Source organism: Maricaulis sp., assembly GCF_030149515.1.
Classification (GTDB): domain Bacteria; phylum Pseudomonadota; class Alphaproteobacteria; order Caulobacterales; family Maricaulaceae; genus Maricaulis.
In genome coordinates, this window is record NZ_JASBRI010000024.1 from 1 (window position 1) to 56177 (window position 56177).

The 56177-nt window shown below is 67.1% G+C and carries 54 protein-coding genes and 1 riboswitch; of the genes, 22 read left to right on the top strand and 32 right to left on the bottom strand.

Annotation, left to right across the window (positions count from 1 at the left end; translation table 11 throughout):
• Together thiC and Q1U94_RS10780 are read right to left on the bottom strand one after the other, a co-directional pair.
• A partial coding sequence (gene thiC / locus Q1U94_RS10775; RefSeq protein ID WP_300544365.1) for a phosphomethylpyrimidine synthase ThiC occupies positions 1-1222 on the bottom strand: 1222 nt, incomplete at its 3' end.
• A 71-nt stretch (positions 1223-1293) separates the two neighbouring features.
• Positions 1294-1397: riboswitch (TPP riboswitch) on the bottom strand.
• A gap of 208 nt (positions 1398-1605) precedes the next feature.
• Complete coding sequence (locus Q1U94_RS10780) at positions 1606-2913, bottom strand: dipeptidase (protein WP_300544367.1); 1308 nt, start codon at positions 2911-2913, stop codon at positions 1606-1608.
• Between the two features lie 232 nt (positions 2914-3145).
• Between Q1U94_RS10780 and Q1U94_RS10785 the strand changes: the two genes are divergently transcribed.
• Entirely contained in the window at positions 3146-4240 is a 1095-nt protein-coding gene (locus Q1U94_RS10785) for an acyltransferase (protein ID WP_300544370.1), read from the top strand.
• 166 nt (positions 4241-4406) lie between these two features.
• Here the strand turns inward: Q1U94_RS10785 and Q1U94_RS10790 are convergent, their stop codons facing one another.
• The 3 genes from Q1U94_RS10790 to Q1U94_RS10800 form a co-directional block, all read right to left on the bottom strand.
• Positions 4407-5696: an adenylosuccinate synthase gene (locus tag Q1U94_RS10790; RefSeq protein ID WP_300544372.1), complete on the bottom strand. Its 1290-nt coding sequence runs from the start codon at positions 5694-5696 to the stop codon at positions 4407-4409.
• A 160-nt stretch (positions 5697-5856) separates the two neighbouring features.
• The gene (locus Q1U94_RS10795; RefSeq protein ID WP_300544374.1) at positions 5857-7377 is read right to left on the bottom strand and encodes a serine hydrolase domain-containing protein; all 1521 of its coding nucleotides are present in this window, start codon (positions 7375-7377) and stop codon (positions 5857-5859) included.
• 81 nt (positions 7378-7458) lie between these two features.
• Complete coding sequence (locus tag Q1U94_RS10800; RefSeq protein ID WP_300544377.1) at positions 7459-8214, bottom strand: AraC family transcriptional regulator; 756 nt, start codon at positions 8212-8214, stop codon at positions 7459-7461.
• Between the two features lie 207 nt (positions 8215-8421).
• On the opposite strand from Q1U94_RS10800, the gene Q1U94_RS10805 reads away from it, so the two are divergent.
• Positions 8422-8982 carry a hypothetical protein gene (locus Q1U94_RS10805; RefSeq protein WP_300544380.1) on the top strand — a complete coding sequence of 187 codons (561 nt, stop codon included), beginning with the start codon at positions 8422-8424 and terminating at the stop codon, positions 8980-8982.
• A 4-nt stretch (positions 8983-8986) separates the two neighbouring features.
• Here Q1U94_RS10805 and Q1U94_RS10810 read toward each other — a convergent pair whose 3' ends face one another.
• Together Q1U94_RS10810 and Q1U94_RS10815 are read right to left on the bottom strand one after the other, a co-directional pair.
• Positions 8987-9562 carry an acyloxyacyl hydrolase gene (locus Q1U94_RS10810; RefSeq protein WP_300544382.1) on the bottom strand — a complete coding sequence of 192 codons (576 nt, stop codon included), beginning with the start codon at positions 9560-9562 and terminating at the stop codon, positions 8987-8989.
• 61 nt (positions 9563-9623) lie between these two features.
• Positions 9624-10811, bottom strand: a complete 1188-nt coding sequence (locus Q1U94_RS10815) for a phosphoserine transaminase (protein WP_300544384.1) — start codon at positions 10809-10811, stop codon at positions 9624-9626.
• 91 nt (positions 10812-10902) lie between these two features.
• Here Q1U94_RS10815 and Q1U94_RS10820 point away from each other — a divergent pair, with 91 nt between their 5' ends.
• Both Q1U94_RS10820 and Q1U94_RS10825 read left to right on the top strand, forming a co-directional pair.
• Entirely contained in the window at positions 10903-12036 is a 1134-nt protein-coding gene (locus tag Q1U94_RS10820; protein ID WP_300544386.1) for an aminotransferase class V-fold PLP-dependent enzyme, read from the top strand.
• A gap of 79 nt (positions 12037-12115) precedes the next feature.
• Positions 12116-13015: an EamA family transporter gene (locus tag Q1U94_RS10825; protein ID WP_300544388.1), complete on the top strand. Its 900-nt coding sequence runs from the start codon at positions 12116-12118 to the stop codon at positions 13013-13015.
• Here Q1U94_RS10825 and thiD read toward each other — a convergent pair.
• The 4 genes from thiD to Q1U94_RS10845 all read right to left on the bottom strand — a co-directional run bounded on the left by thiD (position 13012) and on the right by Q1U94_RS10845 (position 16655).
• On the bottom strand, positions 13012-13821 hold the full coding sequence (gene thiD, locus Q1U94_RS10830; protein ID WP_300544391.1) for a bifunctional hydroxymethylpyrimidine kinase/phosphomethylpyrimidine kinase: 810 nt from the start codon (positions 13819-13821) through the stop codon (positions 13012-13014). The two genes, Q1U94_RS10825 and thiD, sit on opposite strands and share 4 nt — an antisense overlap.
• A 24-nt stretch (positions 13822-13845) precedes the next feature.
• Entirely contained in the window at positions 13846-14784 is a 939-nt protein-coding gene (locus Q1U94_RS10835; protein ID WP_300544394.1) for a tetratricopeptide repeat protein, read from the bottom strand.
• A gap of 44 nt (positions 14785-14828) precedes the next feature.
• Positions 14829-15680, bottom strand: a complete 852-nt coding sequence (locus tag Q1U94_RS10840; RefSeq protein WP_300544396.1) for a hypothetical protein — start codon at positions 15678-15680, stop codon at positions 14829-14831.
• 84 nt (positions 15681-15764) lie between these two features.
• Positions 15765-16655 carry a LysR family transcriptional regulator gene (locus Q1U94_RS10845; protein WP_300544399.1) on the bottom strand — a complete coding sequence of 297 codons (891 nt, stop codon included), beginning with the start codon at positions 16653-16655 and terminating at the stop codon, positions 15765-15767.
• A gap of 95 nt (positions 16656-16750) precedes the next feature.
• On the opposite strand from Q1U94_RS10845, the gene Q1U94_RS10850 reads away from it, so the two are divergent.
• On the top strand, positions 16751-17518 hold the full coding sequence (locus Q1U94_RS10850; RefSeq protein ID WP_300544401.1) for a class III extradiol ring-cleavage dioxygenase: 768 nt from the start codon (positions 16751-16753) through the stop codon (positions 17516-17518).
• Position 17519: 1 nt separating this feature from the next.
• Here the strand turns inward: Q1U94_RS10850 and Q1U94_RS10855 are convergent, their stop codons facing one another.
• The 11 genes from Q1U94_RS10855 to Q1U94_RS10905 all read right to left on the bottom strand — a co-directional run bounded on the left by Q1U94_RS10855 (position 17520) and on the right by Q1U94_RS10905 (position 30256).
• Complete coding sequence (locus Q1U94_RS10855) at positions 17520-18566, bottom strand: ankyrin repeat domain-containing protein (RefSeq protein WP_300544403.1); 1047 nt, start codon at positions 18564-18566, stop codon at positions 17520-17522.
• An 87-nt stretch (positions 18567-18653) separates the two neighbouring features.
• Positions 18654-19766 carry a glutathione S-transferase family protein gene (locus tag Q1U94_RS10860; RefSeq protein ID WP_300544405.1) on the bottom strand — a complete coding sequence of 371 codons (1113 nt, stop codon included), beginning with the start codon at positions 19764-19766 and terminating at the stop codon, positions 18654-18656.
• A 65-nt stretch (positions 19767-19831) separates the two neighbouring features.
• Positions 19832-20665 (bottom strand): methyltransferase domain-containing protein, encoded by an 834-nt coding sequence (locus Q1U94_RS10865; RefSeq protein WP_300544407.1) that lies wholly within the window; start codon positions 20663-20665, stop codon positions 19832-19834.
• Between the two features lie 88 nt (positions 20666-20753).
• Complete coding sequence (locus Q1U94_RS10870; protein ID WP_300544409.1) at positions 20754-20960, bottom strand: hypothetical protein; 207 nt, start codon at positions 20958-20960, stop codon at positions 20754-20756.
• An 897-nt stretch (positions 20961-21857) separates the two neighbouring features.
• Entirely contained in the window at positions 21858-24068 is a 2211-nt protein-coding gene (locus Q1U94_RS10875; protein ID WP_300544413.1) for a 3-hydroxyacyl-CoA dehydrogenase NAD-binding domain-containing protein, read from the bottom strand.
• A 12-nt stretch (positions 24069-24080) separates the two neighbouring features.
• On the bottom strand, positions 24081-24326 hold the full coding sequence (locus Q1U94_RS10880; RefSeq protein ID WP_300544415.1) for a hypothetical protein: 246 nt from the start codon (positions 24324-24326) through the stop codon (positions 24081-24083).
• Between the two features lie 77 nt (positions 24327-24403).
• Positions 24404-25609 (bottom strand): acetyl-CoA C-acetyltransferase, encoded by a 1206-nt coding sequence (locus Q1U94_RS10885; protein ID WP_300544417.1) that lies wholly within the window; start codon positions 25607-25609, stop codon positions 24404-24406.
• A 229-nt stretch (positions 25610-25838) separates the two neighbouring features.
• On the bottom strand, positions 25839-26444 hold the full coding sequence (locus tag Q1U94_RS10890) for an FMN-binding negative transcriptional regulator (protein WP_300544419.1): 606 nt from the start codon (positions 26442-26444) through the stop codon (positions 25839-25841).
• A 212-nt stretch (positions 26445-26656) separates the two neighbouring features.
• Positions 26657-27823, bottom strand: a complete 1167-nt coding sequence (locus Q1U94_RS10895; RefSeq protein WP_300544421.1) for an acyl-CoA dehydrogenase family protein — start codon at positions 27821-27823, stop codon at positions 26657-26659.
• A 109-nt stretch (positions 27824-27932) separates the two neighbouring features.
• Positions 27933-29720: an acyl-CoA dehydrogenase C-terminal domain-containing protein gene (locus Q1U94_RS10900; RefSeq protein WP_300544423.1), complete on the bottom strand. Its 1788-nt coding sequence runs from the start codon at positions 29718-29720 to the stop codon at positions 27933-27935.
• Positions 29721-29773: 53 nt separating this feature from the next.
• The gene (locus Q1U94_RS10905; protein ID WP_300544425.1) at positions 29774-30256 is read right to left on the bottom strand and encodes a MerR family DNA-binding transcriptional regulator; all 483 of its coding nucleotides are present in this window, start codon (positions 30254-30256) and stop codon (positions 29774-29776) included.
• Positions 30257-30377: 121 nt separating this feature from the next.
• On the opposite strand from Q1U94_RS10905, the gene Q1U94_RS10910 reads away from it, so the two are divergent.
• From Q1U94_RS10910 to Q1U94_RS10925, 4 genes are all read left to right on the top strand, one after another.
• Entirely contained in the window at positions 30378-31979 is a 1602-nt protein-coding gene (locus tag Q1U94_RS10910; RefSeq protein WP_300544428.1) for a hypothetical protein, read from the top strand.
• Positions 31980-32167: 188 nt separating this feature from the next.
• Positions 32168-35320: a peptidoglycan-binding protein gene (locus tag Q1U94_RS10915; protein ID WP_300544430.1), complete on the top strand. Its 3153-nt coding sequence runs from the start codon at positions 32168-32170 to the stop codon at positions 35318-35320.
• 7 nt (positions 35321-35327) lie between these two features.
• Positions 35328-36266 carry a sulfite exporter TauE/SafE family protein gene (locus Q1U94_RS10920; RefSeq protein WP_300544432.1) on the top strand — a complete coding sequence of 313 codons (939 nt, stop codon included), beginning with the start codon at positions 35328-35330 and terminating at the stop codon, positions 36264-36266.
• Complete coding sequence (locus tag Q1U94_RS10925; RefSeq protein ID WP_300544434.1) at positions 36267-37028, top strand: TIGR02186 family protein; 762 nt, start codon at positions 36267-36269, stop codon at positions 37026-37028.
• A gap of 746 nt (positions 37029-37774) precedes the next feature.
• On the opposite strand, the gene Q1U94_RS10930 is transcribed toward Q1U94_RS10925, so the two are convergent.
• The 3 genes from Q1U94_RS10930 to Q1U94_RS10940 all read right to left on the bottom strand — a co-directional run bounded on the left by Q1U94_RS10930 (position 37775) and on the right by Q1U94_RS10940 (position 42106).
• Positions 37775-38395, bottom strand: a complete 621-nt coding sequence (locus Q1U94_RS10930) for an NYN domain-containing protein (RefSeq protein ID WP_300544436.1) — start codon at positions 38393-38395, stop codon at positions 37775-37777.
• Positions 38396-38559: 164 nt separating this feature from the next.
• Positions 38560-39264, bottom strand: coding sequence for a ligase-associated DNA damage response endonuclease PdeM (gene pdeM, locus Q1U94_RS10935; RefSeq protein WP_300544438.1), 705 nt, complete (start codon positions 39262-39264; stop codon positions 38560-38562).
• A 358-nt stretch (positions 39265-39622) separates the two neighbouring features.
• The gene (locus Q1U94_RS10940) at positions 39623-42106 is read right to left on the bottom strand and encodes a ligase-associated DNA damage response DEXH box helicase (RefSeq protein WP_300544440.1); all 2484 of its coding nucleotides are present in this window, start codon (positions 42104-42106) and stop codon (positions 39623-39625) included.
• A gap of 146 nt (positions 42107-42252) precedes the next feature.
• Between Q1U94_RS10940 and Q1U94_RS10945 the strand changes: the two genes are divergently transcribed.
• From Q1U94_RS10945 to Q1U94_RS10995, 11 genes are all read left to right on the top strand, one after another.
• A complete protein-coding gene (locus tag Q1U94_RS10945) occupies positions 42253-43206 on the top strand; it encodes a hypothetical protein (RefSeq protein ID WP_300544443.1) in 954 nt (317 codons plus the stop codon).
• A gap of 70 nt (positions 43207-43276) precedes the next feature.
• On the top strand, positions 43277-43999 hold the full coding sequence (locus Q1U94_RS10950) for a hypothetical protein (RefSeq protein WP_300544445.1): 723 nt from the start codon (positions 43277-43279) through the stop codon (positions 43997-43999).
• Between the two features lie 75 nt (positions 44000-44074).
• Positions 44075-44905: a mechanosensitive ion channel domain-containing protein gene (locus Q1U94_RS10955; protein ID WP_300544448.1), complete on the top strand. Its 831-nt coding sequence runs from the start codon at positions 44075-44077 to the stop codon at positions 44903-44905.
• A 42-nt stretch (positions 44906-44947) separates the two neighbouring features.
• Entirely contained in the window at positions 44948-45253 is a 306-nt protein-coding gene (locus tag Q1U94_RS10960) for a DUF6460 domain-containing protein (RefSeq protein ID WP_300544451.1), read from the top strand.
• Between the two features lie 99 nt (positions 45254-45352).
• A complete protein-coding gene (locus tag Q1U94_RS10965; RefSeq protein WP_300544453.1) occupies positions 45353-46171 on the top strand; it encodes a hypothetical protein in 819 nt (272 codons plus the stop codon).
• A 64-nt stretch (positions 46172-46235) separates the two neighbouring features.
• On the top strand, positions 46236-46724 hold the full coding sequence (locus Q1U94_RS10970; protein WP_300544455.1) for a PaaI family thioesterase: 489 nt from the start codon (positions 46236-46238) through the stop codon (positions 46722-46724).
• On the top strand, positions 46721-47146 hold the full coding sequence (locus tag Q1U94_RS10975) for a PaaI family thioesterase (RefSeq protein ID WP_300544457.1): 426 nt from the start codon (positions 46721-46723) through the stop codon (positions 47144-47146). Before Q1U94_RS10970 ends, Q1U94_RS10975 begins: the two co-directional genes overlap by 4 nt.
• Positions 47147-47297: 151 nt before the next feature.
• On the top strand, positions 47298-47624 hold the full coding sequence (locus Q1U94_RS10980; RefSeq protein WP_300544460.1) for a UrcA family protein: 327 nt from the start codon (positions 47298-47300) through the stop codon (positions 47622-47624).
• Between the two features lie 129 nt (positions 47625-47753).
• Positions 47754-48116 carry a thiol-disulfide oxidoreductase DCC family protein gene (locus tag Q1U94_RS10985; RefSeq protein ID WP_300544462.1) on the top strand — a complete coding sequence of 121 codons (363 nt, stop codon included), beginning with the start codon at positions 47754-47756 and terminating at the stop codon, positions 48114-48116.
• Between the two features lie 185 nt (positions 48117-48301).
• Positions 48302-48622 (top strand): UrcA family protein, encoded by a 321-nt coding sequence (locus Q1U94_RS10990; protein WP_300544465.1) that lies wholly within the window; start codon positions 48302-48304, stop codon positions 48620-48622.
• A 76-nt stretch (positions 48623-48698) separates the two neighbouring features.
• Positions 48699-50066 (top strand): MATE family efflux transporter, encoded by a 1368-nt coding sequence (locus Q1U94_RS10995; protein WP_300544467.1) that lies wholly within the window; start codon positions 48699-48701, stop codon positions 50064-50066.
• Here Q1U94_RS10995 and Q1U94_RS11000 read toward each other — a convergent pair.
• Complete coding sequence (locus Q1U94_RS11000) at positions 50018-51049, bottom strand: quinone-dependent dihydroorotate dehydrogenase (protein ID WP_300544469.1); 1032 nt, start codon at positions 51047-51049, stop codon at positions 50018-50020. The two genes, Q1U94_RS10995 and Q1U94_RS11000, sit on opposite strands and share 49 nt — an antisense overlap.
• Positions 51050-51406, bottom strand: a complete 357-nt coding sequence (locus tag Q1U94_RS11005; RefSeq protein ID WP_300544472.1) for a DUF952 domain-containing protein — start codon at positions 51404-51406, stop codon at positions 51050-51052.
• Positions 51407-51536: 130 nt separating this feature from the next.
• Here Q1U94_RS11005 and Q1U94_RS11010 point away from each other — a divergent pair, with 130 nt between their 5' ends.
• Positions 51537-52160: a helix-turn-helix transcriptional regulator gene (locus Q1U94_RS11010; protein ID WP_300544474.1), complete on the top strand. Its 624-nt coding sequence runs from the start codon at positions 51537-51539 to the stop codon at positions 52158-52160.
• A gap of 3 nt (positions 52161-52163) precedes the next feature.
• Here the strand turns inward: Q1U94_RS11010 and Q1U94_RS11015 are convergent, their stop codons facing one another.
• Entirely contained in the window at positions 52164-52925 is a 762-nt protein-coding gene (locus tag Q1U94_RS11015; protein WP_300544476.1) for a hypothetical protein, read from the bottom strand.
• 109 nt (positions 52926-53034) lie between these two features.
• Here Q1U94_RS11015 and Q1U94_RS11020 point away from each other — a divergent pair, with 109 nt between their 5' ends.
• Positions 53035-54414, top strand: a complete 1380-nt coding sequence (locus Q1U94_RS11020; RefSeq protein WP_300544479.1) for a cytochrome P450 — start codon at positions 53035-53037, stop codon at positions 54412-54414.
• Between the two features lie 91 nt (positions 54415-54505).
• On the opposite strand, the gene Q1U94_RS11025 is transcribed toward Q1U94_RS11020, so the two are convergent.
• The 4 genes from Q1U94_RS11025 to Q1U94_RS11040 all read right to left on the bottom strand — a co-directional run bounded on the left by Q1U94_RS11025 (position 54506) and on the right by Q1U94_RS11040 (position 56174).
• Positions 54506-54724 (bottom strand): helix-turn-helix transcriptional regulator, encoded by a 219-nt coding sequence (locus Q1U94_RS11025; protein WP_300544481.1) that lies wholly within the window; start codon positions 54722-54724, stop codon positions 54506-54508.
• A 3-nt stretch (positions 54725-54727) separates the two neighbouring features.
• Entirely contained in the window at positions 54728-55159 is a 432-nt protein-coding gene (locus tag Q1U94_RS11030; protein WP_300544483.1) for a hypothetical protein, read from the bottom strand.
• 3 nt (positions 55160-55162) lie between these two features.
• Complete coding sequence (locus tag Q1U94_RS11035; RefSeq protein WP_300544485.1) at positions 55163-55597, bottom strand: hypothetical protein; 435 nt, start codon at positions 55595-55597, stop codon at positions 55163-55165.
• Positions 55598-55721: 124 nt separating this feature from the next.
• A complete protein-coding gene (locus Q1U94_RS11040; RefSeq protein ID WP_300544487.1) occupies positions 55722-56174 on the bottom strand; it encodes a methyltransferase in 453 nt (150 codons plus the stop codon).
• Between the last annotated feature and the right edge of the window lie 3 nt (positions 56175-56177).

Sequence of the window (56177 nt, forward strand, 5' to 3'; positions counted from 1 at the left end):
TATTGGCGTTGATCTTGGTCAGCTCGCCCAGGGTTTCCAGCTCGGCGAACTGGGCGCGGTCATTGGCGTCAGCAATCGAGCCCGGACGCAGGCCATCGCCCAGCGAGAAGGAGACGTCATAGGCGCGCATGATGTCGCAGATCTCCTCGAAATGGGTGTAGAGGAAGCTCTCCTCGTGATGGGCCAGGCACCATTTCGCCATGATGGACCCGCCGCGCGAGACGATGCCGGTGACCCGGTCGGCGGTGAGCGGCACATAGGCCAGGCGCACGCCGGCATGGATGGTGAAATAGTCGACGCCCTGCTCGGCCTGCTCGATCAGCGTGTCGCGGAACACCTCCCAGGTGAGGTCCTCGGCGATGCCGTTCACCTTCTCCAGCGCCTGGTAGATCGGCACGGTGCCGATCGGGACGGGCGAGTTGCGCAGGATCCATTCGCGGGTGTTGTGGATGTTCTTGCCGGTGGACAGGTCCATCACCGTGTCGGCGCCCCAGCGGATCGCCCAGACCATTTTCTCCACCTCTTCCTCGACCGAGGAGGCCACGGCGGAATTGCCGATATTGGCGTTGATCTTGGTGAGGAAGTTGCGGCCGATGATCATCGGCTCGAGTTCGGGGTGGTTGATATTGGCCGGGATGATGGCGCGGCCGCGGGCGATCTCGTCACGCACGAAGTCCGGCGTGACGTGTTCGGGGATGGCGGCGCCGAAGCTCTCGCCCTCGGCGATGCGTTCGGCGGCCCCCTCCACGGCGGCCTTGCGGCCCAGATTCTCGCGTTCGGCGACATAGACCATTTCCGGCGTGATGATGCCGGCACGGGCGAATTCGTACTGGGTGAGCGGCTGGCCCGCCTTGCCCCTGAGCGGCCGGTGCTGGGCCGGGAATTCGCGGGCGAGGTATTTGCCGGTCGCCCCGCCATTGTCCAGCGGCGAGAGGGGACGGCCCTCATAGGCCTCCACCTGGCGGTCGGTGTACCAGTCCAGACGGTGGCGCGGCAGGCCGTGCTCGACGTCCAGTTTATGATCGGGATCGGAATAGGGTCCGGAGGTGTCGTAGACACGCACCGGCGGCTCGTTGGCCGTGGGATGCAGGTCGATCTCGCGGTGCGGCACTTTCAGCGCAGGCGCGGCTTGCGGCGAGGTATAGATCCGGCGCGAGCCCGGCAGCGGCCCGGTGGTGACTTTCGGGGTTTCGAATTCGGACTGGCTGGTGGGCTTGTTCATGGCGGCGCGCCTTTCCTTCGTGTGGCGGGCGCCGGCGTTGCGTTCAGGCCTCGAGGTCCCCGCTTCTGGCGGGGAAAAGAGCGCTCCATCCCGACGCCGGCATGACCCGGATCCGGTCCTAAGGGTGACGTCTCAGCCCCGCCGCAACACCGGCGGGACACCCCTTGGAACTGTTGGCGCGAGGATGGACGCCATGGTGTGATTTGGCAAGCGGGGCCGGACGCTAGAGCGTCAGTGCCGCCAGCGCGATCACGCCGGTCAGGACCAGCAGCGGCAGGGCGAGTTTGAAGGCGGTTTTCATGGCCCCGCCTCTCTAGCCGGGTAGCCGCGCCGCCACCCTCCCCCGTTCGGGGGAGCCGGGCCCGCCGCCCGGCCCGGCCCGCCTATTCGCGCGCCGCGGCGGCCGCCTCGCGCATGACCCGCAGCACATTGCCCGACCACAGCATTTCGATCTCCTCGGGCGTATAGCCGCGGCGCAGGAGTTCCCCGGTCACGGCCGGGGTCTCGCTGGCATCCTCCCAGCCGCCGACCCCGCCGCCGCCGTCGAAATCCGAGGCGATGCCGACATGTTCGATGCCCGCCACTTCGACGGCGTGATCGATATGGTCGACAAAGTCCGACAGGGTGACATCGCCATACCGTTCGCGCAGCGCCGCGACGCCCTCGCGATAGGCGGCCAGCGTCTCCTCGCTCGCCGCGTTGCGGCCCTCGCCGGTATCCAGGCCCAGCTCGGCGGCCAGTGCCCGGCGGGCCATGGTCAGCGCTTCGGGAACCTCGCCGACATAGCGGCGAAAGGCGACCATCTGGGCAACGCCGCCATTGTCGCGGATGGCGCGCAATTGTTCGTCGTCCAGATTGCGGGCGTGGTCGAAAACGGCGCGGGCCCCGGAATGCGAGGCCATGACCGGTGCGCGGGACAGCTCGATGGCTTCAAGCATGGTGCGCTTTCCGACATGGGAGACATCGACGACAATGCCATGATCGTTGAGCGCGGCGACCAGGTCGCGGCCGAGACCGGACAGGCCCGGATCCTCTTCCGGCTCGCCGGCCTCGATATCGGGATTGGACGATCCGCCGAACTGGTTGTTTCCGAAATGGGTGATCGAGGCATAACGCACCCCGCGTTCCGCCCACATGGCCACATCCTCGATGCCGGGCCCCAGCGGATAGGCATTCTCCATGCCGATCAGCGCCACCAGGCGTCCCGAGGCGGCGATCTCCTCGACCTCGCCGGCGGTGGTGGCGAGCGCGATGCGGTCTGGATAGGCCTCCAGCATGCGGGCGATGCCGCGATACTTCTCCTCGGCGGCCTCGCGGGCGGCGGCATAGCCCTCCTCGCTCAGCTCGCCCTGGCGCACATAGACGATGAAAAAGGCCGCATCGAGCCCGCCCTCGACCATTTTCGGCAGATCGACCTGGGCATGGGTGTGCTGGCCCGGATCCAGCGCTGGCGTGCCGTAGCCGGCGCCGATATCGACATGGGTATCCAGGGTCAGCGTATCGGCATGGATCTGCTCGGCGGAGCGGACCGGATTGTCGGGCTCGCGCGGGGCTTCCGGCGCGGCCGTTCCGGACGCCGCGGCCGGTGCCTCCGGGGCGGTATCGGCCGGAGTCCCGTCCTCCGGGCCCGAACAGGCCGCCAGGGCGAATGCGAGGACCAGTGTGGATACTCCGAAACGACGCGCCGACATGATGATCTCCCCTCCAGCGACAGGCGCGGCAGTCTAGAGGCACGCCTCCTGAACGCAAGGACGGCCGGAAAACCGTGCCGGAACGGGGCAGCGGGTCCCGGAATGCCACGGGCTGGGGCGGGGCGGCGGCGATCCGCACGGGCCGAACTTAATGTTTCATTTACATAATTCTCCGCCAGCCGCGCCGCGCACGATCCTTGCTCCGTCGCCCCCTGGAGAGGGAGACACCGTCATGACCCGCACCGGTTTCTGGTTTCGCGACGGGATGGGCCGTCTGGAAGACAAGTCCAACAATTTCACCGCCATGCGCATCGTCTTCGCGCTGATGGTGCTCTACGGCCACGCCATCGTCATCCCGATGGGCAAACCCTATGTCGGCGCCTGGGGGCTCACAGTGGACTTCGTGGTCCAGTGCGCCCTGGACGGCTTCTTCATCCTGTCCGGCTACATGATCACCGCCAGCGCGATGAAGACGACGGACATCTCGCGCTACACGGCCTCGCGCTTTTTCCGCATCTTCCCGGGCCTGATCGCCGCCGTTCTGATCGTGTTTGCGGTCTACCCCTTCTTCACCTCGCTGTCCCAGGCGGAATACTGGACGAGCGCGGAGACCTGGACCTTCCCGCTGGTGATGATCGGCCAGATCGACCCGCTGGCCGGCCTGCCGGGCACGTTCGAAAACTCCCCGGTCGGCCACAGCGCCAACGGCCCGCTCTGGACGATCCGCTACGAGCTGATGGCCTATCTGGGCGTCGGCATCCTGACCGTTCTGGGTCTCTACCGGGACAAATGGCTTGTGGTCCTCTGGGCCGGGCTGACCTGCCTGGCGGGCGCGCTGGTTCTCACCTTCGGCTACAGCGGTCCCGGCGAGGCCACGATCACCACCCTGGCGCGTTTCGGCCCGGCCTTCATGATCGGCGCCTTCTTCTTCGCCGCGCGCGATCATGTGCGCATCACCCCGGCCTTCATCGCCCTGGCGGGCGTGGCGGCGCTGGCCGCCCACAATCTGGTCATCGGCTGGATGGTGCTCGACATCTTCCTGGCCTCGGCCTGTCTCTGGCTCGGCCATGCGCATATCCGCGGCCGGATCGGCCACGCCGTGCGCAATGTGGAAGACATCTCCTACGGCCTCTACATCCTGCACTGGCCCATCGGCCTCGTGGCCTTCGCGCTGCTGCCCGGCCTCAACACGACCGAGCTCGCCCTGATCATGGCGCCCGCCGCCATCCTCGCCGGCTGGGTGCTGCGCGAAACGGTGGAGAAGCCGGCGCTGGCCTGGAAGGCGCGGCTGCAGCCGCGGCGGACGGCGCGCGCGGCGGCGGTTTAGGCTGCGCTCTTACTCACTCCCACCTTTCCATTTTTCCCGGCCGGAGCCCGGCCTTGGGCCGGGCGCAGAGCCGGGACCAACCGGACCTAGTTCCAGCACGGTGTCTCCCGTTGGTCCCGGATAGCGCTGCCGCGCTTCCGGGAAAAGTGGAGATTGAGCGTGGAGGCTATCCCCTGAACGGATCCTGCATCAGGATCACGTCCTCGCGCTCGGGCGAGGTGGAGACCAGGGCGATCGGGCATTCGATCAGTTCTTCCAGGCGGCGAACGTATTTCACCGCCTCGGCGGGCAGGTCGGCCCAGGAGCGCGCGCCGGCGGTCGAACCCTGCCAGCCTTCCAGCTCTTCATAGACCGGCGTCACCCGCGCCTGGGCCTCCTTGCCGGCGGGCAGGTGGTCGAGGCGCTGTCCGTCCAGCTCGTAGGCGACACAGACCTTGATCGTCTTGAACCCGTCCAGCACGTCCAGCTTGGTCAGGGCCACGCCATTCACGCCGCCGACCTGCAGGGTCTGGCGGGTGATGACGGCGTCGAACCAGCCGCAGCGGCGCTTGCGCCCGGTGACGACGCCGAACTCATGGCCGCGCTCGCCCAGCATCTGTCCGTCGGCATCGAAGAGTTCGGTCGGGAAAGGGCCCGAACCGACACGGGTCATGTAGGCCTGGGCGATGCCCAGGACATAACCCACATCGCCCGGCCCCACGCCGGTACCGGCCGAGGCCTGGCCGGAGACGGTGTTGGAGGAGGTGACGAAGGGATAGGTGCCGTGATCCACGTCCAGGAGCGCGCCCTGGGCGCCCTCGAACAGGATTTTCCGGTCGTTGTCATTCGCCTCTTTCAGCACGCGCCAGACCGGAGCCGCATAGGGCAGGATTTTCGGCGCGATCCCGAGGAGTTCGTCAACCAGCTTGTCGGCAGGATATTCCTCATGCCCCATGCCGCGGCGCAGGGCGTTGTGATGATGCAGGATTTCCGCAACGCGCGAACGCAGGGCCTTTTCGTCGGCCAGGTCGACGACGCGCACGGCACGGCGGCCCACCTTGTCCTCATAGGCCGGGCCGATACCGCGCCGGGTGGTGCCGATGGCTTCGCCGTCGTCGCGGTTTTCGCGCAGGGCGTCGAGTTCGCGGTGGATCGGCAGGATAAGCGCGGCGGTCTCGGAAATCTTCACCACGTCGGGGGTGATGGCCACGCCCTGTTCGGCTATACGGTCGACCTCGGCGACGAAGGCCCAGGGGTCGACAACGACGCCATTGCCGATCACCGACAGCTTGCCGCGCACCACGCCGGAGGGCAGCAGGGAGAGCTTGTAGGTCTTGTCGCCGACAACCAGGGTGTGGCCCGCATTGTGGCCGCCCTGGAAGCGCGCCACCACATCGGCCCTGTGCGACAGCCAGTCGACCAGCTTGCCCTTGCCTTCATCGCCCCACTGGGCACCCACGACGGTGACGTTGGCCATTGAAAGACTCCCGTTGAAACGCCGGCCGTCCGACCGCATTCGCCGCCCCGATGCGGGGCCGCGGAAGTCAGTCGTCAGATGAAAGGAACGGCCGGACCGAACGGGCCGCAGGCTTAAACCGGATCGCGGCTGCTCACAAGAGAGGGATCAGCGGGCGGATCTAGTCGACCCGCCGGTAGATCGCCCCCTCCCAGTCAAGCTGCACGATGGTGCCGCTGCCGTCCCGCCCGAACCGGACGGCCTCGATCCCGTAGAGCGGTCCTGTTTCCAGGCCGAACAGGTCCGGCCGCGCCGCTTCCAGCGTGACCCGCCGATCTCCCTGAAAACCCAGCAATTGCGCGTCGCGCAGGGCTATGTCGATCGTGTGATACCCGTCGCCGCGGCTGTAGCGGCCGACATACTCTCCGAGCTCGTCCGCGGAGGGCTGCCAGGCCCAGCCTTCCCAGCGCGCCTCGGCGCGGGTCTCGCCGTCCCCGCTGCGCCGGTAGTCCAGCAAACGGGCGATGCGTTCGGGATAGTGTTCGATGCGGCGCTCGGTCCAGCGTTCGGCATCCTCGTGTTCGGTGAGGTATTGCAGATACATCACCACGGTCCGGCCCGACAGCCAGCCGGTCTGATTGTCCGAGTTGGAGAAGGCGGCGATCCCCACACCCAGATCCGGCGAATAGGCCATCACCGTGCGCGCACCGGTATAGCCGCCGCCATGGATCATCAGCGTGTGGCCGTCGAAATCGCACACATTCCAGCCCAGCGAATAGCCCGTGCAGGGCAGTTCATACGCGTTGCGGCCGTCCTCCATGTGCGTTTCGACATAGGCGGTCTGCGCGGCGGACACGATATCCGCGCCCAGGCCGCTGCCGGCCGGTCCCTCGCCGCGCAGCTGCAGCTGCAGCCATGTGGCCATATCGCCGGTCGAGGTCACGATACCGCCGGCCGATTGCATCATGCCGTCGGTCTTGGGCGGAATGATGTACCAGCCGTCCTCCTCGCCCAGCCAGGTGTGGTACCAGGCGAGTTCGTCGGCTGCGAAGTCGGACGTGCGGGCCGATGTGCGGGCAAGCCCCAGCGGATCGAAAACCACCTCGTCCAGCCAGTTCTGCCAGGTCCGCCCGGTCACTGTTTCCAGAATGGCGCCGTAGATATTGTAGCCCAGATTGTCATAGTCGTAGCCGGGCTCGCGTGCCTCGCCATAGCGCGCAATCAGGGCCGGATAGTCGGCCGGATCGACGCGTGTGACATAGGCTTCCAGTGTCACCAGCTCGTCGACCGAGACCGGAACCTGATGGGTCAGAAGATCGCGCAACGTCCATTGCGCAGGATCGACGCCTTCGGGAAATTCGATATCCGGCCAGTGATCGGCAATGGTCGATTCCAGCAAGAGCACGCCCCGGGCATCCAGATAGGCCGCCAGAAGGCCCATATAGGCCTTCGTCTGGGAGGCGATGTAGATCGGCGTGTCCGCCGTCAGCGGCGCCCCGGTCCCGGCGTGGCGCACGCCTTCGATCCGGTTCATCACCACGTCGTCCGCGGTGACCACGACCACGGCATAGCCCGGCTCGATACCGCCGAAGCGGTCGAGAAAGGCGTCCAGCCGCTCGGCCGCCCCCTGCGGCGTCTCGGCCGGCACGGCGGTGGAACAGGCGAGCGCGCATGCAGCAGCGATCGGGAAATGGGGAATCATCGGGCAACTCCTGGCGATTGCGATACCGCCCATAGCGCTAGCTCATGCCCGGTCAGCGGTCTTGAATGCTTGTAACACGGCTCAGGCAGCGGCGAGGAGATCGCGAAAGCGCGACGGCGTATACCCGGTCTCCCGCTTTATCTGGCGGGAGAGATGGGCCTGATCGGCAAAGCCCGCCTCGGCGGCGGCCGCCGACAGGCTGGCCCCGCGGGCGATCGCACCCATCGCCCGGGCGACGCGGCAGCGCACGCGATAGAGGCTGGGCGGAATGGAAAAATGGCCGGTAAAACATCGTGAAAGATGGACCCGGTGAATGTCTGCTTCGCGGGCCATCTCGGCGATGCCGGCGTCGTCATCCGGGTCGCCGAGCCGGTCGCGGACCCTGTCCAGCCAGCCGGGAACCGGGCCGTGATTCCGATGCCGGCGTTGCGACAGGGCAAGCAGGTCCCAGACCGCGGCTTCGGCGTCGCGCCCGCCGTCGCGGATCAGCGCGATCAGCGGGACGGGCGACACGCCGGCGCTGCCGGGCGACCAGTCCCAGTCGCCGCCGAAAGCGGACGCCTCCGCCCTTCCGGGATCGAGATTGACGGCCAGTATCAGCGCACCGTCGCGGCCATAGCCATTGCCGTGATCGAGCCCCGCCGGCTTGACGCCGACGCTCGGCTGATCGGCCACGCGCTCGCGGCCGCCATGGCGTTCTGCGATGGCGCCGGCCAGCAGAAACGACACCTGGTGATAGTCATGGCTGTGCGGCGCCATTTGCGTCGCCGGACCGTAATAGGTCAGCTGCACCGCCAGGCCGTTACCTTCGAAAACCCGTCTTTGCCGCTTCGTCATGCCAGCCTCCCGTCCTGTCCTGCACACCGGATGCCTGTGTGGCAATGATCGGATGATGACACTTCGGTCATGCAGCGCCTCCGGCAGCTGACGCCGCCGAGATGTACGACAGGGCGCACTGCCGGCGCGACGAACGCCCTTCGGCGCGCTTGTGGCCCCTTCCGCCGCGTGCCAGCTTGGCAGGACAGTCATTCGGGAGGGGGAGACATGAAACCCGTTGCGATCGCCCTGGCCGCAGGGATTGCCGGCCTCACCGCATCCCTGGCACCGGCCCAGCCGGCACCGCCGCCGGGGTGCGTGGAGGACATCCATGACGATTTCGACTTCTGGGTCGGGCGCTGGAACGTCTATGCGCCGGATGGCGGACCCTATCAGGGCCATAATGTGATCGAGAAAGTCGAGGGCGGCTGCCTGATCACGGAAAACTGGACGGGCGCCAGCGGCTCGACCGGCCAGAGCATGAATTTCCACGACCCGCTGGCCGGCGCCTGGCGTCAGGTCTGGGTCAGCCGCGGGGCTTTTATCGACTATACCGGGGGGCTCGATGCCGATGGCGTCATGGTGCTTGAGGGCGAGATTCACTACCCCGGCAATGGCAATCGCGCGCCCTTCCGCGGCACCTGGACGCTCCGGGAAGACGGCACGGTGCGCCAGCATTTCGAGCAACAGGACGCCGAGGGCGCCTGGTCCGACTGGTTCGTGGGCATCTATGTCCGCGAGGACGAGGATCCGCGAGCGGCAGAGGCGCAAGCGGCGCGGGCCGGATAAGGTCCTAGCGTCCCCAGCGGTAGCCGATGCGCACGCCGGCATTGTCCAGCGCCTGGTTGCGGCCGGACGCGAGAATCTGGCCATGCGAGATGTGCTCGTAATAGACGCCGACCGACCAGTGATCGCTGACATCCATGTCCAGACCGAACGCGTTGTGGAACAGGATCTCGTTACCCATCAGCGACCGTGTGGTGGCCAAGCGGATGCGGGTGGGATCGTCCGGCGCAGAATTCGGGTCGATATCCTCCACGCCGTCATTATAGGTCAGGCCGGTGCGGAATTCGAAATTGAGGCCATCGGCGAACTCCCAGTTCCAGGCCAGGCCCGTACCGCCGAAATTGGTCAGCCCGTTGGTGTTGAACGAGCCGTAGAAATAGGGCCGGGGCGACCAGATGACGTCGAGAAACTCCGGCGATGGCAGAAGCAGGTCGGCGGTGATGTTGGGGCCGTCCTCGACATGGTCCGACAGGTCGTGCGCGGTCGCACCGAGACGGAATTCCAGACCGCGATCATCATCCGCCAGCGCCGGCGCGGCGGCCAGTACAGCCGCTGCAACGGCCAGTCCCAAACGCATCATCATGTCCCCCTCTCCCGGCAACGGGCCGGGCTGTTTCGGTTGTGCCAGAGCGATAGCCCGCCGATCAGGCCGCGTCCAGCGCTTCGCGATAGGCCCAGTCCAGCCAGGGCCCGAGTGCGGCCAAATCGTCACGCTCGATCGTGGGCCCGCACCACACGCGGATACCGGGCACGGACGCGCGGTGCATGTTCACGTCCAGCGCGGCATTCTCGCGCTCGAGCAGCGTGGTGATGCGTTTGGTCAGGGCCCATTGCGCCTCCACATCCATCGCCTGGACCTTCGGATCGGTGAATTTCAGCGTGACGGAGATCGGCGAGCGGGCCCGCTCGTCGGCACACAGATAGGTCAGCCAGCCGCTCTTCCGCACCCAGGCATCCAGCGCCTCGAAATTGGCCTCGCGGCGCCGGACGAGTTCCGGCAGGCCGCCAATGCGCGACGCCCATTTCAGGGCAGCGACATAATCCTCGACCGCCATCAGGGACGGCGTGTTGATGGTGGAGCCCTCATAGAGGCCCAGATTGGCCTTGCCGTCCTTGTGCAGTTGCAGAAGGCCGGGGATCGGCCAGCCGGGCCTGTAGCTGTCGAGACGTTCGATGGCGCGCGGGCTCATGATGAGGATGCCGTGCTGGGCCTCGCCGCCCAGGCATTTCTGCCAGGAGAAGGTGAGTACGTCGATCTTCGACCAGTCGATATCGACGGCGAAGGCCGCCGAGGTCGCATCGCACAGGGTCAGACCCTCGCGGCCGGCGTCGATCCAGTCATAGTCGGGAATGATGACACCGGCGGCCGTACCGTTCAGCGTGAAGACGGCGTCGCGCTTGCCGTCGTATTCTGACAGATCCGGCAATTCGCCCGCGGGGGTCTGGAAGACCCGCAAATCCTGCAGTTTCAGTTCGTCGCGCGCATCCAGCGTCCAGCGATTGCCGAACACGTCCCAGGAAAACACGTCGGTGCCGCGCTGCCCCAGCAGCGACCACATCGCGGCTTCCATGGCACCGGTGTCGGAACCCGGCATCAGGGCGACCCGATAGTCCGCGGGAAGCTCGAGCAGGGCATGTGTCCGCTCCAGCGATTCCTTGACGCGCTGCACCGCAGAGCCGGCGCGGTGCGTGCGCGACAGGGGTGCATCCGCCAGCGCATCCCAGGTCCAGCCGGGATGCTTCTTCACCGGCCCGCAGGAAAAGCGCGGATCGGCCGGGCGCAGGACAGGTTTGGGGTTGTTCGTCGTTGGAGCGGTCGTCGTTTCGGCCACGTGTCTCTCCCGAAAGGCGGCGTCAAAAGCAGGCTGGTCGTGACGGCTGGCACGTTGACGCCCTCCGTCTGCCGGGGCAAGAGGCTTGGCCATGATCCCGTCCCAACGCGACCTGTTCGATATCCCGCGCGAGCGCGTCTATCTCAACACCGCCTATATGGGTCCCATGCCCAAGGCTGCCATCGCGGCCGGTGCGGAAAGCTATGCCCTCAAGGGCCAGCCCTGGCGCTATGACATACAGGGTGACTTTTTCGACGCCCCCGAAGCCGTGCGGGCCCGGGCGGCCCGTCTGTTCGGCTCCAGCCCGGCCGATATCGCACTCGTGCCGGCGGCCTCCTACGGCCTGGCCACCGCGGCACGTAACCTGGCCCCGCAGAGGCGCACGGAAATCCTGGTTCTGGAGGCGCAGTTTCCCTCCAACCTCTATGTCTGGCGCGAGCTGGCCGGGCAATATGGCGCTCGTATACGCACGGTGAGCCGATCGGCGAACCAGAGCTGGAGCGAGGCGGTGCTGGGCGCGATCGGACCGGCCACGTCGATCGTCGCCTGCCCGCAGGTCCACTGGGCCGATGGCGGCGCCCTCGACCTGCCGGCAATCAGCGAGGCGGCGCGGCGCCAGGGCGCAGCCCTGGTGCTGGATCTTACCCAGTCACTGGGCGCCCTGCCCTTCGACATGGCGGCCATCCAGCCCGATTTCGCTGTCGCGGCGGGATATAAATGGCTGCTTGGCCCCTACACGCTCGGCTTTCTCTATGCCGCCCCGCACCATCAAACGGGCGAGGCGCTGGAGGAAAACTGGATCGTGCGCGAAAAGGCCGAGGATTTCGCCCGCCTGGTCGATTATGCAGACGGCTATGCCCCCGGCGCCAAACGCTTCGACATGGGCGAGCGTTCCGCCTTCCAGCTCGTGCCGGCCGCAAGTGAAAGCCTGGCGCAGATCCTGGACTGGGGCGTGGAGGAGATCGCCGCCACGCTGGCGCAACGCACGCAGGCCATCACCCGGGCCGTTGCCCCCCTGGGCCTTGCCGACGACACGCCGGACCGCGCCGGCCATTATCTCATGCTGGCCCTGCCCGGCGGCGCACCGAAGGATCTCGTGACCCGCCTGGCAGCCCGCGGCATCAATGTATCCCAGCGCGGAGACCGGCTGCGCGTGACGCCGCACCTGTTCAACGACGATGCCGACATCGCCGCCTTCGCGGACGGGTTGAGGGCGGTGTTGTGAGGCCCTGCTCCGTCACGCCCCCCATCGCGGACGCTGGCGAGCGCGGCCGGCAACGACGGTGCGCCGCAGGGAGGGCGGAGTGAGACACATCCCCACCCTCCGCGACTGGGCGGCGCTTGTCCTGCTCACTGTATTGTGGGGATCGGCCTTCGCCTTCATCAAGCACGGCGTCGGCACGCTGCCGCCCGCCGCGCTGATCCTTGTGCGTATCGCCGGCGCGGCGATCTGCCTGATCGCCTGGGCCCATATGCGCGGTCACCGCCTGCCGCCGCTCACGGACAGCCGCTGGCTGTGGTTCGCCGGCCTCGGCTTCTTCGGCAATACCCTGCCCTTCTTCCTGGTCAGCTGGGGCCAGCAACATATCGACAGCGCGCTGGCCGGCATCCTGGTTGCCACCATGCCGCTGGCGACCGTGCTGCTGGCGCATGTCGTCGTGCCCGGCGAGCATCTGACCTGGCGGCGCTCGGCCGGCGTGATTGTCGGCTTTTCCGGCGTTGTCCTGCTGCTCGGGCCGGCCGCGCTGAGCGATCTGGGCGGGGCCGATGTCTGGGCCCAGCTGGGCGTGGTGGCTGCCGCCGTCTGCTATGGCATCAATGCGGTGATGGCGCGCATGCTGCCGCCGACATCACCGTCGGTCTCCGGGGCGGGCATGCTGATCTGCGGGGCCGTCTTCGCGCTGCCGCTGGGTGTGATCGATCTCGCCCGCGCCGCGGAGAATGTCGCCCCGACGGCCTGGATGGCGGTGATCTGGCTGGCCGTGGGGCCAACGGCTGCGGCCTCGGTCGTGCTGATGCAGGTCGCGCGCACGGCCGGACCGAACTTCCTCGCCATCGCCAATTATCTCACCCCGATCGCCGCGATGATCACCGGCGTCGTCATCGGGGAAACCCTGGGCTGGAACGTATTCACCGCGCTGGCAGTGATCCTGGCCGGCGTCTGGCTGGCCCGCGGCAAGGCCCCCGCCCCGCCGCCGCGCTAGGGCCGCAGCACCCACATGTGATCGACCGGACCTTTGCCCTGGCCATATCCCGGAGCGCGGGCAATGGCTTCGTGCAGATAGTCGCCGGCCTTGCGCACGGCTTCGGGCAGGGCCTCGCCCCGGGCCAGCCGCGCCGCGATGGCCGAGGCCAGGGTGCAGCCGGTACCATGTGTGTGTTTGGTGCCGATACGCGGGCGTTCCATGATTTCCATGCCGCGGGTCGAGACCAGCACGTCGGCGACGGCATTGCCCTTAAGATGCCCGCCCTTCACCAGCGCCGCCCGGGCGCCCATCGCCATGAGTTTCTCCGCCGCCGCGATCTGGCCCTGGATATCCTCCACAGGCATGCCGGTCAGGCGCGCGGCCTCGGGAATATTGGGCGTCACAAGCGCGGCCAGTGGCACAAGGCGTTCCCGGATCGCAGCCTCGGTCCCGTCATCGACCAGCCGGTCGCCCGACGTGGCCACCATGACCGGATCGAGGACCAGCGGCAGCGGCGTGTCCAGGCTTTCCAGCACACCCGCGACCAGGCCGACAACCCCGGCCGTGCCCAGCATGCCCGTCTTCACCGTATCGGCGCCGATATCGTCCAGGACGGCGCGCATCTGGCCTTCCACGATCGCATCGGGCACGGGGTGAATGGCGCTGACACCCAGCGTGTTCTGCACGGTGATCGCGGTGATCGCGGTAGCGGCATAGCCGCCCATGGCGGACACCGCCTTGATGTCGGCCTGGATGCCGGCACCGCCGCCACTGTCCGACCCCGCAACAATGAGGACACGGCCGGCCGGTTCTTGTGGTTCCATGGACCCAATACTCGCCAATTGCGCCTAGTTCCCGTCCTGCAGCGCGCGCAAGCGGGCCCGCGCGCGGGTCGCCTCGGCATCGCTGATCGCATGCGAGGCCGCCTGATCGTAGAGTTCGCGCGCCGCCGCGTCATCGCCCTGCTCGGCCCGCAATTCGGCCAGCGCGATCAGGGCGCGGAAATTCTCCGGCGCAAAGGCCAGCATCTGTTCATAGATCGCCGCTGCCCGGTCGAGATCGCCCGCCACGGCCAGGCAGGCCGCGTGATCGTGCAGCAATTCGTCGTCCCAGGGACTGGCCTCCACCGCAGCGGCCTCGCCGGCGCAGCCCGCGGGCGGCGGGCCGGCCGCGTCCGGCGAGCCGGACGCCATGCCGGTCCGGTCCGGTGCGGCCGCTGCTGCCGCAGTCTGAACCGGGGCCGGGGCCGCCGATACCCCATCGGAGGAGGGCGGATCGCTGTCCGCCGCCAACGGACGACGGCCCGGCCCGGTGCGCCCGGCCGGACCGCCAGCTTCGCGGCTCTCGTCTGTGGCCGGCCGAACAGGCAGGGGCGCGGGCGGCGGGCTTGCCGGCGCATCCGCTTCGGCCCGCATTGCCGCATGCGGCAGGCCCAGCGTGACCAGGACGCCACCCGGCACCAGCTCGGCACGCGCGCCCTCCCAGCCCGTGCGGCCGTCCAGCTCGATGCGCACGCCCTCGCCGGCCGGCACGATACGAACGGTCTCGACCAAGCCGCGATCATAGGGCGTAACGGTCCGCTGGCTGGCGCTGACGCCCGCAATGTCCAGGCGCAGGCCATCTGCCGTCGCAACAGCTGTCACAGCCCGCGGCTGACCGTCGAAGATGAGCCAGATTCGGCCGGTCTCGCCGTCCGAAGCCGCAGCCACATCGCGCAACTCCGCCATGGCTGGCGCGGCGGCCAAACTGGCCAGGGTCAGCGAAAAGGCAAGCAATAGCGCACGCATGGACAAGGCCTCTGAGCCGTTCGCGTCAAGGCGGGGCGGACTTTTCACCCCACCCCGGGTTCGCGCGCCGAGACCGTGGCCGCATTGCAGGCATCGTAGCCAAAGGCCCCGATCAGCGTACCGTCGGCATGGCGAACCGACTCATAGACATAACAGCCCTCGCCGAAGTCCGGGAAGGTGCCGCGCACGAAAATCGGATCCCCCTCGCCATAGATGGCGTCGGCCGCATCGAGCGGGCGCAGGGAATTGACTGCCTCGCCCGCCTCGCGCGTCGCGCATTCCCAGGTCTGCATGTCCTCGTCGACGATGCGTACACCGGTATGCCCGCCCCTCATCGTGTAGGCGGCGGAGACATGGGCGGACTGGTTGCGGAATTCGGCCAGGCAGGTGTCGATAGCCGGCAGATAGTCCATAAGGTAGTTCGACCAGCGGTCGTCCTGCGCCACTTCGCGGCCGCAGCCGGTCAGGGTCCTGCTGCCGACGACCACCGCGGCGAAATAGGTATGGCCATTACCCGGGGCGGCCTCGCACGGACCGGCCTGGAGTTCGACCGCAACCCGCATGCCTTCCTCCGTCTCGCCGTAGAACCGGCGCACGCCGCCGTCCAGGTAGGGCATGGCAATGGCGAGCGTGACGATATCAGCCTCGCCCCCGTCCATGCGCAGGCGCATCGACACGCGCGCCTCGTTGCCCTCCTGCTCGTAAGCCATACGCCCGGACCAGCCGTCATGACTGGACAATTCATAGCCATAGCCCGTCACGACCCGGGCCCCGCCGGAGCGGGCATGATCGAATGCCGCCATGGCCATTCCGCCACCCCCGGCCGTCATGCTGTCGGTGGTCGCGCAGGCCGCAAGGCTCGCGCTGCCCAATGCGAGTAGAAGGGTCCGGATCATGTACTGCCCCCAGAGGTGTCGTCCCGTTGCCATCAAACAGTCTAACACATGAATGAAGGATGAGTGCCGGCACGGCGGCGGACGCTAGACGGCGCCGTCGAACCGCTCTGCGAGATAGTCGACAAAGGCCCGCACGCGATGGGTCATGTAGCGGTTGGAGGGGAAGACAGCCCAGAGGAAGCGGTGCTCGGGCGCCCAGTCCGGCATCACTTCCGTCACGCAGCCGTCGTCCAGCGCGACCTGTGCAGCCCAGCGCGGCGAACAGGCAATGCCCAGCCCAGACGCCGCGGCCGACACCGCGGCAACGGCGCCGTTCAGGGTCAGGCGGCCGCTGACCCGGACCTCGGCCTCCTCACCGTCGCGTTCGAATTTCAGGATCTGCGGGGCCGGCTTGTTGCGATCGACGATGACGTCGTGCCGGGCCAGATCGTCCGGATGCCTCGGCGCGCCATGGCGGGCGATATAGTCGGGCGAGGCCACGGTCACGAGACAAGCCGGCGCCAACCGCCGGGCGATCAGCGCGCTGTCGGGCAGATTGCCGATCCGCACGCCGACATCGATGCCTTCATTGACGAGATCGACCATGCGGTCGGCCAGCGACAGGCGCACCTCGATCTTCGGCCATTGATTCATGAAGTCGGCAACGACCGGCATCAGCCGCCGCGCTCCGAAATCGACCGGCGCCGTCACGCGCAACAGTCCGGCCGGATCGGAGCGTGTATCGGCCACCCCCTCTTCCAGTGCATCGTACTCGTCGAGCCAGGGCCGGACCCGTTCAAGAAGGGCCGTACCGGCATCGGTCAACCGGACAGAGCGCGTAGTTCGATCGAACAGGCGCGCCTGCAGGCGCTGCTCCAGGGCCGTGATCTGTTTCGACGCCGCCCCGGGCGTCATGGCCTCGCGTTCGGCCGCCTTGGTGAAACTGCCCAGCTCGGCCACCGAACAGAACAGGCGCAGGGCATCGATCCGGTCCATTTATTCCTCACGAGAAATAGAAACCCGCCTTTTGGCATACTTATTCAATTTGGGCGAAACTCCAAGATGGGGTCTTGTCAGTCAGGGAGATTGCCATGCCCCTTGCCCCGCTTTTCCTGTCCCACGGGGCGCCGGATCTGCTCACCATATCCTCGCCTGCGCACAACGCGCTGAAGCAGCTGGAATTGCCCGAGGAGACTCGCGCCGTGCTGGTCGTGTCGGCCCATTGGGAGGCCGGCCCCGTGCGCGTGCAGACCGCAGCGCAACCCGATACGATCCACGATTTCCGCGGCTTTGGCCCTGATCTCGAAGCCGCGACCTACACGGCACCCGGCGCTCCGGCGTTGGCCGAACGGGTGGGCGGCTTGCTGAAGGCTGCAGGGATCGAGGCCGTTTCCGATAGCCGGCGCGGGCGCGATCACGGCGCCTGGATTCCCATGGCCCTGATCCGGCCCGAGGGCGATCTGCCGGTCATCCAGGTCAGCTTGCCCGACAGCGACGCCGGAGCCATCGCCCTTGGCCGCGCCCTGGCCCCGCTGACGCGCGAAGGCGTGCAGATCATCGGCTCCGGGTCTCTGACCCATGCCCTGGGCACCGCCTTGGCGGCCCCGGAAGACGCACCGGCGCATCCCGGGGCAAAGGCATTCAGGGACTGGGTCACACCGCTTATCGCGACCGCCAATCCGGCCGAACTGGCCGGCTGGGAGACGGCACCGCTGGCCGCCTTCAACCACCCCACGCCTGAGCATTTCCGCCCGTTGCTGATCGCCATGGCGGCCGCCGGCGGCAGGTCAGCGGAACTGCTGCACCAGTCCTGGAGCCGGAGCGCCCTGGCGATGGATATCTGGCGGTTCGCGGCCTAGTTCACTGGTCCGCCAACCTGGGCTGTTCCAGACGTTCGGTCACGTCGGTCCAGCCCATCATTTCGGCTATTGCCGCCAAATCGGGCGTATTGTCCGGAACGATGCCGGGGTCGGCGCCCGCGTCCAGCAATGCCAGCACGGCGCCGTGCCGGCGTTCGAAGGCAGCCCAGAAAAGCGGGGTCGCGCCTGTCACGCCGGCCGTATCCGCGTCGGCGCCCGCCTCGACCATCCAGCGCACAAGATCGGCATGCCCGCCGATCGCCGCCATATGCAGCGGTGTGAGGGCCATTCCGTTGGTACCCGCACGGCGATTGATGTCGGCCCCCTGCGCCACGAGCGCTTCTACCGCGTCGCGATGTCCCTCGCGCGCGGCTTCGAACAGGGCCGTGAAGCCGATCGCGTCGACGGCATCGACGTCAGCACCGGCGGCGATCAACCGGTCGATCGCACCGGCCCGGCCGGCCCGCGCCGGCGCCTGCAGCACAGGCCGGCCAGCCCAGTCGCGAAGCTGCGCAATCCGGACATGCGGCAGGATCCGGTCCATTTCCGCGATATCGCCGGTAATCGCCGCCGCTTCCAGCATCGCTTCGGCCCGGCTGCGCCAGACCGGCCCGCCGGCCGCATCGAGCAGGATCGCCAGCGCCGCCTGATGGCCCCGGCGCATGACGATTTCGACCGGCGTTCCGTGCCCGGTGTCCCCCGTTGACGCGCCGGCCTCCAAAAGCGCCGCGATCACGGCGGCATGACCGTAGTACGCGGCCCAGTTCACGGCGGGATCGCCCATGGCGTCGTGCGTGTCCGGATCGGCGCCGGCCGCAACAAGGATTTCGACCAGGGCCGGATCCGGATTGGATGCGGCATACATCAGCGCGGTTGCTTCCAGCCCGTCGGTCTCGCGGGCATTGGGATCGGCGCCGGCATCGAGAACCCGTACCAGCCCGGCGGCATCGCCGCCGCTCAACGCCGAGCGCATCTCGTCCGGTATCTGGGCCCAGCCGGGCACGCTCAGACAAAGTGCGCCGGCCAGCGCGAAGAGATGGTGTCGCATATCAGCCTCCCCTGTTCGGGAGAGCCTAGCTTCACGTCAAAGCGGCGCGGACCGACAATTTCGTGAACACAGCGCGAGGTGTTGTGATCACGCCCTGGCGAGCTTGAAATGACGCCGCTCCAGCCGCACCGGCAGCCCGAAATCAGCCAATTGCTGCGCTCCTATGCTGCGCAGCAATCGATCTGCGGCCGACCGGTCCGCGCCGGTCAGCCCGGCGAGATGATCGGCCACGCGCTGCAGCATCCAGAGCGAGTAGGGGATGACCGCGCGATCGGTTTCCACAACGGCATCGCCGTGCCCGATACGGACCCTGTGGAAGCCCAGTAGACGCGGGATTTCACTCTCCTGCGGATGCGCCTCGACCCACTCGCCCAGTATCTGCGCGGTATCCAGGAGGACCGGCAATTGCTGCGCAGCAAACATCTGCAGCAACGGCATCAGCGTGGCCGGGATTTCGTCACGGGCCAGGAAGTCTCCGGTCAGTCCGTGCTGGGGTGCGTGACAGCGTTCTGCCCACCCGGCCACGCGCGGTGCCAGGCGCCGCATCAGCTCGCCGGACTTCGGATCGCGCAGCAAGTGGGCGTAGAGCGGGCCGAGCAGACCATAATCCCCGATCGACGGACGTGTGCCGAACAGGAAGTCGTGCTCGCCCAGATGCGCATCGAAGGCTGCCAGAAACGCTTCATGGGCCGCTTCGATGGCCGGAGCGCTGTCCGGATTGACGCCCAGCCCCGTCACACTGCCGGAGAAGAAATCGACCGCCTTCTGCGCCGCCGCGAATTGTTCCCCGGGTGGCAGGTGCGGGTGCGAGGTGGCACCGAATTCGCGCTGCGCGAAGTCGCGATTATAGGCCCAGCGATAATGCATCGCCGGGATCACCAGCCATTCATCGCCGAAGAGTTCCAGGATCAGCGCCGCCAGGCGCTGGCAGGGACCGTCGGGATAAACTGACGGGCCAGGTTCGTGCTGTTCGACATAGTCGATGATGTCGGTCGTGTCCTGCAGGGTCACGCCGGTCTGCGACCCGTCGTCATGGATCACCACAGGAATGACCGGCCAGCCCACGCGCGGCAGGATGTGCGACTTGTAGACATCCCGCGTCGACAGGCGCTCGGTGAAGGGCACGTTCTTCCAGCGCAGATAGCCGCGCGCCTTGCCGGTGTAGAGCGAAACGGGCGTACCGATCAGGGTATAACTCATGGATCACGACCTTTGGGAATAACGGTCGGACCATACCGCGTTTTCTGAGACGATAAAGCCTTCGATCAGGCGCCGGGCTTGCGCGCCACGACTTCCAGGACCATCGGCGTCATCAGCAGCGAGGCCGGATCCTGTTCGCGCGCATGCAGGAAGACGCGGAAGGAGTCCGCGTCGCCGGGGTCGAGAAAGCCCAGCTCGACCAGCCGGTCGGGCGATTGCTTCAGCCATTCCATCGGCCAGGTCCAGATCCAGTCGCCCGGACGCGCGGCGTGGATGACGGGCGTCATCGGGCCCGGCTCCCAGCCCAGATTGGACATCAGGGCCGGCAGGCGCCGGCCGATTTCCGGATCGCCGCCGAAATGGACCCAGCTGCGGCGCACGGCCTCGATAAAGCGGTCGAAGACAGGCTCGCCGGGTTCGATGCGGAAACTGCGATAATCGACATATTCCTGGGCGACGAACCGCCCGCCGGCCTTCAGCGCCTTGTCGATCCCGGCCATGACGCCCGGCACATTCGGCACGAAGGACAGGCACCAGCGCGACCAGATCGCGTCGCATGCGGCGTGCGGCCAGTCCAGATCGGCAAGGTCGCTTTCGATCGTCTCTATATTGTCCAGGCCGCGCACCCGGGCGCCCTCGCGCAGCGCCTCGAGAAAACGGGCCGACTGGTCGACGGCGATCACACGGCCCTGCGGGCCGACAAGCCGGGCCAGGTCGAAGGCGGCATAACCCGGCCCCGCGCCCACATCCATCACCGTCATGCCCGGCCGGATACCGGCGCGGCGCCAGCCCGCCAGGGCCGTTTCGCGCCAGATGGCGTGCTGCTGGCCCAGGCGGCGCACTTCCACGTCGTCAGTGCCGATAATGTAGTCATTGTCTTCCAGACGGGCGTCGGACATGGGCCTCTCCTCGTTCAGGCGGAACGAGACTAGCGCCGGGCGGCACGGGATCGCCACCCGTTGTTTGCGGTTTGGGAGGGAAACGCCTTCAGCGGCGGGCGGGCAGAAAGTCCGTCTTGGACAGGGGCGGCACCTCGCGTTGCACGGCGAGATGCTGGCGGGCATCGGCCACCACATCGTAGGCATGCCATGCCGACCAGCTGAGTACAACTGTCATGACGACAGCCGCCGCCCAGCAGGCCAATGCCGCAGAACGGATATAGCCCGGCCAGCGAAGATCGGTTCGGTCCAGCATGTCCATTTGCCTTGCGGCATCCCTGTGCGCCCGTCGGCAAGCATCTTGGCCATCCGGGTGGTTAACGCAGCTCATATTTGATTAATCTCTTGTTCAATATTCCCGCAAAGCGTGTTTCCCTTTGCGATTCAATACGCTTCACACGTGTATTTTGTCATGAAACGACGACAAAATCCCGTGTGAGGCGAATATAGTGACAATGAGAATCACCCAGGGGAGAATTTGGCGGGCCAGCCGTGCGAGGCGCCAGGCGGCGGGCCGGGCCATGTCGGGAGCGGAGCGGGGCATCGTTCTCACCGGTGTCGTGGACCGGCGCGATCATGCCCGGTCCAGCGCTCCGGTCACATCAGATCGTTTGACGATCGCGTGAGTGGCGGCCGCAGGACATCCCCAAAAGCACCAACCGCCCGTCCCTGCCCCGAAGGGTCAGGCGGCGGGCGGCCGTGTTGCTTCCGGACCCGGTTCCAAGGAACCTTCCCCTTCCGCGCACTCCGGTCTTTGGGAACCGGAGCCAGTACCACCGAGGCGGCACTGCCATCGTTGCTTCCTCGTCCCCTCCCTTGCGGTCGGTTCAGTCTCTCCGGGTGACCAGCTCTTCCTGCAACGGGCCCTTTCGAGCCTGCCCTTTCCGAGCCGTCCTTCCTTTCGATCCCCGGGCCGTCCGGCCCGCTTCGGTCGCTGTCGATGATTGAAGTAAACCAGTGGCGGGCCGGCCGCGCAATGCACGGAACAACGCGTTTCGTGGACAAGTTATCGCTTCTGGTGGAAAAACTCCCGGGATCTGTGGACATCCTGGTGAAAACTTCCAACACCCCGAAATCATGCCCGGATTAGCCGCAAAGAAAAGCCGGCGCAATCACTATTGCGCCGGCCTCCCGCATCAATGGCAGTGGCGGACTATTCCGCCGCGACCGGCTCCCTCGCGCCGAAACGCTGGTAGAAGGTCTCACCCTTCTCGGCCATCTCCTCCAGGAGTGCCGGTACCTTGAACTGGTCGCCGTATTTCGCTTCCAGCTCGCCCGCCCGTTCCACAAAAGCCTTCGCACCGACCGTATCGATGAAGGAGAGCGTGCCGCCGGTATAGGGTGCAAAGCCCCAGCCGAGAATCGAGCCGACATCGGCTTCGCGCGGATCGGCAACGATGCCCTCTTCCATGCAGCGCGCCGCTTCCAGCGCCTGGGCATAGAGAATGCGGTCCCTGATCTCGTCGGCCGTCGGCTGGTCTGCGGCATACCGGCCGCCCGGCGCGAACTGTTCCAGCTCCGGCCAGAGCCGCTTCGGCTGCCCCTTCTCGGCCGGATAGTCGTAGAAGCCCCTGGCGTTCTTGCGGCCGAGACGGTCATACTCCTCGACCATCTTGAACAGGATCGGCTCGGTACCCGACGGCTCGTACTGGTCGCCCAGATCGGCCTGGGTCTGCTTGATCAGCTTCACGCCGAGATCCAGCGCCACCTCGTCCTGCAGGGAGAGCGGGCCGACCGGCATGCCGGCCATTTTCGCGGCGTTCTCGATCAGCGCCGGCTTGACGCCTTCGCCCAGCATTTTCAGTCCTTCGCCCACATAGCGCATGACGCAGCGATTGGCGTAGAAGCCGCGCGTGTCGGAGACGACGATCGGCGTCTTCTTGATCCTGGTGACGAAGTCGATGGCGCGCGAGAGCGCGTAATCGCCCGTCTTCTCGCCCACGATGATCTCGACCAGGTTCATCTTCTCGACCGGCGAGAAGAAGTGGATGCCGATGAAATTCTCCGGACGGTCCGACGCCTTGGCCAGCGAGGTGATCGGAATGGAGGAAGTGTTCGAACCGAAGACCGCATCCTTGCCGATCTCGGCCTCGGCCATCTTGGTGATCTTGGCCTTGAGTTCGGAATTCTCGAACACGGCTTCGACCACCAGATCGACATCCTTGATCAGGGTATAATCGGTGGTCGGGGTGATCAGCGAGGCCAGCCTTTCCGCCTTCTCCGCGGTCAGCTTGCCCTTGGACACACCCTTCTGGAAGAAGTCGACTGCGTGCTGCTTGCCCTTGTCGGCGCCTTCCTGACTGGCATCGATCAGCACAATCTCGATGCCCGCCTGGGCCGAGACGGTGGCGATGCCCGCCCCCATGAAGCCGGCGCCGATGATGGCGATCTTCTTCACGTCCCGCTTCTCCTGACCTTCCGGACGGCGGCCGCCCTTGTCCAGCTCCTGCTTGGACAGGAAGATCGAACGGATCATGTTGCGGCTTTCCGGGCGCAGCAAAAGCTTGGTGAAATACCGGCTCTCGATGCGGATCGCCTGGTCCATGGAGACCTGGGATCCTTCATAGACGCAGGACAGGATATAGCGCTGGGCCGGGTAGTTGCCGTAGGTGTTCTTGCGCAGCATCGGGCTGGCGGCACCGAAGACCTGGGCACCGGCGGGATGGTAGGGGCCGCCGCCGGGGAATTTGAACTTGTCGCCGTCCCAGGGCTGGGTCGCCTTTTTCGGATCGTCCTTGACCAGCTGCCTGGCCGTGGCGACCAGTTCCGCCAGCGGCGCCGTGGCGTCGACGATGCCCTGCTGCTGAGCCGTGGCAGCGTCGAGCTGCTGGCCCTGCAGCAGCACCGGCGCAGCATTCATCACGCCGACCAGGCGCGGCAGGCGCTGGGTGCCGCCGCCGCCCGGCAGCACGCCGACCATGGCTTCCGGCAGGCCCAGCTTGGCCTTGGGATTGTCGGTCGGCATCACCCGGTAGTGGCAAGCCAGCGCAATCTCGAACCCGCCGCCCAGCGCCAGCCCGTTGATCGCCGCAGCAATCGGCTTGCCGCAGGTTTCCAGGGCCCGGAAGGTCTTGTTGAGACGGAAGCACTGGTCGAACAGTTTCGCCTTCATCTCGTCTTCCGGCAGTTTGGCCAGCTCGGCCGAGGACCCGCCCAGTTCGGACAGATCGGCACCGGCGCAGAAGGCGTCCTTGCCGGAGGTGATGACGACACCCTTGATGGCGTCGTCCTCGACGATTTGTTTCGTCAGCGCGTCGAAGTCGTCCATGACTTCCGCAGAGATGACATTCATCGACTTGCCCGGACTGTCGAAGGTGACCAGGGCAATGCCGTCATTGTCGGTTTCGAGTGTGAAGTTTTTCATCGTTCAATTCTCTCAGTGTCTGAGAATGATCTGCTCACTCACTACTTGGCGAGCGGACAGATCGTAGTTCAGTTCAAGAATGGGGCTGCCAATTTCGCCGCATCCCAACGCAACCATTTCGGCGTTCGGATCCACAAAGGCATGGCTGATCTCATCGCCTTCGCACCAGCTCAAACCGTCACGCTGCCGGTGCGCATTGTAAGCCGCATTGAGTGCGTCGCGTGTCAGACCATTCGGCAAGCCGGCCCGCCAGACCACGCGATCACTCGCTTGGGATGCGCAAGAAGCCATGCCAATGCAGGCGAGACTTATGGTGACCCCACGCCACATGATGCCTAGACCCGCTCGATGATCGTCGCGGTGCCCATGCCGCCGCCGACGCAGAGCGTCGTCAGCGCGGTGGACTTGCCGGAGCGTTCCAGCTCGTCGAGCACGGTGCCCAGGATCATCGCGCCGGTGGCGCCCAGCGGGTGGCCCATGGCGATGGCGCCACCGTTCACATTCATGATGTCGTGGTCGATGTCGTAGGCCTGCATCAGGCGCAGCACGACGGCGGCAAAGGCCTCGTTGAGCTCCCACAGGTCGATATCGTCCTTGGTCATGCCGGCCTTCTTGAGCACTTTGGCCGTCACCGGCACGGGGCCGGTGAGCATGATGGTCGGCTCCGAACCGATCGAGGCCATGGCGCGGATGCGGGCGCGCGGCTTGAGGCCCGCCTTCTCGCCGGCTTCCTTCGAGCCCACGAGCACCATGGCGGACCCGTCGACAATGCCCGAGGAATTGCCGCCGGTGTGCACCCAGTTGAGGTATTCCACTTCCGGGTAGCGCTGCGTGGCGACGGCCTCGAAACCGACGAAGTCGGAGAGGTCCTTGAAGGCCGATTTCAGCGAGCCCAGCCCCTGCATGTCCGTGTCCGGGCGCATGTGCTCGTCATGGTCGAGAATGTTCAGGCCCAGCTGGTCCTTCACCGGCACGACGGACCGGGAGAAGCGGCCTTCCTTCCAGGCCCGCGCGGCGCGCTTCTGGCTCTCCACGGCATAGGCGTCGACATCGTCGCGCGAGAAGCCGTACTTGGTGGCGATCAGGTCGGCGGAGACGCCCTGGGGCACGATGTAGTGGTCGAAGGAAATCTCCGGATCGGCGCCCATCGCGCCGCCATCGGAGCCCATCGGCACGCGCGACATCGCTTCCACCCCGCCGCCGATGGCGAAATCGGCCTCGCCGGACATCACCTTGGCCGCGGCCACATTCACCGCTTCCAGGCCCGAGGCACAGAACCGGTTGAGCTGGTAACCGCCGGTAGTCTCGGCATAGTCGGCATTGATCACGGCGGAGCGCGCGATATTGGCCCCCTGCTCGCCCACGGGGGAGACGACCCCCATGATGACATCATCCACGAGGGCAGTGTCTAGTTCGTTGCGGTCGCGGATCGCCTCGAGCTGCTGGGTGGCCAGCTGCAACGCGGTGATCTCGTTCAGCGCTCCGTTCTTTTTCTTGCCCCGCGGGGTTCGCGTGGCGTCGAAGATATAGGCTTCGGTCATAGTGGCTTCCTTTCCCTTGGCGGGTTGGTTTCCTTTATCGACTCAACTGGTTTTTCTTCCCCGCCTGCGGGGAAGTGGGCCGCGGCAGCGCCGCGGGTCGAAGGGGCGGCGCGAAGCGCCGTAAGACAGCGGCGCACGGCTCCACCATTCCGCCGCGTGACGCGGCGGCCCCTCCCCCGCTTCGCGGGTCCCCCTCCCCACATCGTGGGGAGGAAAGTGCGTTTGTGCCTCACCCATCCTCGTCCTCCTGGTCCTCGACCATGTGGAAGGCGACGGCGTGTTCGCCGCGTTCATTGAGCGCGTGGGCGAGACGCAGGCGTTCCTCGACCGGCTTGTTCTGGGAGAGCTTGGCCTTGCCCTCCAGCCGGTTGATTTCGAACTCGAAGACCTGGATGGACGCCTCCAGCCGGGACCGCATCCCGGGCTCGATATGGGTGATGCGCCATTCGGCCTCGAAATCGGCAACCTGGGAAGAGAGTGCCCGCTCGGCCTCTTCGGCGTCCAGGGGAGCCAGGGTGCCGAAAGCGTGCACGGCGACATAATTCCAGGTCGGCACATTGACCGATGGATTGGCGTACCAGGTCGGCGAAACATAGGCGTGCGGGCCGGAGAAAACGGCGATCGCCTCCCTGCCCGCCTTGATCGCCTCGGAGACCGGATTGGCCATGGCCACATGCCCGATCAGCACCTGGCGCTCGTCGGCCAGTTTCAGCGGGATATGCGTCGCCGCCAGGTCCGGCATGCCCGGCACCAGAAGGAGCGCGAAGTCGTAGGTGCGCATCAGCGAGCGCATCTCGGCTTCGTCGTTCATGCGGAAGGCGGGCGGGATGTACATCTAGGAGACCTCCGGCGCCGTCTTTCTTCCCCACCTCAGTGGGGAAGTGGGCCGATGCGAAGCATCGGGTCGAAGGGGCGGCGCGAAGCGCCGGGAAACGGTCTAGCCTGGCGCGAACATTCCGCCGCGCAGATGCGCGGCGGCCCCTCCACCGCTTCGCGGTCCCCCTCCCCGCTGACGTGGAGAGAAAAAGGCGACTGCGCATTCCATCCCTAGAGCGTCCTCGCGATGAGCAGTTTCATGATCTCGTTGGTGCCGCCATAAATCCGCTGGACGCGGCTGTCGCGCCACATGCGGGCGATGGGGTATTCGTTCATGTAGCCATAGCCGCCGTGCAGCTGGACGCATTCGTCGATCACCTCGTTCTGGGCGTCGGAGACCCAGTATTTCGCCATGGAGGCGGTCGCCGGATCGAGCTCGTTCCTCATCAGCCGTTCCGAGCAGTGATGGACGAAAACCTCGGCCATGGTCGCCTTGGTCTTGCATTCGGCCAGTTTGAACTGGGTATTCTGGAATTTCAGGACCGGCCGGCCGAAGGCTTCACGCTCCTTGACGTAATTGATCGTCTCATGAAGCGCACGCTTCATGGCGCCGACGCCCTGCACCGCGATCTGCAGGCGCTCCTGGGGCAATTGCTGCATCAGCTGGATGAAGCCCTGGCCCTCTTCCTGGCCGAGCAGCGCATCGGCGGGCACCCATACATCCTCGAAGAAGAGCTCGGCCGTGTCCTGCGCCTTCATGCCGACCTTGTCCAGGAGCCGGCCGCGCTTGAACCCCTCCGCCTTGTCGGTCTCCACCATGAAGAGGGAAACGCCGTCGAACCCTTTCTCCGGATCGGTCTTGGCCACGACAATGACGAAATTCGCCGAGCCGCCATTGGTGATGAAGGTCTTCGAGCCGTTGATGCGATAGCCGTTTCCGTCCTTGACGGCCGTGGTCTTGACGTTCTGCAGGTCGGAGCCCGTTCCCGGCTCGCTCATGGCGATGGCGCCGATCAACTCGCCGGAGATCATGCGCGGAAGGATCGATGCCTTCTGCTCCTCCGACCCGTAATGGGTCACATAGGGTGCGACGATGGAATTGTGCAGGCCGACGCCCCAGCCGCTCGCACCCACTTCCGCGCCGGCGGTGTGGAAGACGTATTCATGACCCCAATCGCCGCCGGCCCCGCCATATTCTTCCGGTACGGAAGGACACAGGATTCCGGCCTCGCCGGCCTTGGTCCAGATCTCGCGATCGACCATGCCTGCCGCTTCCCAGCGCTCGGCATGGGGCACGCATTCCCTGGCCATGAAGCCGCGCACGGCATCCTCGAAAATGCGCACATCCTCGCGGTCGAGAAAGGCGGGCCTTGGCACGTTGAGCGGATCCTGGAACATCAACCGTCCTCCCCAAGAGGTCTTGTTTGTCGTTGTGGTGCCGAGCCGAGCCCGGAAGGGCGGGCCGCTCTCCTGGTGGAACGGTCCCGCCGGAACTCTGGGCCGGAAGCTAGAAAGCCTCCGCTTCCAGCGCCATCATCGTGTCGGCGCCGGCCTCGACCTTGGCCAGGTGCATGGCCGCTTCCGGGATCCAGCGATCAAGGAAGTACCGGCCGGTCTTCAGCTTGGCGGCATAGATCGGATCGGTCTCGCCTTCCGCGATCCTGGCCGAGGCCGCCTTGGCCATCATCGCCCACATATAGGCCATACAGGTCAGGCCGAAGAGGTTGAGATAGTCGTGGCTGCCTGCGCCGGCATGGTCAAAATTGTTCAGCGCATTGTTCATCAGCCAGTCGGTCGCCTGTTTCAGCTTGCCCTTGGTATCGGCCAGGGCCGTGACAAAAGGCTGGGTCTCGTCATCGCCACCTTCGGCCACGAAGGCATCGATCTCGGCGAAGAAGGAGGTGATGGGGCGCATGCCGTTCATCGCCAGCTTGCGGCCCACGAGATCGAGGGCCTGGATGCCGTTCGTGCCTTCATAGATCATGGTGATGCGGGCATCGCGCAGAAGCTGGGAAGCGGCCCATTCCTCGGTAAAGCCCGACCCGCCATGCACCTGCAGCCCGTTGGAGACCATGTCATAGCCCTTGCCGGTGAGGTAGGACTTCACGATCGGGGTCAGCAGCGCCATGTAGTCGCCGGCCTTTTCGCGGGTGGCAGAATCGTCGGACTTTTCCTCCAGATCGCCCTGCAGCGCCGTCCACAGCGCGAAGCAGCGGGCGCCTTCCACGAAGCATTTCTGGTCCATCAGCATGCGGCGCACATCCGGGTGCACGATGATCGGATCGGCCGGTCCGTCCTGGTTCTTCGGACCGGTCAGCGAGCGGCCCTGCAGACGGTCCTTCGCGAAGGCCAGGGACTGCTGATAGGCGGCCTCGGCGACGGCATAGCCCTGCAGGCCGACGCCCAGGCGGGCCTCGTTCATCATGATAAACATGACTTTGAGACCCTTGTTCTCTTCGCCCACGAGCCAGCCCGTCGCCTCGTCATAGTCCATGACGCAGGTCGCATTGCCGTGAATGCCCATCTTCTCTTCCAGGCCGCCGCATTTCAGCGAGTTGCGTTCGCCCGGATCGCCGTTCTCGTCGGGAATGAATTTCGGCACGACGAAGAGTGAGATGCCCTTCACGCCCTCCGGCGCACCCTCGATGCGGGCCAGGACGAGATGGACGATATTCTCGGCCATGTCGTGTTCGCCCGAGGAGATCCAGATCTTCTGGCCGGTGATCTTGTAGCTTCCGTCGCCCTGGGGCACGGCCTTGGTGCGCAGAAGACCCAGATCGGTCCCGCAATGCGGCTCGGTCAGGTTCATCGTCCCGCCCCACTGGCAGGAAATCATCTTGGGCAGGTAGAGCCGTTTCTGTTCGTCGGTACCGGCCGTGTGCAGCGCCGCCGCGGCCCCCCGGGTGAGGCCGGGATACATGCCGAAGGCCATGTTGGCCGAGGACACCATTTCGTTGAACGCCAGGTTCAGGACGTGCGGCAGACCCTGTCCGCCATATTCCGGATCGGAGGACAGGGCCGTCCAGCCGCCTTCCGCCATCTGCTTGAAAGCGTCCCTGAACCCGGTCGGCGTGGTCACATTGCCGTCCGCGTCGCGCTTGCAGCCTTCCTCGTCGCCGACCTTGTTCAGCGGGGCGAGCACGCCTTCGGTGAACTTGGCGCCCTCCTCCAGGATGGCATCGACCGTGTCGGTATCGGCCTCGGCAAAGCCCGGCAGGTTGGAATACTGGGTGATGTTGAGCACGTCGTGCAGGACGAAACGCTGGTCACGGACCGGGGCGCGATACGGGGTCATTTATGAGGTCTCCGAACGGGCGATATGTGGATCTTTGGCGGTGTGGATTTGGACTATCCGGCGCTGGCGCCGGACCAGGGATCGAGCCGCGCCTGGGCCAGCGCCTCGAAGGCGCGGGCGCGGCGGCGGACATCGTCGGGCGGGGTGCGGTTTTCCAGGCGCTCGCGCATCCAGTCGAGGCCTGCCTGGAGTTCGGCGATCGCGCGTTCGACATCCTCGCGCTGCTGCTGCAGCACCTGGATACGCGCGACAAAGCGTTCGATCGCCGGTTCCAGGCGTTCGCGGCCACCGCGGTCGATGGCCTCCAGATCGAGGATTTCCTTGATCTCGTCGAGCGCGAAACCGACGCGCTTGCCACGCAGGATCAGGTCGACCCGGGCCCGGTCAGCGGCGGAATAGATCCGCGCCGCGCCGCGGCGGGCCGGCGAGATCATGCCCTTTTGCTCGTAGAAGCGCAGGGTGCGCGGGGTCACATCGAACTCCTGCGCGAGCTCGCGGATGGTGAATTCGGAATCGGGCGCTACCGGCTTGATCATGGGTGAATGGTGTTCACACACTTACGCGAACGTCAACGTCAAATATATGACATCTCGTAAATTCCCGTTTCGACTGCCTTTCCCCTTTCATCCCGGCCGCACTCGCGGCAAAGTCGCCGGCATGTCGACTGCACTTCCGTTCCCCATCGCTTCATTCGGCGCGCTCGCTCTTGCCGCCGTCATGACCTGTCCGTCTCAGGCCCATGCCTGGCAGGACGACGACGCGCCGGTCTTTTCCATCTTAGCTCCGGCGGCGGACGCGGAGACGGAAGAGGCGCCGCCGGCCGAGTTGCCCCAGGCCGAGCGGGCCGACGCGCCGGCCGGCCCCTGGCTCGACCGGGCGGCCTATCTGGCGGCACGAGGCGAACGCAGCGAAGACGTGTTACGCACGCGCTGGCGCATCGAAACGGCCTCGCTGGACGGAACGCCCCAGGGCAGCGAACAGCGCGAGATCGTGATCGGAGACGGCTATGTCACGGAGCCGGGCGATGAGGCCAATACGGTCCAGGACTTCGCCACCGGCCGGCTGCTCACCCGGATCCAGTCGCTCGACGGGCCGGTGATGCGCAATCTGCCGATCGTCGCGCATGCCCACCGCCAGATGAACACGTTTGCCTATTACACACAGGGCGGCGAACTGGACGAAGTGACCGGGCCCGGCGGCAGCCTGTTCGAGCGCTTCTGGATCGAGGCGGCAATGGGCGTGCGCCTGACCGAGGTCGAAATGGAGACCAGCGAGGGCGAGGACGGCCACGTCACCATTCGCCGCTTCAGCCTGGGCAGCGAGATTTTCGGCTTCGATCCGGACGGAACCGGCAGCCTGGCCCAGGCCGGCCTGTTTCGTGCCTGGATGCGGCATGCCCTGCCGATCCATCCCGATGCGCTGAACCGGATGCCGGCCAGTGCCGGCATTCCCGAACGCTTCAGCTTTCTGGTGTTCAGCCCGACCAGCCCGGACGGCCGGCGCGAAACCTGGACCCGGCTGAACACAAGCACGGGCAGCGCGGCCTTTCCCTGGCCGGAAAACGTGCCGCCGGCCCCTGCCGTGGGTTACGACGTGTCGGACCCGACCGTCACACGGCTCCTCGCAGCCGGGCTGGAGGCGATGAACGGACCCATGGCGGCCGCGCCGACCGAGGCGACCTTCGTCGCCGCCTCGCAGGCCGCCCAGCGGCGGGCCGATCCGGCGGGCGCCTACCTCGCCCTCTATCAGGTCGCGCATCATTCCGGACCGTGCCGGCCGCAATCCCAGTCCGCCGTGTGCAGCCGCATGAGCCAGGTCACGGCGGCCGGGCTGGGGAATGCCGAATTCGAGGCGTTGATGACGGCGCTGTCCGACATGCAGGACGATCGGGCGGCGGCCATCGCCCGATTGCGCACGCATCTGCATCGCGAGGGCTTTGCCGGCGCTGCCGCCAACATGCTCACGGCCCAGGCCGTAGCCGCCGAACAGGCCGCCAATCCCGAGGCGCTGCCGGAACTGTCGCCGCTGGCCCTGTTCGCCGCCAGTGCCGAGGCCGATCCGTACGCGCCGCTGACCTATTGGCATGCCGGGCGCTATGCCGCGGGGCGGGGCGATGTCGAATCAGCCTGGCTGTTGTTCGATATCGCCGTTGGGTTGCCTGGTTCGGATGCCTTGCCCCCGACGCGCGAAGCCGTGGCAATGCGCGAACAATTACGGACGCTTGCCCCGGGTTTCTTCGGTCCCGAAGCGACCCGTTAAGACCTCTTATCCACATATTTTACGGCGCATTAACCGAGTCAGAGCCTTGTGTTGACTCGGGAAATTGGCATGCGCGCCAAGCCCAGAGATTCGGTGTGGAAACACTACATGTTGGGCCCGCGCCTTTGGTTTACACAATATTAACCGCGCAATAGCGTAAGGCGGTTAGGTTGAGCGAGCGATTCGGAATGTCGACCAGTGGTCCTTGGAGCGTGAAAGGGATCGATCCCCGCGCCCGGGCGCGGGCGAAATCGGCTGCGCGACGCGAAGGCCTCACGCTGGGCGAGTGGATCAATCGTGTCATTCTGGAAGAATCCGACCCCGCCAACACCCATTGGGACGATGCGCTGGAGGCGTTTCCGGGTTTCGGAGGCGGCCGGGCGATGAGCGAGGAGGATGACCGCCTCCTGCGCGCCATGGTCAACCGGTTGACCGAGCGTGTCGAGCACACCGAACAGCGCTCCGCGCGTACCCTGACCGGGCTGGACAAGGCGATCTCCCAGCTCGCCGACAAGATCACCCGCAACGGCGAACGCCACTCCACCGAACTCGCCGCTGCACAGGAATCCATCGACCGCGTCCGCAAGAACCAGGACGAGCTGACCGACCGTGTCCGCACGCTGGAGACCTCCGGTCCGGCGGCCGGCTCGGCCGACACCAAGGCGGTGGAGACCACGATCATGAAGCTCGCCCGCCGGCTTTACGAGCACGAGAACGACACCGCCGCCCGCCTGCACGCCGTCGACGAAGACACCCGCGCCGCCTCGGAATCGCTGGGCGCGCGCCTGGCCCGGCTGGAAAGCCGCGCCGACGATTATGCCGACATCAACCGCAAGCGCGACGACCGTACGGCCCAGACCGTAAGCCAGCTGCAAAGCACGACCGAGGCCCTGAAGGCCCGTGTCGAGGGCGCCGAACGGGTGACCAATGAAGCGGCGCGGGCGCTGGAAACCTCGGTGGGCCGGCTCGACGACCGGCTGCGCCTGATCGAGACCCGTAATTCCAGCGACACCGTGGATCTGGAGCGGCGCTTCGAACGCCTGTCCGACGATGTCGCCCGCGTCATCGCGGACACCCGCTCGCAGATGGCCAATGCGGTCACCGGCGCCGCCTCGGAACCGCGGCTCGACCGGCTGGAAGATGCCCTCACCCGGGCCCTCTCGCGCATGGACGATGCCGAGCGCCGCCAGGGCGATTCCATGTCGCGCCTGGGCCGGGAGATCACCAAGCTTGCCGGCGCCATCGACCGCCGCCTCACCGAAAGCGAACGCCGCGCCGCCGACGCGCTGCGCGAAAGCCAGTCCGAACACAAGCTGGACCGGCGTCTGGACGAGGTGCGCCAGGAGAACAAGGACGCCGTCAAGCGCATGGGCGAGGAGGTCACCCGCCTCGGCCGCTCGCTCTCCGACCGGATCGCCAAGTCGGAAGAGCGCGCCAACAGCGTCGTCGAGACCGCGACCGACCGCATGGCCCAGATGCTCGACAAGATCGAGGCCGGCCGCAGCGCGCGTGAGGAGGATCTCGAAGACCGGCTGCGCCAGTCCGAGGAACGCACCGCCAGGCGTATCGAGGATGCGCTGGGCAGCGTGCAGGAGCGCATGTCGGCCGTGCGCGCGGAAACCGCGGAAGCGCTGTCCCCGGTACAGCGCGCCATGTCCGCCCTCGCCGACCGGCTGGAAGCCATCGAGGCGCGCGGCAAACCCGAGGGGCCCGCCGAGGCCGGTACGAAGCCGGCCGAGGCGGAGGAAGAGATCGATTTCGACACCCCGCTCGGTCCGCCGCCACAGGCCGAAACACCGTACGCCACGCTGGACACCGACGAATACGACCCCTTCCTGGCCGATGGTCCCGACCGGCCGTCCGCACCCGCGGCCAAGCCGATCCTGCGCGAACGCGCCGAGACCCGGCCCGCGGCCGCGGCGGCCCGTGAACAGATGGTGCTGCAGCCCCCGGCCGCAGCCGGGCAGCCGGCGCCGCGCCAGCCCCAGCCGGCCGCAAAGCCGCAGCGCCCCGCCGGACGCCTGGGCGCCACGGCCGATGCCGACTTCCTCGCCGCCGCCCGCGAACGCACGCGTCTGGGCGGCCAGGCGCACGCGCCGGACCATCCCCGACGCCCCTCCCGGATCGGCCGCACCCTGTTGTTTGCCCTGCCGGTCGTCGCCCTTCTGATGCTGACAGGTGCCGGCATTATCCTGGTCTGGGAAGCCATGCAGGGCGATGCCGAACGCATCGCGGCCAATGCCCGGACCGGCGATGACTTCATCGCCCAGGTCGAGGCCGGCCTGTCGCAGCCGGACGCCGCACCCGCCGAGACCCCGGCCGCAGCGGACGCATCCGGCAATACCGCGCAGGCCCCGGCCGGCACGCCTGCTGCGGACACCGCCGATACCGGCACGGGCATGGCCGAGGCCGCCCCCGCCGCGACCCCGCCGGCGAATGCCGTCGCCGATCTCAGCGGTACCGCCATGCCGGCCGCCTCCGCTCCGGCCGAACCGGAACCGGCTCCCGTGCGCAATACCGGGGCGAACGGACGCGCCACGCTGGAAAGCGCTGCCTCGGACGGCCATCCGGTCGCGCGCTACCAGCTGGGCCTGCAGGCGCTGGAGAACGGCAATCCGGAAACCGCCGCCATCCTCTTGCGCCGCGCCGCCGAACAGGGCGTGCCGGCGGCACAATACCGTTATTCGAAACTGCTGGAGACCGGCGAGGGCGTGGAACAGGACCTGGAGGCCGCGCGCCAGTGGACCGAGCGGGCGGCCAATGCCGGCCACCGCCGGGCCATGCACAATCTTGGCATCATGTACTATTATGGTACCGGCGCCGCCGAGGACATGGACACTGCGGCGCGCTGGTTCCAGGAGGCGGCCTTGCTCGGATTGCGGGACAGCCAGTTCAATCTCGCCCTCTTGTACGAGACCGGCGACGGCGTGCCGCTGAGCCTGGCCGACGCCTATGCCTGGTTCACCATCGCCGCCAGCGAGAGCGGCGATCCGACCGCCAGCGAACGCGCCGCCGCCCTGGAAAGCCAGCTGGAGCCGGAAGCCCTGGCCGCCGCCCGCGAAGTCGCCGCCAGTTTCACTCCGCGCCCGCTCGACGGAGAGGCCAACGGCATCTACCGCAACCTGCCCTGGGACCGCACCGTGACCACCGATGCCGCCGCCGTGCGCCGGGCCCAGGGTTTCCTCTCCGTCCTGGGCTATTCGCCCGGTCCGATCGACGGCGAGATGGGCGAACGCACCCGCGACGCCATCATGGCCTTCGAGGCCGACCAGGGACTGCCCCGCACCGGACGCGTCGATGCCGTTCTGATCGAACGGCTGGAACGCGCCGCGGCGGGCTAGTCCGGCGGTGCAAATCTACCTTCCGATAGCCGAACTCTCAGTCAACATCTTCCTGTTGCTCGGTCTGGGCGCCGGGGTGGGATTCCTCTCCGGCATGTTCGGCGTGGGCGGCGGTTTCCTGATGACGCCGCTCCTCATGTTCATCGGCATCCCGCCGGCCGTGGCCGTCTCCACCGAAGCCAACCAGATCGTCGCCTCCTCGGCGTCCGGGGCACTGGCGCACTGGCGCCGCAGGACGCTGGACGCGAAAATGGGCGGACTGCTGCTGGTGGGCGGTGCGTCGGGCTCGATCTTCGGCGTCCAGCTGTTCGCCTTCCTGCGCTCGCTGGGCCAGATCGACCTGATCATCTCGCTCAGCTATGTCGGCTTTCTGGGCATTATCGGCGGGCTGATGTTCTTCGAAAGCGCCCGTGCGATCTGGCGGCGCTCGCGCAATACGGGCCGCACCCCGGGCAGCGGGGCCGGCCGGCGCCGGCGCACCTGGATCGACAGCCTGCCCTTCAAGATGCGCTTTCCGCGTTCCGGTCTCTACATCTCGGTAATCCCGCCCGTCGCGATCGGCTTCTTCGTCGGCACGCTGGCCGCGATCATGGGCGTGGGCGGCGGTTTCGTGATGGTGCCGGCGATGATCTACATCCTGCGCATGCCCACCAATGTCGTGGTCGGCACCTCGCTGTTCCAGATCCTGTTCGTCACCGCGCTGACCACCTTCCTGCAGGCCGGCCAGAACCAGACCGTCGACGTCGTCCTGGCCATGCTGCTGACCGTGGGCGGGGTGATCGGCGCCCAGTTCGGCGCCCGGGCCGGACGGCATATCAAGGCCGAGGAATTGCGCGCCCTGCTGGCCTTCATGGTGCTGGCGGTGTGCCTGAAACTGGGCTGGGACCTGGTGATCACCCCGGCCGACATGTTCGTCGTGCTGCCGCACGGCGAGGAGGGCCACTAGATGCTCGCCGCCCTCGTCCTTGCCCTCGCCCTGCAGGGCCAGCCGGTGCAGAGCCTGCCCCAGGAAGCGCCCGGCATCGTCGCCGCCCTGACCCATGAAACGGTCGAGATCCGCGAGGATTTCGCCGGCCAGGAACTCATCCTCTACGGCGCCACGCGGGGGCTGACCATCCGCGACGAGATCGTCGTCGTGCTGCGCGGCCCCGGCCGCGATCTGCGCGTCATGCGCAAGGAACGCAATTTCGGCATCTGGATCAATTCCGCCCCGCTCGAATTCGACGAGGTGCCCAGCTATTACGCCATCGCCACCTCGCTGCCGCTGAACGAGATCGCCACGCCGGAGGAACTCGCCAACAGCGGGATCGGCCTGCCGGCCACGCTGGCGATCACCGCCGCGCCGACGATCGAGGCGACCGCGCGCGATGTCTCGCCCTATCTGGCCGCCATTGCCCGCTCCGGCGAGCGCAACAATCTCTACGCCTCGGCCCAGCGCGGGGTGGAAGTGCTGGACGGCGGCCTGTTCCGCGCCTCCCTCTCCCTGCCCCCGCTCACCCCCGTGGGCAATTACGTCGCCGAGGTCTATCTCTTCCGCGACGGCCGCGTCATCGCCTCGCGCTCGGCCCGCCTGCGCGTGGAAAAGGCCGGGCTGGAACGCCTCATCTTCGAATTCGCCCACGACTGGCCCTGGTTCTACGGCCTGTTCTGCGTCGTCCTGGCCATGCTGGCGGGCTATGTGGCGAACGTGGCTTTCTCGCGACGATAGTTTCTGCCCGCGCCTCCGCCGGAGGCAGAAGGCATGGGCCCGGTATTCGCAAAGCACGTGTGCCGCCACGGCGTTGCCGCCTGGCGCGATGAGAGGAGTGCAGGGTGCCAGACGGTGTCCGGCTGAGACTGTAACTGACATCGGCTGGCACCCCGCACGCGGAGATTTCCCTTCGGCTCTCGCCTCCGTTTCCAGACGGACCGGTACGCGGGGCCTGGGTAGTTGAGCATACCCCCGGACCTGATCCGTAGCCTCGCCGGGCCTGACCGCGGTCAACCGGCCAGGACGAACGAGCTCCGCCCTCCCCACACCCCCGGATCGACCGGATCCAGGCCTCGGGCGGTGTGAGGACGGCAGGGATTATACGGGCGGCTGGAAGGGGGCGGACAAGTCGGGGAAGCTTTCTCTCCGCCGCACCATTCGCCACTCATACAGCGTCATCCTCCGGGCGCCGCTCAGCAGCGAACCGCGGGATCCCGGCCAACCGGTCTGCAAAGCCGGGCACGCTTGCCGTCACAGCGTAATCGCCACCTGGATAGTCCGGATCCCCGGGTCCACCCGCCTGCGCTTCGCACAGGCCGGCCAGGGCATGACGGTGGGGCTGGGTTTTGGGAGCTGAGATCGCCGCCGGCATGGACAAGCGCCCTGTCTCATCCATCCCCCGGGTATGAACCGCCCCATCGCGAGCGCATCCGGCACCCGCCCGAACCTCCGCGCAAACGCCGCGTCCTGCAGGACGAGCCCCCTCACCACTCCCGCGGCTTCGAGATGTTCGTCCCGGGAATCCGCGCCGGCAATTGCGCGCCCGCCAGATGCCGCGGGCGCAGTCTTTTCTTGAAGGCCGCGTGGCGGGCGAGTTGCTGCGAGGCTCGGCGTGTGGACGGGGTGACGAGACCCGTGGTCTTGCCGAGACGGCGGACCATGCGCATCGGTTCGGCGAGATCGCTGTCGTTGGAGACGATCACGGCGGCGTCGTAGAGATCGCGCCAGGCGTCGTCGACGAGGTGGGCGGCCAGGTTGACGTCGGAGCCCTTTTCCTCGGTGCGGATCACTTCGACCGTCCGCGGACCGCCGGCCGGCGGGTTCGCCAGCGGCATCCGGACGGGATGGGCGAGGAAATGTCCGAAGACGGTTTCGACGACGGGAGAATATGCGGCGAGCGCACGCAGATAGGCATTCTGCCGCTCGGCAGCGCCGGGATCGTCCGCGCGCGGCTGGATGCGGGCGGTAAAATACTTGATCGCGCGAATCTCGTTGCGCGGCAGCAGCACGGCCATCAGCCGGGCCAGGTCGAGCCATTTATGGGGCGTACCCTTGAGCGCGCCGTAATAGAGGTTGAAGCCGTCGACATAGACATGGGTGCGCATAAAGCAAAGGCTCCCGGAGGAGCCTTGCACCCGGCCGACGAAGCGTGCCGGGGGAGTTGCCGGTATATAGGCCCCAAGGTTTCCGGCCGTCAATGGGCCGTATCGAGCACATAATACCCCTTTTGCGTGTACATGTAAGAATTAGTTACTTAAACGTGCTTTTCTCACCCATCCCCCACACACCTCGCCCCCGCCACCGGCCACACCTTGCTGCGCCCCATCACCAGCGCGTCCGGCACTCGCCCGAAACAGCGCGCGAAGGCAGCGTCGCGGACGTTGAGCCCGCCCGTATAAGCCCCGAAGGCCGGCATGATCAGTCTCGTGCCGTCGGTGGCGAAGCATCTCGCTCTTAAAGACCGGCCGTTGCGGCGCACCTTTGCGCAGGGGTGGAGGTGGCCGGCGATTTCGCCGGGGGTCTCGCCTTCGGTGGGTTCGTGGCGGAAGACCAGGCCCGCCAGCTCCACCACGTCATGCACCGCGCCGCCGAATTGCGGCGGCGGGGCGGGGTCGTGATTGCCCTCGATCCAGATCCAGCGAGCCACGGATTTCACCATCGCGGCCAGCGTGCCGGCATCGCCGGCGTGCATGCGGGTATCGGCGCGCCGGTCGTGGAAACTGTCGCCCAGGGCGATGACGGTGTGCGGCTTGTGACGGTCCAGACCGGCGGCGAGGCGTTTCAGCGTGGAGCGGGTGTCGTAGGGCGGAATGAGCTGGCCGGCGGGGGCGAAGGACGAGCCCTTCTCGAAGTGGAGATCGGAGACGACGAGGACGGCGTGATCCGGCAGGACGAGGAGGCCCGCCGGGTCGGCAAGGACCGGCGTGGTGTGGATGCGGGTCGCCAGATGGCCGGGATGGGTCGTGTCGTGCATGGCAGTGTTATCGCGCAGGGCGGGGGCCGGGGTAAGGGCGCGGCGCAGGTTTTGCTGTGGAGTTTGCGAGATGGCGGAGCACCATCCTCGCCCTTGAGGGGGTGAGGCGCGGTCCGCGCAGCGGACGTCCTTGTCCGGGGGACAAGGACGAGCAACGAACGGGACCGCTGCGTAGCAGCGGTGGAGTGGGTGGGGGCGAGGTGCTTGAAACTATAAGCACCGGGATTCACCCCGTCCGACCCCTCCTTCGCTGAAGCTACGGAGGGCCCACCTTCCCCATCAAGGGGAAGGATGACGCGGTTGCACCGCTGGAGTCTTCCGGGGACACGTACCGGAGGTACATGTCCCTCTTGATCCCCTAGTCCAGCCGCATTGCCTCGGCGATCAGCTCCTCCGAGGCGACGTCTTCCAGGATGCTTTCATGGCCCTCTCCATAGACGGGCTCCTTGCCGATTTCCAGCATGACGGGGACGGCGAGCGGGGAGATGCGGTCAAGGTTCATATGGTCGATATGGCCCTCGATGCGCGAGAGCGCGGTGCCCAGGCGGTGGATGTCGAGAAGGCCGGAGCCGGCGTCCGCCCAGGCGGCCTCGAGGAGGATATGGCCGGGCTCGTGCTCGCGCAGGACATTGTAGATGAGATCGGTGGACATGGTGACCTGGCGGCCGGACTTCTCCTGGCCGGGAAAGCGGCGCTCGATCAGGCCGGCGATGACGGCGCAATTGCGGAAGGTGCGCATCATCAGCTGGCTTTCCGCCAGCCAGGCGTCGAGATCGTCGCCCATCATGTCCTCGGCAAAGAGGGCGTCGAAATCGAGGCCGGACATGTCCCTGAGGCCCCAGACCGAGAGGGCGTATTCATTGGCGACAAAACCCATGGGCCGCATGCGCATGCGTTCCAGCCGGCGGGTCAGCAGCATGCCCAGCGTCTGGTGCGCCAGACGGCCCTCGAACGGGTAGCAGACAAGATAATAGCGCGCCGCGCGCGGAAAGGTTTCCACCAGGAGCCCGCCGGCAGACGGCAGACGGGAGTGTCTGCGCTGCAGCGACAGCCAGCCGCGCACCTGTTCGGGCAGGGCGTGCCATTTATCCGGATCGTGGACGAGGTCGCGCACGCGCGCGGCGAGATAGGTGGAGAGGGGGAATTTGCCGCCATTATAGGCGGGGATGCGCGGATCGCTGTCGGCGGAGCGGGTGACCCGGGCGGCCATCTCCTCGATCCCCTCGAAACGCAGCACCTGGCCGGCGAAGAGGAAGGTGTCGCCGGGGACGAGCTGGTCTAGGAACCATTCCTCGATCTGGCCGAGCCGGAACCCGCCGCGCCCCTTCGAGGATATGACGACATCCAGCATCGGGCTTTCCACGATGGTGCCGACATTGAGCCGGTGACGCTGGGCGATCTGCGGCGTGCGCACGCCCCAGCGCCCGTCCTTGCGCCTGACGAGACGGCGGAAACGCTCGTATGTTTGCAGCGCATAACCGCCGGTGGCGGTGAAATCGAGCACCTTGTCGAACGTCTCGCGATTCAGCTCGGCATAGGGGGCGGCGCTGCGGATCTCGTCGAAGAATTCGTCCTCCTGGAAGGGCTCGCCACAGCCGCGGCCCATGATGTGCTGGGCCAGCACGTCCAGCGCGCCGGCCTTCAGGGGTTCGCCGTCCAGCGCATTGGCAGCGACGGCTTCCGCGGCGGCCTGGCATTCCAGGTGCTCGAACCGGTTGGTCGGGGCGAGCAGGGCTTTGGACGGCGCATCCAGCCGGTGATTGGAGCGGCCCAGGCGCTGGATCAGGCGCGAGGAGCCTTTCGGCGCGCCCATCTGGACGACGAGATCGACATCGCCCCAGTCGATGCCCAGATCGAGGGTCGAGGTGCACACCACCGCCTTGAGCCGGCCCGCCGCCATCGCCGCCTCCACCTTGCGGCGCTGCTCCGGCGACAGCGAGCCGTGATGCAGGGCGATGGGCAGATTGTCCGCATTGATGTTCCACAACTCCTGGAAGGTCAGCTCGGCCTGGGAGCGGGTATTGACGAAGACCAGCGCCATCCTGGCCTGCTTGATGCGCTCATAGACGTCGGCGATGGCGTGGCGGCCGGAATGGCCGGCCCAGGGAATGCGCTCGCCGGGATCGAGAATCTCCACCTGCGGCCGCGCCCCGGCGGCCCCGCGCACGATTTCGGCGAAAACCGGATCGCCGCCCGGTGTCTGCGGTGCCAGCCAGCGCGCCAGCCCGCCCTCGTCCGCGACCGTGGCCGAAAGGCCCGCGCGGCGCGCATCCGGCGCCCAGCGCGCGATGGCGGCCAGGCCCAGGCTGAGCAGGTCGCCGCGCTTTTGCGGCGCGATGGCATGGATCTCGTCGATGACGATGCGTCTGAGATCGCGAAAGAAGGTCCCCGCATTCGCCGTGGCGCAGAACAGGGCGAGCTGTTCCGGCGTGGTCAGCAGGATGTCCGGCGGATGGGCGCGCTGGCGCTGGCGCTTGGACGGCGAGGTATCGCCGGTGCGTGTCTCGATGCGGATGTCCAGCCCCATCTCCTCGACCGGCGTCGTCAGATTGCGGGCGACATCCACCGACAGCGCCTTGAGGGGCGAGATATAGAGCGTGTGCAGACGGTGCGGACGCTGGCGCCCCCTGCCCCCGCCGGCGATATCCGCCAGTTCGATCAGGCTGGGCAGGAAACCGCCCAGCGTCTTGCCGCCGCCGGTGGGTGCGATCAGCAGCGCGTCGCGCCTCGCCCGCGCCGCCTCGATCATGGCCAGCTGATGCGGCCGCACGCGCCAGCCCCGGCTGGCGAACCAGTCGGCAAAGCCTTGCGGCAGAAGCGGAGGCACCTGGGTGTCGGGCATGCGACTTCGTTAGCGCATCGGCCGCGCCGGCGCGACAGGCAAGCCCGGAAGAAGCGGGGACAAGCGGCGAAAGCGTCCCCCTGCCAACCCTGCCGTGTTTTCGCCATGCTTGGACGCAATGAGTAGCATAGCGAGGGAAGAGACACATGGCCGGACCCGTCATCGAACGGTTCGCGGCGCTGGACAGCGCCTATCGTGAGCACACTGGCCGCGGCGAGCGCCTTTACGCGCGCTTTTCCGCCCTGGCCGGCCTGTCCTGCGATGCCGCACCGGACGCGCTTGCCAGCCACGCCCTGGCCATTCGCGACGCACTCAATGACGGGCTGGGCATGTGGCGCGCTCCCGCCAGGTCGATGCGCCTGGTCTTCGGCGCCGCACTGGCGGCCGCCGACCGGACGGCCGCCCATTTCTTCGAGGCCCGCGAAGCCCTGGCGCGCCAGCGCAAGGCGCGCGGCGGCCGGCGGCTGACCCATGGCGGCGCCTGTGCGGCGTTGGGCCTGGTCGCGGGCGGTGGACAAGCCCATCACGCCGACACGTTCTACGACATCCTGGAAACCATCGCCGCGCCTTGGTGGCGCCGGGACGCGGCGCGCGAGGAAGTCGTCGCCGCGATCTTCGCCGCGATGGGCGAAACACCCGAAGACGCCCTGACACATCTCGAAAAGGCCCGCACCGCCCTTCTCACCGCGGGCGTACCCAGGGCCGATGCCGAGGCGGCGGCCTGCGAAATCGCCTTCTATGACTATGACGCCACCGCCATCGCCCCGGCCTGGACCACGCTGAACACGGCGCTGCGCAACCACAACAAACTGCGCCACGGGGTCGGCAAGACAGGGCTCGCCGTGCTGGCCGCCCAGGGCAATAATCCCTCCACGGCGAAGGCCCTGATCGGGAATTTCGACGCGGTCCGGTCGCTCGAGCCGCGCCCGCCGGCCAATGTCGCGGCCAAGCTGGCCCTGCGGCTGACCCAGGCCCAGATCGGCGACACGGCACCCATCGCCGCCGCGCGCGACCTCGCCGCCATACTGGCCGCCCAGGCCGCCATGATCGCGGCCGTTACAGCAGCCTCCTCGGCCGCGGCAGTCGCGGCCACGTCGTAATGCGTGACACAGGCCCGTTCCGCGGGCATTCTGCAATCTCGTATCCACGGCCGGAACCGGGGGGAGAACCGTGCCGTTTCGAACCCTGCAGTCCGACCGGATCGTCGAAACGCTGGAACGCCTGTCGGCACGGACCCGCGAGCGTTTTCCCAGCGCCAGTCTGAACAATGTGATCCTGGAGCTCATCGAGCTGGGCAAGCGCGACCGCCGCCGCAGCCGGCGCCTGTCACGGCCCTACCTGCTGCTGCGCAGCGGCACGTTTCTGGCCGTCGCCCTGGCCGTGGCCGGGCTGGCCTATATCGGTTCCGCCTTCTTTGCCTGGGTCGAGGTCGACGGCACCAAGGCCGACATCTTCACCGTGTTCGAAGGGGTGGAGGCCGGACTGAACATCGTCATCCTGACCGCCGTGGCGATCTTCACCCTGATGCGGGTGGAGGAAAGGCTGAAACGGTCGCTGGCGCTGGACGACCTGCACGAGCTGCGCTCGGTCGCCCATGTCATCGACATGCACCAGCTGACCAAGGACCCGACCGCCGTGCTGCGCCTGGGTCCGCGCACCGCTTCGTCGCCGGCGCGGGAAATGAGCGAGTTCGAGCTGTCGCGCTATCTGGACTATTGCGCGGAGGCGCTCAGCCTGGCCGGCAAGATCGCCGCACTCTATGCCCAGAATTCGCGGGATCCGGTGGTGATTGCGGCGGTGAACGATATCGAGACGCTGACCTCCAACATGTCCTCGAAAATCTGGCAGAAAATCATGATCATACGGCAGTCGTCCGACAATGGCGCCGGATAGCGTCTTTGGCGTTCCCCTGTCCGGGGAAGGGTGCTAGTAGCGGTTTGGCACGCTGATCGCGAAGGGGAGCGACCCATGAATTTCGACGAATTCCTGAATCCGGAAACCATGGCGGTTCTTGCCGAACGGGCCATCGCCGCGGGCACGAACCTGGTCCTTGCCGCGCTGATCCTGATCGTCGGCTTCATCGTCGCCGGGATGATCCGGCGCGGCGTGCGCAAGGCGGCAGAGCGGTCCGCCCGCCTCGACAACACCCTGGCCAGCTTCTTCGCCTCGATCGCCTATTACGGTGTCGTCGCCATCGTCCTGATCGCGGTGCTGAACAAGTTCGGCGTCGCGACCACCAGCATGGTGGCCGCCCTGGGCGCCATCACCCTGGCGATCGGCTTCGCGCTGCAGGGCACACTGTCCAATATTGCCGCCGGCGTGATGATCATCGCCTTTCGCCCCTACGCGCTTGGTGACTGGGTCGAGGTCGCCGGCGTCTCCGGCACGGTGAAGGATGTGAACCTGTTCACCACCGAACTGGCCACGGCCGACAACAAGAAGATCATCATCCCCAACGGCCAGGCCTGGGGCGATGTGATCACCAACTATTCCGCCAACCCGACCCGGCGCGTCGATTTCACCTTCTCGATCGATTACGGCGACGATATCGACAAGGCGATGCAGGTGATCAAGGACACACTGGGCCAGGATGCGCGCATCCACACCGACCCGGAAATCTTCACGGCGGTGGCCGCACACGGCGAGTCCTCGGTGGATATTGTCACCCGTGTCTGGGTGAATACGGGCGATTACTGGGGCGTGCATTTCGACGGCATGAAGTCGGTCAAGCAAGCCTTCGACAGGAACGGCATCTCCATCCCCTACCCGCATCGGGTCACTATCGCGCGGAAGGGTTAGGCGCGGCCCCGATTGTGCCGCATTTGACGATAGAGTGGCGATATGAGCGAACAGACGACCCGGCAGCGGCGCACCTTCGTGCAGCGCCTGACGAGGATCTCCTCGACGGACATCCTCCGTCTTGTCTTCCTTTGCGTGCTTGCGGGCTTCCTGCTGGCCGCCCTGAACGTCAATCCGCGCGATCTGTGGATCGATTTCTTCGGCACGCTGGCGGAAAGCTGGAGCCGCTTCGTCAGCTTCATCGTCGACAGTGCAGGCTGGGCGGTCGAATATTTCCTGCTGGGCGCGGTGCTGGTCGTTCCCATCTGGATCGTCTTCCGGCTGATCCGCGCCGCCGGACGGGAATGAGTATGCGGACAGCCCGCTTCTTCACCATCTCTTAACCAGCCCCCTTTGCCAGATATCAACACTAGGCGCCGTAAACCGCCCTTGATGGGACGCACGGCAATGGACATTCTCGGCGTGGAGGACACGCACGACAGGGGGGCGCCGTTGACGGGCCATTCAGCCCCGCTCCTGTTGCAGTCCAACCCTTTCCTGCGCTCGATCCTGATTTCGCTGATGCGCGATGCGGGCAGCGACGATGTCATGGTTGCCCGTTGCGCCGGGAGCGCGCTGGCCGCCATGGGTCAGCGCCCGCCCAGCGTCCTTGTGTCCGACTGGAACGACCACGACACGGCCGAGGAAGACCGGTTGCGGATGGTCCGGCGTATCCGCGAATCCTCGGGTACGGGATTCGACCGCACCCCGATCATCATGATTTCCCAGCCGCGCTCGCGGCGCGAAATCGAGTTGGCGCGCGATGCCGGCGTCACCGAATTCATCGTCACGCCGGTCGCCCCGATCACGCTGCGGCATCGCCTGCAATCGGTGAAGGACAAGCCGCGCAAATTTGTGCAGTCCCCGCGCTTCAACGGCCCGGACCGCCGGCGCCGCAAGCGTCATGCCCTCGGCCCCAGCTACAAGCGCATGGCCGATGTGGACGCCGGGCTGACAACGCCTATGGGCGCCGCCCGCGCGGCGGCTGTGGCACTCGTCCAGGAAACCCAGCTGACCGGCGATCCGCTGGCGGTACGTGTCGCCCGCTCGCTGCAGCGCTACATCTCCTTCATCCGGGACTACACGCCCGTCGAGGCCGAGATTGCCCACATGCATCGCGCCGCGCTGGCCCAGCTGACGCGCATGGCCGAGGACGGCAATCCGCTGCGCGAGCCGGTTGTGACGGGCCTGGAGGAGGTGGTGGGCCGGCGCATGAAGCGCCGCTGAAACGGCTGGCCGCCCGGCTGCGCCTGACCTATCACAAGGCGGTAGGCAAGCCGGAATTCCCGCCATGGACGACGATATCCAGACCCGCCTCGACACGATCGCACCGCTCATTGTCGACGGTTCGCCGCACGCTGTTGCCCTCGGGTTTCGCATCGACTCGCTGACTCCGGGCCGGGCGACGATGTCCGCGCCCTTCTCGCAGGCGCTGATCGGCGACCCCGAAGCCGGCACGCTGCATGGCGGCGTAATCACGGCGCTGCTGGATCATTGCTGCGGCATGGCCGCCTTCGGCGGTTTTGGCGCCAGGGATACGCCGGCCACGCTGGACCTTCGCATCGACTACATGCGCCCGGCCAGGCCCGGACACGACATCACGGCCCAGGCCCGCTGCCTCAAATCCCACGGTCTCGTCGCCTTTGTCCGGGCCACGGCGCATGACGGCGATATCGAGGACCCGGTCGCCATCGCCCAGGCGGCCTTCATGATCACCCGGGCGTCCAAGGCTGCCCAGGACCGGGCCGTGCGAGCCATCCGCGAAGGAGACGGCACATGAGCCGGGTCTTGCTGGACACGCTGATGACGGCGCCCTACGTGGCCCGCTTCGGCGTCAGGCTGGAGATGAAGGGCACCGAGCTGACCGGCGTGCTGCCCTTCAGCAATGACCTTGTCGGCAATCCGCTGATCCCCGCCCTGCACGGCGGGGCGGTCGGCGCCTTCCTGGAAATCGTCGCCTCGGGCTCGCTTCTGGTCAGCCAGCCCATGGCCCGGCTGCCCAGGCCGATCGATGTGGCCATCGACTATCTGCGGCCTGCGCGCGATCAGGACGTGTTCGCCCGCGCCATCGTCGCCCGGTCCGGCCGCCGTGTCGCCAATGTCCGCGCCGAGGCCTGGCAGGGCCGTACGGATGCGCCCGTGGCCACGCTGCACGGGCATTTCCTGATCACGCCGGAAAGTTCCGGCGCCGCGCAAGGGTGACCGTCCGGTTAAGGGGCTGACAGTTTGTGGCCGAAGCCTGACTCAGGTTTAGGGCCGGTGCCACCCGTACGAAAAGCCGCACGGGCGATCCTGTTGCTGCGGTTGCGGCCTGCGCGGGGCAGGCCGGCCGCTCCACAGACAGGAGCCCCCAATGTTCATGCGCACACTGGCCGTATCCGCGGCCGTTCTTGTAACCGGCCCGCAGGCCCTCGCCGCCGATCCGGACCGGGTAGAGACACTCACCTTCCGTCCGGCCAACCTGGTCGATGCCGAAGGCCGCGCCGCCTTGCTGGCGGATGTCCGCCATGCCGCGGAATCGCTGTGCCGGGAGCCCGGTCGCCGCGACCTGTACCGCCGGCGCCTGGAAAATGCGTGCATCAGCTCGGTTATGGAACAGGCCGGCCGCCAGATCGACCGGCGTCTGGCCGCGCTGCCCGATCCGCACCTCCCGCGGGCGTTGAGCATCGCCGTGTCATGACACCGCGGCACGCCGCGCCCCGGGGGGTGGCGCGGTTCCGGCGGTATTGGGAACCGGTCCCGAAAACGGCATCCGCCGTGCGACGTCCTGACCACTGGCCGCCCGTAATGGCACCGCTAGGATGGGGGTATGGACAGGACCGGCCCCGTCATCGCCTATTACGACGCGCTCTGCCCGATCTGCCGGATCGAGATGGACCGGTATGCCCGCCACGGCAAGGATGTGATCCGGCTGGAGGACTGCAATGGCGACATGCCCGCCGATGTCGACCCCGATGCGGCACTCGGATCGCTGCATGTGCGCCTGCCCGACGGGCAGGTGGTCGACGGCTGGCTGGCCTTCATCGCGATCTGGGAACGTCTGCCCGGCTGGCGCTGGCTGGCTTTCCTGACCCGGCCGGCCCCCATTCGCGTGCCGCTGGACCGGCTGTATCGCCGGCTCGCGCCCTATCGCCCGCGCCAGACCTGTCGCGAGGGCAGCTGCAAGACCTGATCGCCCGCTGCCGGATTGGCCCATCGTGACGAGTGCCCGCGCCGGATTATACATTTTTGTATTGGTGAACTTCGAATAAGGCGACGGGCGACCTATGGACTCAACAGTTTCCGTATCCAGATAGGGTGTCGCGTACGATGCATTTTCGCATCGTTTCGCACCAACCCCCGTTGGAGGCTGAAACCATGTTCAGATCGACACTCTCCGCCGCCCTCGCGGCGCTTGCCCTCTCTGCCGCTCCGGCCCTGGCCGGATCGCCCTTCACGGTCCGGATCCCCGTCATCGAGGCGGATCTGGCCGATCCGGCCCGCCTTGAGGCGCTGGAAGCCCGGATCGCGCAAGCCGCGCAGGATGTCTGCCGCGAGCGCGTTACCGGCGATCTCCTGCGAGCCTATACGCTGCGCAGCTGCATCGAGACCACGACAGCTCACGCGATGGAACAGCTCGAAGCCCGTCTGGCCGAAGCCCCGGCCCCGGAACGCAGCACCGCGTCCCGGGAGGACTAGCGGCGATTGTGCCCCGGGCCGGGGCCAGGCCGGATACCGGCTTGCCCTCTTCGCACCGCCGGGCTAGGTGCGCTGGATGTCCGTTGCCTCGCTCACCCGCATCGACGTCATCCAGCGCGCCTGGCCCCTGGTCTTCGCCAATGCCGCAGTCCCGCTGGCCGGGGTGACCGATACCTTCGTGCTGGGCCTGTCGGGCGATACCGCCGACCTGGGCGGCGTTGCCCTGGGCGGGGCGATCTTCTCGGTATTCTACTGGAGCTTTTATTTCCTGCGTATGGGCACGACGGGGCTCACCGCCCAGGCCGATGGCGCGGGCGACACCGCCGAGACCCAGCGCATCGTCCTGCGCGCCCTGGCCATTGCCGCCATGCTGGGCCTTCTGGTCTTCGTCCTGCGCGACCTGATCGCACTTGGCGGTTTCGCCCTGCTGCAGGGTGAGGCGGAGGTGGAAGCCAGGGGCGCGCACTACCTGCTCGCGCGGGCCTGGGGTGCCCCGGCCGCGCTGGCGGCCTTCGCGCTGTCGGGCTGGCTGATCGGGCTGGGCCGCAATACCGCAACGCTGGCGATCTACGGTGTCTTTTCGGCCGTGAATATAGGTCTCGATCTCTGGTTCGTCCTGGGCCTGGGCTATGGACCCGGCGGGGTGGGCGCGGCGACGGCCATCGCGGAATGGGTGGGCCTGGCCGCCGGCCTTGGCCTCGCCGCCCATGCGCTGGCGCGTCAGGGCGGCTGGGCCGGCGGCGTTCTCGACCGGGTCCGCTTGACGGACCCGCGCGCCCTCGCGGAAATGTTCCAGGTCAATCTCAACCTGATGATCCGCACCTGGTCGCTGGTGATCGGCTTTACCTGGTTTGCCAATGCCGGCGCACGCCAGGGCACGGCGCCGCTGGCCGGCAATCACGTCCTGCTGCAGATCATCTCGCTGTGGGCCTTCGTGCTGGACGCGTTCGCCTTTGTCGCCGAGACCGAGGCCGGCCGCGCCTTCGGCCGCCGCTCCCTGCCGGCCCTGCGCAAGGCAGTGCGCCTGACCGGCGAACCCATGTTCGCTGCCGGGGCGATATTTGCCGTGCTGACCTTTTTCCTGGGCGCGGACGTTTTGTCCCTGGTGATCGAGGACGAGGCGGCGCTGGAGGCGGCGATAACCTATCTGCCCTGGTGCGCCGTCGTGCCCTTCCTGGGTGCCGGCGCCTGGTTGCTCGACGGTGTGTTCATCGGCACGACCAGCGGGAAAATCCTGCGCAATGCCGGGCTGGCGGCCGTAGCGGTCTATCTCGCCGCCGATGCGATCCTGGCACCGGCCTTTGCCAATCACGGCGTCTGGGCGGCCTTTCTGATCTTCTACATCGCCCGCGGCGCAGCCCTGGCCGCGGCCTATCCGGCGCTGGAACGGCGGCTTCAGCCGGTACCGACCGCCTCGGAAACGGATGCAAACCCGTCTGCCTGAAGCCGTTCGGCCAGCCCGTCCTTGATGCGCTGGACCAGCCCGGGGCCGTGATAGACCAGACCGGTATAAAGCTGGATCGCATTGGCGCCGGCGCGGATCTTGGCATAGGCCGTATCGGCACTGTCGACCCCGCCGACGCCGACAATGGCCAGGTCCGGCCCGGCCTCGCGGCGGAACAGCCGCACCAGATCGGTCGAGCGCGCGAAGACCGGCGGGCCCGACAGGCCGCCGCCCTCGCCGATGAGCGGGCTTTTCAGCGTGTCCGGCCGGGTGATGGAGGTATTCGACACGATCACCCCGTCCAGCCCGTGCCGGCGGATGGCCGCGATCATCACGGCCGCTTCCTCATCCTCGATATCCGGCGCGATCTTGAGAAAGACCGGAGCCGCATCGCGCGCTTCGGCAACAGCGGCGAGCAATTCGTCCAGCGCGCCGGAGGATTGCAGGGTGCGCAGTCCCGGCGTGTTGGGCGAGGAGACATTGACGGTGAAGAACTGCGCCAGACCCTTCAGCGCGGCAAGGCAGGTAGTATAGTCCCGGACCCGGTCCTCGCTGTCCAGGTTGGCGCCCAGATTGACCCCGACCGTGCCCGGCCGTCCGGCGCGGCGCGCCAGGCGCGCCCGGAACCGGTCGAGCCCCTGATTTGGAAAGCCCATCCGGTTGATTACGGCCTCGTCTTCCTCGAGCCGGAAGATGCGCGGGCGCGCCTTGCCGGCTTGCGGGCGCGGTGTCACGGCGCCGCATTCGACAAAACCGAATCCCATGCGCAACAGCGCGTCCGGCGCTTCGGCATTCTTGTCGAAACCGGCGGCCAGGCCGACCGGATTGGGCAGGTCGAGCCCGGCCAGCGTGGTCGACAGGCACGGATCGTCCGGCCCGACCACGCGCGGCCCCAGGCCGAGCTTCAACCCCCAGATGCCCAGGCGATGGGCGCGCTCCGGATCGACGCCGCGCAGGGCCCTTGTGGCGATATCGTGCAGCATCTAGTCGCGCTCCAGATCGGCGGGCAGGACCCAGTCGCCCTCGTCATTGCGGCGGATATGGCGCAGTCCGCGCACGGCACTGGCCGGGATCGGTCCGTAGACATGCGGGAACAGGGCCCCGCCGCGGGACGCCTCCCATTTCACGGACCGGCCCAGCGCCTCCAGATCGATCGCGACCAGCAACAGCCGGTCGTGCTCGTCGTAATGCTTGATCAGCGTGCCTTCGACCTGGCCGGCCGCGGAGAGATGGATGAAGCCGTCCTCGATATCGTGCGGGTCGCCGGTGAACTGACCGTCGGCCATTACGGCCGCCCAGCGTTCCGGCGTGGCGAGTCGGTATGCGATCCTGGCGGTCATTCTGTGGGGTTAGCCCCGGCGCGGGAGCGAGGCAAGGGTGTTGGGCGGCGGCCCCGCATTGGGGCGAGGCTGCCGCCTCGAATCGCCGACCGTTTTCCTATCCCCGCCGCGCGGACTAGTATCGTGCCCGATGTTCACGCACGACGAGATCTGGCGCGGGATCGACCGGTTGGCCGCGCACGCACAGACCAGCCCGTCCGGGCTGGCGCGGCGGGCCGGGCTCGACTCGACGACCTTCAACCCGTCCAAGCGCTTCTCGCGCGACGGGAGCAAGCCGCGCTGGCCCTCCACCGAGAGCCTGGCCAAGGCGCTGAGCGCGGCACACATGGATTTTGCCGGCTTCGCCGACCTGGTGGCCGGCAAGACCCCGGGCCGCGCATTGCAGGCGCGCGCCCTGGCCGACAGTCCCGACACCGCCTTCGATGCGGGCGGCCTGCCGCGCGGCGAGGGCTGGACACGCATCCCCTTTCCCGGCCTGTCCCTGGACAACGCCTATGCGCTGACGGTCGAGGGCGACGGGATGAAACCGGTCTATCGCCATGGCGACCGGCTAGTCGTGGCGCCGGACGATCCGCTGCGCCCGGGCGACCGGGTTGTGGTGAAACGGCGAGACGGCACGACCGAAGCCTGGGAGCTGGGCGAGCGCAGCGTACAGGCGGTCTCGCTGATCGCGCTCAACCCCCGGCGGCCCGACTGCCGGGTGAAACTGACGGAGATCGCCTGGATGGCGCGAATCGTCTGGGCGAGCCAGTAGGCCTCAGCGCGCCATGCGCTCGCCGGCCCAGGCCGCGGCGGCCCGGCGATCGCCCAGCAGGGCGGCGAATTCGGCGGCTTCCGCCTTCAACCGGGAATCCAGCGCATTGCGTGGCGGCAGGGCCAGCACGGTCTCGATCTGCTCGCGGATCCGGGGCCAGTGGGCCGGCTCGTCGAGGGCCGCCAGCGCGACGGCATAAAAGAAACGCGGGGCGGGATTGCCGGGATCCAGGGCGATGGCCTGGCTGTAATAGCCCATCCCGGCTGCCACCGAGGCATCCAGCATGGTCATGCCGCGCCGCCCGCCGCGGCGGGCCACTTCCAGATGCCAGGCGCCCAGCATGCCCAACGCCCAGGGATCGTCCGGATCGGCCGTCACGGCTTCTTCCAGCAAGTCGTGCCCGCGCTGCGGCAGGCGCAAGAGGTAGGCCCGCCAGCCGCTCATCTGCCGGCCGCGATACCCCAGCGCCCCGGCCAGCCGCACACGGGCATCGATATGCGTCTCGTCGAGATGGAGCGCGTACTCGGCCAGATCCGCCGCCCGCCCGGCGAGGGCCTCACGGTCGGGATGATCGGGTTCGGTCATCAGCTGGGCGAGCAGGGCACCGGCGGCAAAGGCATAGCCATCCGCCCCGCCTGCGGTCTGGGCATGGGCCGCGGCGGCCTGCCAGCGCCCGTCCTGATAGGCGCGCCGGGCTTCGGTCATGTCCGCACGGGCAGGCGCTGTGAGGGCCAGCAGGAGAAGGAATAAGGCAAGCGTGCGCATGGGACCAGTCTAGGCCGGGCCCGGTGCCGGGCAAAGCGGCAACCGCGACTTTTCGCGCGCTGGGCGGACAGGCCGGCCTGACCTAGTGTCCGCTACGGAGAGGCCCGCCATGACCGAAGTCTTCCAGCCGCCCAAACCGCCCTATGCCGTCTATTCCGGCATCGGCAAGCTGACCCCATCGGACTACTGGACCTATTTCCGGGCCATGCGGCGCAATCCGCTGGAAGTCTGGGGCGAACACCATTTTCGCATCCGGATCGCCCCCTTCCGCTTTCTCGGCCGCTCCAGCCTGATCGTCAACGACCCCGACGCCATCCATCACTGTTTCGTCAGCCGGTCCGGAAACTACGGCATGAACCCGTTGCGCCAGGCCGTGCTCCGCCCCTTCCTGCGCGACGGGCTGCTGACCGCGGAGGGCGAGGTCTGGAAGACGGCGCGCAAGGCTGTCTCGCCCGTCTTCACACCGCGCAGGGTCAACGCCTTCGCCCCGCAGATCCGGACCATCAGCGAGGATGCCGCAGACGCCTTCGCCGCCGTCGACGGACGCGTTGTTCCCGTTTCCCGGGCCATGGTGGACCTGACGCTGGATGTCCTGATCGAGACCCTGTTCTCCGGTGACGAGGCGCTGGACAAGGCGGCCTTCACCCAAGGCATCCACAAACTGCTCGAAATCAGCGGCATTCCCCACCCGTTCGACCTGTTGCACCTGCCCGGCTGGATCCCGCGCCCGGGCCAGGGCCGTTCGCGCAAGGTGATCGCCGGACTGCGCCGCCAGGTCGCCGCCGTCGCTGCCGTGCGCCGGGCCGCACCCGCGCCGGACCGGGCCGGACGTCCCGCCGATTTTCTCGACCTCCTGCTGGGTGCCGGGCTGGACGACACCGCAGTGACCGACAACCTCCTCACCTTCCTCGCCGCCGGTCACGAGACCACCGCACGCAGCCTGGCCTGGACGCTCTACCTGCTGTCACGCGCCGGGGAGGTGCGCACACGGCTGGAGACGGAGATCGATGCGGCACCGCTTGACGATTGCGACCCGGCCGCGTGGGCGGGCCTCCTGCCCTGGACGGAGGCGGTGATCAAGGAAAGCCTGCGCCTCTACCCCTCCGCCCCGATGCTGGCGCGCACCTCGAAAGAACGGGATATCGTCGCCGGCCTGCCCGTGCCCGCCGGCACCGATGTTCTGGTCTCGACCTGGCTGTTGCACCGCCAGCGCGACATCTGGGCCGAGCCGGACGCCTTCCGCCCCGAGCGCTTCCACGGCGAAAACGCCACAGCCATTCCGCGCGATGCCTACCTGCCCTTCGGCCTGGGCCCGCGCGTGTGCATAGGCGCGCGCTTTGCCATGATGGAAATGGTGATCGTGCTGGCCTGTCTCCTGCGCAAGGTGCGTTTCGATTATGCCGGCGAACGCGACCCGCGCCCGGTCATGCGCATCACGCTGCAGCCGGACAATGCGGTGCCGATGCGTGTGAGCGCGCGGAAGGGCTGACGGTTTTCAACACTTTCCATGCTCCCCTCCGCGGACCTGCTTCTCCCCCGGAACAGGTCCGGGGAGATGCATGCCGGCGCGAAACCGCCCCCTAGCCTTCGGGATACTGGAACACCTCCTCCAGCCCGACGCCGAACACGCGGGCGATCTTGAAGGCCACTTCCAGGGAGGGGGAATAGCGGCCCTGCTCGATGGCGATCACGGTCTGGCGGGTGACGCCGATCCTGTCGGCCAGTTCCGCCTGGGTCATCTCTCCGGCGTGAAAGCGCAGGGTGCGGATCTCGTTGGTGATGGGTGTGGGCTTGGCCATGGCTCACCCCCGCCCGCGATAGGCGGCGATCTTGAGCGCGATGCTCAGAAGGCCCGCCAGCATGCCGCCCACAAAGAGCAGTTGGGCCACCCAGAAGCGGTCGATGTCGGTGAAGAGCAGGATCAGCGCGGCGAAGGCGATCAGATGCATGAGATTGCCGCCCCAGGCATCCCCCCGGCGCTCGATATCGCGGTCGCGCTCGTCGTCGATAATCCCGTCCCTGGCGCGCACCGACGGATCGGTGAGGGCCAGCGGAACAATCCCCGCGATCAGCAGGACAACGAACAGGCCCAGGGAAATCCCCATCGGCCATTTCCACGCGATCTCGGCAGCGGGCACGGCCCCGATCTGCGGCAGGACCCGCCAGAGATACCAGGCCAGCGAGACCGCTCCGGCCCCAAGGGCGGCGAGGTTGAGTTTTTCCAGGAATGACATGGCTCACACACCCCGGCGATAGTCGATCAGCTTGGAGACGGCCTTGACCACTTCGCCCGCTACAAGGCCGGCCAGAATGGTGTTGGCAATGAGATAGGCGGGCTGGCCCAGCATGGCGATACCCATGGCGAGGAGGGCGAAGACACCCAGCACGAAACCGCCGCGCTGGTCGCCGCGCATCTCGATCAGCTTGTCGCGTTCGTCGGCGGCCTCATTCGCTTCCGAGGGCGCCATGATGGCGATGAGGATATGCGCGACGATCGACACGACGACGATGATGACGACGGTGAGGAGCATTTTCACATTGGTGACGGCCAGCGCCGCTTCCGGCGCCAGCCCGCCGCCCAGGATCGATCCCGCCGCCGTGCCGAAATACCAGCCATAGACCCCGATCAGGATCGCCAGCATCGCGAGATTGCTCTTCTCGTGAAAACTCATGTCAAACACCTCAGTCTTTATGTCGGATATTTTTTACATGACATGATGTATGACAGAGCTGACCTGATGTCAAATTTTCCGGACATTGCCGGGAGCCCGCTCCTCCGGAGCTTCGCGGACCGTGCTATTTGCGTCCCAGCCAGCGCCGCACCCGTCCGCGATAGACGCGATAGTCCTCGCCGAACTGTTCCGCCATGCGCTTTTCCTCGAAGGGGATGTACCAATGCTCGGCCGCCATCAGGAACACCAGGACAGGGAGCAGAGGTGAAAGTGTGCCCAGGCCGATCCACAGGCCGGCCAGCACAAGAAGGAAGCCGAGATACATCGGATTGCGGCTGATCGCGAAGAAGCCGTCGGTTACCAGCCCGGTCGGCGCGTCGAAGGTCCGGATATTGACGGACCGGCGGCGGAACAGGCGGGCCGGCACCACCGTCAGGACAAGGCCTGCCACCGCAACCGCCAGACCCGCCGGCCACACAGGTTCCGGAATGATCCTGGCCACCGGCCAGAATAGATGCAGGGCAGCCATCGCGGCGGCGCACAGCAGAAACAGGTGGGGCGGCAAAAGCCAGGTCATTGA

Bases quoted from the DNA above. Each gene is read 5' to 3' on its own strand.
- Q1U94_RS10780 (WP_300544367.1), bottom strand. From the start codon at position 2,913: ATGTCGGCGCGTCGTTTCGGAGTATCCACACTGGTCCTCGCATTCGCC.
- Q1U94_RS10785 (WP_300544370.1), top strand. From the start codon at position 3,146: ATGACCCGCACCGGTTTCTGGTTTCGCGACGGGATGGGCCGTCTGGAA.
- Q1U94_RS10790 (WP_300544372.1), bottom strand. From the start codon at position 5,696: ATGGCCAACGTCACCGTCGTGGGTGCCCAGTGGGGCGATGAAGGCAAG.
- Q1U94_RS10795 (WP_300544374.1), bottom strand. From the start codon at position 7,377: ATGATTCCCCATTTCCCGATCGCTGCTGCATGCGCGCTCGCCTGTTCC.
- Q1U94_RS10800 (WP_300544377.1), bottom strand. From the start codon at position 8,214: ATGACGAAGCGGCAAAGACGGGTTTTCGAAGGTAACGGCCTGGCGGTG.
- Q1U94_RS10805 (WP_300544380.1), top strand. From the start codon at position 8,422: ATGAAACCCGTTGCGATCGCCCTGGCCGCAGGGATTGCCGGCCTCACC.
- Q1U94_RS10810 (WP_300544382.1), bottom strand. From the start codon at position 9,562: ATGATGATGCGTTTGGGACTGGCCGTTGCAGCGGCTGTACTGGCCGCC.
- Q1U94_RS10820 (WP_300544386.1), top strand. From the start codon at position 10,903: ATGATCCCGTCCCAACGCGACCTGTTCGATATCCCGCGCGAGCGCGTC.
- thiD (WP_300544391.1), bottom strand. From the start codon at position 13,821: ATGGAACCACAAGAACCGGCCGGCCGTGTCCTCATTGTTGCGGGGTCG.
- Q1U94_RS10835 (WP_300544394.1), bottom strand. From the start codon at position 14,784: ATGCGTGCGCTATTGCTTGCCTTTTCGCTGACCCTGGCCAGTTTGGCC.
- Q1U94_RS10840 (WP_300544396.1), bottom strand. From the start codon at position 15,680: ATGATCCGGACCCTTCTACTCGCATTGGGCAGCGCGAGCCTTGCGGCC.
- Q1U94_RS10845 (WP_300544399.1), bottom strand. From the start codon at position 16,655: ATGGACCGGATCGATGCCCTGCGCCTGTTCTGTTCGGTGGCCGAGCTG.
- Q1U94_RS10850 (WP_300544401.1), top strand. From the start codon at position 16,751: ATGCCCCTTGCCCCGCTTTTCCTGTCCCACGGGGCGCCGGATCTGCTC.
- Q1U94_RS10855 (WP_300544403.1), bottom strand. From the start codon at position 18,566: ATGCGACACCATCTCTTCGCGCTGGCCGGCGCACTTTGTCTGAGCGTG.
- Q1U94_RS10860 (WP_300544405.1), bottom strand. From the start codon at position 19,766: ATGAGTTATACCCTGATCGGTACGCCCGTTTCGCTCTACACCGGCAAG.
- Q1U94_RS10865 (WP_300544407.1), bottom strand. From the start codon at position 20,665: ATGTCCGACGCCCGTCTGGAAGACAATGACTACATTATCGGCACTGAC.
- Q1U94_RS10870 (WP_300544409.1), bottom strand. From the start codon at position 20,960: ATGCTGGACCGAACCGATCTTCGCTGGCCGGGCTATATCCGTTCTGCG.
- Q1U94_RS10875 (WP_300544413.1), bottom strand. From the start codon at position 24,068: ATGAAAAACTTCACACTCGAAACCGACAATGACGGCATTGCCCTGGTC.
- Q1U94_RS10885 (WP_300544417.1), bottom strand. From the start codon at position 25,609: ATGACCGAAGCCTATATCTTCGACGCCACGCGAACCCCGCGGGGCAAG.
- Q1U94_RS10890 (WP_300544419.1), bottom strand. From the start codon at position 26,444: ATGTACATCCCGCCCGCCTTCCGCATGAACGACGAAGCCGAGATGCGC.
- Q1U94_RS10895 (WP_300544421.1), bottom strand. From the start codon at position 27,823: ATGTTCCAGGATCCGCTCAACGTGCCAAGGCCCGCCTTTCTCGACCGC.
- Q1U94_RS10900 (WP_300544423.1), bottom strand. From the start codon at position 29,720: ATGACCCCGTATCGCGCCCCGGTCCGTGACCAGCGTTTCGTCCTGCAC.
- Q1U94_RS10905 (WP_300544425.1), bottom strand. From the start codon at position 30,256: ATGATCAAGCCGGTAGCGCCCGATTCCGAATTCACCATCCGCGAGCTC.
- Q1U94_RS10910 (WP_300544428.1), top strand. From the start codon at position 30,378: ATGTCGACTGCACTTCCGTTCCCCATCGCTTCATTCGGCGCGCTCGCT.
- Q1U94_RS10915 (WP_300544430.1), top strand. From the start codon at position 32,168: ATGTCGACCAGTGGTCCTTGGAGCGTGAAAGGGATCGATCCCCGCGCC.
- Q1U94_RS10925 (WP_300544434.1), top strand. From the start codon at position 36,267: ATGCTCGCCGCCCTCGTCCTTGCCCTCGCCCTGCAGGGCCAGCCGGTG.
- Q1U94_RS10930 (WP_300544436.1), bottom strand. From the start codon at position 38,395: ATGCGCACCCATGTCTATGTCGACGGCTTCAACCTCTATTACGGCGCG.
- pdeM (WP_300544438.1), bottom strand. From the start codon at position 39,264: ATGCACGACACGACCCATCCCGGCCATCTGGCGACCCGCATCCACACC.
- Q1U94_RS10940 (WP_300544440.1), bottom strand. From the start codon at position 42,106: ATGCCCGACACCCAGGTGCCTCCGCTTCTGCCGCAAGGCTTTGCCGAC.
- Q1U94_RS10945 (WP_300544443.1), top strand. From the start codon at position 42,253: ATGGCCGGACCCGTCATCGAACGGTTCGCGGCGCTGGACAGCGCCTAT.
- Q1U94_RS10955 (WP_300544448.1), top strand. From the start codon at position 44,075: ATGAATTTCGACGAATTCCTGAATCCGGAAACCATGGCGGTTCTTGCC.
- Q1U94_RS10960 (WP_300544451.1), top strand. From the start codon at position 44,948: ATGAGCGAACAGACGACCCGGCAGCGGCGCACCTTCGTGCAGCGCCTG.
- Q1U94_RS10965 (WP_300544453.1), top strand. From the start codon at position 45,353: ATGGACATTCTCGGCGTGGAGGACACGCACGACAGGGGGGCGCCGTTG.
- Q1U94_RS10970 (WP_300544455.1), top strand. From the start codon at position 46,236: ATGGACGACGATATCCAGACCCGCCTCGACACGATCGCACCGCTCATT.
- Q1U94_RS10975 (WP_300544457.1), top strand. From the start codon at position 46,721: ATGAGCCGGGTCTTGCTGGACACGCTGATGACGGCGCCCTACGTGGCC.
- Q1U94_RS10980 (WP_300544460.1), top strand. From the start codon at position 47,298: ATGTTCATGCGCACACTGGCCGTATCCGCGGCCGTTCTTGTAACCGGC.
- Q1U94_RS10985 (WP_300544462.1), top strand. From the start codon at position 47,754: ATGGACAGGACCGGCCCCGTCATCGCCTATTACGACGCGCTCTGCCCG.
- Q1U94_RS10990 (WP_300544465.1), top strand. From the start codon at position 48,302: ATGTTCAGATCGACACTCTCCGCCGCCCTCGCGGCGCTTGCCCTCTCT.
- Q1U94_RS10995 (WP_300544467.1), top strand. From the start codon at position 48,699: ATGTCCGTTGCCTCGCTCACCCGCATCGACGTCATCCAGCGCGCCTGG.
- Q1U94_RS11000 (WP_300544469.1), bottom strand. From the start codon at position 51,049: ATGCTGCACGATATCGCCACAAGGGCCCTGCGCGGCGTCGATCCGGAG.
- Q1U94_RS11005 (WP_300544472.1), bottom strand. From the start codon at position 51,406: ATGACCGCCAGGATCGCATACCGACTCGCCACGCCGGAACGCTGGGCG.
- Q1U94_RS11010 (WP_300544474.1), top strand. From the start codon at position 51,537: ATGTTCACGCACGACGAGATCTGGCGCGGGATCGACCGGTTGGCCGCG.
- Q1U94_RS11015 (WP_300544476.1), bottom strand. From the start codon at position 52,925: ATGCGCACGCTTGCCTTATTCCTTCTCCTGCTGGCCCTCACAGCGCCT.
- Q1U94_RS11020 (WP_300544479.1), top strand. From the start codon at position 53,035: ATGACCGAAGTCTTCCAGCCGCCCAAACCGCCCTATGCCGTCTATTCC.
- Q1U94_RS11025 (WP_300544481.1), bottom strand. From the start codon at position 54,724: ATGGCCAAGCCCACACCCATCACCAACGAGATCCGCACCCTGCGCTTT.
- Q1U94_RS11030 (WP_300544483.1), bottom strand. From the start codon at position 55,159: ATGTCATTCCTGGAAAAACTCAACCTCGCCGCCCTTGGGGCCGGAGCG.
- Q1U94_RS11035 (WP_300544485.1), bottom strand. From the start codon at position 55,597: ATGAGTTTTCACGAGAAGAGCAATCTCGCGATGCTGGCGATCCTGATC.
- Q1U94_RS11040 (WP_300544487.1), bottom strand. From the start codon at position 56,174: ATGACCTGGCTTTTGCCGCCCCACCTGTTTCTGCTGTGCGCCGCCGCG.